47 protein-coding genes and 1 riboswitch (1 of these 48 only partly in view) are annotated in these 57,671 nt (G+C 72.1%); of the genes, 24 read left to right on the forward strand and 23 right to left on the reverse strand.

Annotated features, from left to right (window positions below):
* Nucleotides 1-205 precede the first annotated feature (205 nt).
* A complete protein-coding gene (pyrE, locus tag BJ981_RS06960) occupies nt 206-742 on the forward strand; it encodes an orotate phosphoribosyltransferase (RefSeq protein WP_184609083.1) in 537 nt (178 codons plus the stop codon).
* A gap of 45 nt (nt 743-787) precedes the next feature.
* On the opposite strand, the gene BJ981_RS06965 is transcribed toward pyrE, so the two are convergent.
* Together BJ981_RS06965 and BJ981_RS06970 are read right to left on the reverse strand one after the other, a co-directional pair.
* Nucleotides 788-1,225, reverse strand: coding sequence for a hypothetical protein (locus tag BJ981_RS06965; protein ID WP_184609085.1), 438 nt, complete (start codon nt 1,223-1,225; stop codon nt 788-790).
* Nucleotides 1,226-1,323: 98 nt separating this feature from the next.
* Nucleotides 1,324-2,019, reverse strand: coding sequence for a DedA family protein (locus BJ981_RS06970; RefSeq protein WP_184609086.1), 696 nt, complete (start codon nt 2,017-2,019; stop codon nt 1,324-1,326).
* A 266-nt stretch (nt 2,020-2,285) separates the two neighbouring features.
* Between BJ981_RS06970 and fbaA the strand changes: the two genes are divergently transcribed.
* From fbaA to BJ981_RS07020, 10 genes are all read left to right on the forward strand, one after another.
* Nucleotides 2,286-3,308: a class II fructose-bisphosphate aldolase gene (gene fbaA / locus BJ981_RS06975; RefSeq protein WP_184609088.1), complete on the forward strand. Its 1,023-nt coding sequence runs from the start codon at nt 2,286-2,288 to the stop codon at nt 3,306-3,308.
* Nucleotides 3,309-3,530: 222 nt separating this feature from the next.
* A complete protein-coding gene (locus BJ981_RS06980) occupies nt 3,531-5,096 on the forward strand; it encodes an asparagine synthase-related protein (protein ID WP_184609089.1) in 1,566 nt (521 codons plus the stop codon).
* Between the two features lie 55 nt (nt 5,097-5,151).
* Complete coding sequence (locus BJ981_RS06985) at nt 5,152-6,363, forward strand: class I SAM-dependent methyltransferase (RefSeq protein WP_239139317.1); 1,212 nt, start codon at nt 5,152-5,154, stop codon at nt 6,361-6,363.
* 94 nt (nt 6,364-6,457) lie between these two features.
* Entirely contained in the window at nt 6,458-8,398 is a 1,941-nt protein-coding gene (locus BJ981_RS06990) for a glycosyltransferase (protein ID WP_184609091.1), read from the forward strand.
* Nucleotides 8,395-10,011: a glycosyltransferase family 2 protein gene (locus BJ981_RS06995; protein ID WP_184609093.1), complete on the forward strand. Its 1,617-nt coding sequence runs from the start codon at nt 8,395-8,397 to the stop codon at nt 10,009-10,011. Before BJ981_RS06990 ends, BJ981_RS06995 begins: the two co-directional genes overlap by 4 nt.
* A gap of 75 nt (nt 10,012-10,086) precedes the next feature.
* Nucleotides 10,087-10,506 carry a DUF3151 domain-containing protein gene (locus BJ981_RS07000; RefSeq protein WP_184609095.1) on the forward strand — a complete coding sequence of 140 codons (420 nt, stop codon included), beginning with the start codon at nt 10,087-10,089 and terminating at the stop codon, nt 10,504-10,506.
* Nucleotides 10,507-10,608: 102 nt separating this feature from the next.
* Nucleotides 10,609-11,892 (forward strand): adenylosuccinate synthase, encoded by a 1,284-nt coding sequence (locus tag BJ981_RS07005; RefSeq protein WP_184609097.1) that lies wholly within the window; start codon nt 10,609-10,611, stop codon nt 11,890-11,892.
* Between the two features lie 139 nt (nt 11,893-12,031).
* Nucleotides 12,032-12,964 (forward strand): glycerophosphodiester phosphodiesterase family protein, encoded by a 933-nt coding sequence (locus BJ981_RS07010; protein ID WP_275422301.1) that lies wholly within the window; start codon nt 12,032-12,034, stop codon nt 12,962-12,964.
* A gap of 129 nt (nt 12,965-13,093) precedes the next feature.
* The gene (locus tag BJ981_RS07015) at nt 13,094-13,891 is read left to right on the forward strand and encodes a hypothetical protein (protein ID WP_184609099.1); all 798 of its coding nucleotides are present in this window, start codon (nt 13,094-13,096) and stop codon (nt 13,889-13,891) included.
* Nucleotides 13,878-15,242 (forward strand): helix-turn-helix domain-containing protein, encoded by a 1,365-nt coding sequence (locus tag BJ981_RS07020; protein ID WP_184609101.1) that lies wholly within the window; start codon nt 13,878-13,880, stop codon nt 15,240-15,242. The genes BJ981_RS07015 and BJ981_RS07020 overlap by 14 nt, the downstream gene beginning before the upstream one ends.
* A gap of 597 nt (nt 15,243-15,839) precedes the next feature.
* On the opposite strand, the gene BJ981_RS07025 is transcribed toward BJ981_RS07020, so the two are convergent.
* Together BJ981_RS07025 and BJ981_RS39610 are read right to left on the reverse strand one after the other, a co-directional pair.
* The gene (locus tag BJ981_RS07025) at nt 15,840-17,411 is read right to left on the reverse strand and encodes a sulfatase family protein (protein WP_184609103.1); all 1,572 of its coding nucleotides are present in this window, start codon (nt 17,409-17,411) and stop codon (nt 15,840-15,842) included.
* A gap of 147 nt (nt 17,412-17,558) precedes the next feature.
* Nucleotides 17,559-17,666: a putative leader peptide gene (locus BJ981_RS39610; protein WP_372436919.1), complete on the reverse strand. Its 108-nt coding sequence runs from the start codon at nt 17,664-17,666 to the stop codon at nt 17,559-17,561.
* Nucleotides 17,667-17,960: 294 nt separating this feature from the next.
* Nucleotides 17,961-18,071: riboswitch (TPP riboswitch) on the forward strand.
* On the opposite strand from BJ981_RS39610, the gene tenA reads away from it, so the two are divergent.
* A complete protein-coding gene (tenA, locus tag BJ981_RS07030; RefSeq protein ID WP_184609105.1) occupies nt 18,063-18,767 on the forward strand; it encodes a thiaminase II in 705 nt (234 codons plus the stop codon). Its footprint overlaps the riboswitch before it by 9 nt.
* A 111-nt stretch (nt 18,768-18,878) precedes the next feature.
* Here tenA and BJ981_RS07035 read toward each other — a convergent pair whose 3' ends face one another.
* Nucleotides 18,879-20,000 carry a magnesium and cobalt transport protein CorA gene (locus BJ981_RS07035; RefSeq protein ID WP_184609107.1) on the reverse strand — a complete coding sequence of 374 codons (1,122 nt, stop codon included), beginning with the start codon at nt 19,998-20,000 and terminating at the stop codon, nt 18,879-18,881.
* A 396-nt stretch (nt 20,001-20,396) separates the two neighbouring features.
* Here BJ981_RS07035 and purD point away from each other — a divergent pair, with 396 nt between their 5' ends.
* The 5 genes from purD (at nt 20,397) to BJ981_RS07060 (ending at nt 27,378) form a co-directional block, all read left to right on the forward strand.
* The gene (purD, locus tag BJ981_RS07040; protein WP_184609109.1) at nt 20,397-21,629 is read left to right on the forward strand and encodes a phosphoribosylamine--glycine ligase; all 1,233 of its coding nucleotides are present in this window, start codon (nt 20,397-20,399) and stop codon (nt 21,627-21,629) included.
* Nucleotides 21,630-21,767: 138 nt separating this feature from the next.
* A complete protein-coding gene (locus BJ981_RS07045) occupies nt 21,768-22,814 on the forward strand; it encodes a hypothetical protein (RefSeq protein ID WP_184609111.1) in 1,047 nt (348 codons plus the stop codon).
* A gap of 152 nt (nt 22,815-22,966) precedes the next feature.
* Nucleotides 22,967-24,238 carry a UDP-N-acetylglucosamine 1-carboxyvinyltransferase gene (murA, locus tag BJ981_RS07050; protein ID WP_184609112.1) on the forward strand — a complete coding sequence of 424 codons (1,272 nt, stop codon included), beginning with the start codon at nt 22,967-22,969 and terminating at the stop codon, nt 24,236-24,238.
* 421 nt (nt 24,239-24,659) lie between these two features.
* A complete protein-coding gene (locus BJ981_RS07055) occupies nt 24,660-25,907 on the forward strand; it encodes a GTP cyclohydrolase IIa (RefSeq protein WP_184615749.1) in 1,248 nt (415 codons plus the stop codon).
* A 532-nt stretch (nt 25,908-26,439) separates the two neighbouring features.
* On the forward strand, nt 26,440-27,378 hold the full coding sequence (locus BJ981_RS07060) for an EamA family transporter (protein ID WP_184609114.1): 939 nt from the start codon (nt 26,440-26,442) through the stop codon (nt 27,376-27,378).
* On the opposite strand, the gene hisC is transcribed toward BJ981_RS07060, so the two are convergent.
* The 6 genes from hisC to BJ981_RS07090 form a co-directional block, all read right to left on the reverse strand.
* Complete coding sequence (hisC, locus tag BJ981_RS07065; protein WP_184609115.1) at nt 27,365-28,423, reverse strand: histidinol-phosphate transaminase; 1,059 nt, start codon at nt 28,421-28,423, stop codon at nt 27,365-27,367. The two genes, BJ981_RS07060 and hisC, sit on opposite strands and share 14 nt — an antisense overlap.
* 84 nt (nt 28,424-28,507) lie before the next feature.
* On the reverse strand, nt 28,508-29,170 hold the full coding sequence (locus BJ981_RS07070; protein ID WP_184609117.1) for an NUDIX hydrolase: 663 nt from the start codon (nt 29,168-29,170) through the stop codon (nt 28,508-28,510).
* 39 nt (nt 29,171-29,209) lie between these two features.
* Nucleotides 29,210-31,018: a DUF4434 domain-containing protein gene (locus tag BJ981_RS07075; RefSeq protein WP_184609119.1), complete on the reverse strand. Its 1,809-nt coding sequence runs from the start codon at nt 31,016-31,018 to the stop codon at nt 29,210-29,212.
* 42 nt (nt 31,019-31,060) lie between these two features.
* The gene (locus BJ981_RS07080; RefSeq protein ID WP_184609121.1) at nt 31,061-32,155 is read right to left on the reverse strand and encodes a glycosyltransferase; all 1,095 of its coding nucleotides are present in this window, start codon (nt 32,153-32,155) and stop codon (nt 31,061-31,063) included.
* A gap of 17 nt (nt 32,156-32,172) precedes the next feature.
* The gene (locus tag BJ981_RS07085; RefSeq protein ID WP_184609126.1) at nt 32,173-33,438 is read right to left on the reverse strand and encodes a nucleotide sugar dehydrogenase; all 1,266 of its coding nucleotides are present in this window, start codon (nt 33,436-33,438) and stop codon (nt 32,173-32,175) included.
* A gap of 129 nt (nt 33,439-33,567) precedes the next feature.
* A complete protein-coding gene (locus BJ981_RS07090; RefSeq protein ID WP_239139316.1) occupies nt 33,568-35,229 on the reverse strand; it encodes a glycosyltransferase family 4 protein in 1,662 nt (553 codons plus the stop codon).
* Nucleotides 35,230-35,304: 75 nt separating this feature from the next.
* On the opposite strand from BJ981_RS07090, the gene wecB reads away from it, so the two are divergent.
* From wecB to BJ981_RS07105, 3 genes are all read left to right on the forward strand, one after another.
* The gene (gene wecB / locus BJ981_RS07095) at nt 35,305-36,441 is read left to right on the forward strand and encodes a non-hydrolyzing UDP-N-acetylglucosamine 2-epimerase (protein WP_184609129.1); all 1,137 of its coding nucleotides are present in this window, start codon (nt 35,305-35,307) and stop codon (nt 36,439-36,441) included.
* Nucleotides 36,442-36,573: 132 nt separating this feature from the next.
* Nucleotides 36,574-38,652 carry a glycosyltransferase family protein gene (locus tag BJ981_RS07100; RefSeq protein ID WP_184609131.1) on the forward strand — a complete coding sequence of 693 codons (2,079 nt, stop codon included), beginning with the start codon at nt 36,574-36,576 and terminating at the stop codon, nt 38,650-38,652.
* A 210-nt stretch (nt 38,653-38,862) separates the two neighbouring features.
* On the forward strand, nt 38,863-39,972 hold the full coding sequence (locus BJ981_RS07105; protein ID WP_184609132.1) for a glycoside hydrolase family 19 protein: 1,110 nt from the start codon (nt 38,863-38,865) through the stop codon (nt 39,970-39,972).
* 115 nt (nt 39,973-40,087) lie between these two features.
* Here BJ981_RS07105 and BJ981_RS39060 read toward each other — a convergent pair whose 3' ends face one another.
* On the reverse strand, nt 40,088-41,296 hold the full coding sequence (locus BJ981_RS39060) for a cytochrome P450 (protein ID WP_184609134.1): 1,209 nt from the start codon (nt 41,294-41,296) through the stop codon (nt 40,088-40,090).
* Between the two features lie 320 nt (nt 41,297-41,616).
* Here BJ981_RS39060 and BJ981_RS07115 point away from each other — a divergent pair, with 320 nt between their 5' ends.
* Nucleotides 41,617-43,134 (forward strand): MDR family MFS transporter, encoded by a 1,518-nt coding sequence (locus BJ981_RS07115; RefSeq protein WP_221314667.1) that lies wholly within the window; start codon nt 41,617-41,619, stop codon nt 43,132-43,134.
* A gap of 10 nt (nt 43,135-43,144) precedes the next feature.
* Here BJ981_RS07115 and BJ981_RS07120 read toward each other — a convergent pair whose 3' ends face one another.
* The 3 genes from BJ981_RS07120 to BJ981_RS07130 form a co-directional block, all read right to left on the reverse strand.
* The gene (locus tag BJ981_RS07120; protein ID WP_184609136.1) at nt 43,145-43,801 is read right to left on the reverse strand and encodes a hypothetical protein; all 657 of its coding nucleotides are present in this window, start codon (nt 43,799-43,801) and stop codon (nt 43,145-43,147) included.
* On the reverse strand, nt 43,798-44,406 hold the full coding sequence (locus tag BJ981_RS07125; protein WP_184609137.1) for an RNA polymerase sigma factor: 609 nt from the start codon (nt 44,404-44,406) through the stop codon (nt 43,798-43,800). Before BJ981_RS07125 ends, BJ981_RS07120 begins: the two co-directional genes overlap by 4 nt.
* 135 nt (nt 44,407-44,541) lie before the next feature.
* Entirely contained in the window at nt 44,542-44,988 is a 447-nt protein-coding gene (locus tag BJ981_RS07130) for a DoxX family protein (protein WP_184609139.1), read from the reverse strand.
* A gap of 227 nt (nt 44,989-45,215) precedes the next feature.
* Between BJ981_RS07130 and BJ981_RS07135 the strand changes: the two genes are divergently transcribed.
* Complete coding sequence (locus tag BJ981_RS07135) at nt 45,216-46,151, forward strand: DUF5996 family protein (RefSeq protein ID WP_184609141.1); 936 nt, start codon at nt 45,216-45,218, stop codon at nt 46,149-46,151.
* Nucleotides 46,152-46,205: 54 nt separating this feature from the next.
* On the opposite strand, the gene BJ981_RS07140 is transcribed toward BJ981_RS07135, so the two are convergent.
* Complete coding sequence (locus BJ981_RS07140; protein ID WP_184609143.1) at nt 46,206-46,658, reverse strand: hypothetical protein; 453 nt, start codon at nt 46,656-46,658, stop codon at nt 46,206-46,208.
* A 247-nt stretch (nt 46,659-46,905) separates the two neighbouring features.
* Nucleotides 46,906-47,772: a class I SAM-dependent methyltransferase gene (locus BJ981_RS07145; protein WP_239139315.1), complete on the reverse strand. Its 867-nt coding sequence runs from the start codon at nt 47,770-47,772 to the stop codon at nt 46,906-46,908.
* Nucleotides 47,773-48,023: 251 nt separating this feature from the next.
* Here BJ981_RS07145 and BJ981_RS07150 point away from each other — a divergent pair, with 251 nt between their 5' ends.
* Nucleotides 48,024-48,374, forward strand: coding sequence for a hypothetical protein (locus BJ981_RS07150; RefSeq protein WP_184609145.1), 351 nt, complete (start codon nt 48,024-48,026; stop codon nt 48,372-48,374).
* Here BJ981_RS07150 and nrfD read toward each other — a convergent pair.
* The 5 genes from nrfD to BJ981_RS07175 form a co-directional block, all read right to left on the reverse strand.
* Nucleotides 48,371-49,312, reverse strand: a complete 942-nt coding sequence (gene nrfD, locus BJ981_RS07155; protein WP_184609146.1) for an NrfD/PsrC family molybdoenzyme membrane anchor subunit — start codon at nt 49,310-49,312, stop codon at nt 48,371-48,373. The genes BJ981_RS07150 and nrfD overlap by 4 nt on opposite strands.
* A gap of 100 nt (nt 49,313-49,412) precedes the next feature.
* A complete protein-coding gene (locus BJ981_RS07160; protein ID WP_184615755.1) occupies nt 49,413-50,192 on the reverse strand; it encodes a 4Fe-4S dicluster domain-containing protein in 780 nt (259 codons plus the stop codon).
* 105 nt (nt 50,193-50,297) lie between these two features.
* The gene (gene fdh, locus BJ981_RS07165; protein WP_184609148.1) at nt 50,298-53,519 is read right to left on the reverse strand and encodes a formate dehydrogenase; all 3,222 of its coding nucleotides are present in this window, start codon (nt 53,517-53,519) and stop codon (nt 50,298-50,300) included.
* Nucleotides 53,520-53,624: 105 nt separating this feature from the next.
* Nucleotides 53,625-54,446 carry an isocitrate lyase/PEP mutase family protein gene (locus tag BJ981_RS07170; protein ID WP_184609150.1) on the reverse strand — a complete coding sequence of 274 codons (822 nt, stop codon included), beginning with the start codon at nt 54,444-54,446 and terminating at the stop codon, nt 53,625-53,627.
* A 43-nt stretch (nt 54,447-54,489) separates the two neighbouring features.
* Entirely contained in the window at nt 54,490-54,987 is a 498-nt protein-coding gene (locus BJ981_RS07175; RefSeq protein WP_239139314.1) for a carboxymuconolactone decarboxylase family protein, read from the reverse strand.
* A 49-nt stretch (nt 54,988-55,036) separates the two neighbouring features.
* Here BJ981_RS07175 and pdxR point away from each other — a divergent pair, with 49 nt between their 5' ends.
* Nucleotides 55,037-56,407, forward strand: coding sequence for a MocR-like pyridoxine biosynthesis transcription factor PdxR (pdxR, locus tag BJ981_RS07180; RefSeq protein WP_184609152.1), 1,371 nt, complete (start codon nt 55,037-55,039; stop codon nt 56,405-56,407).
* Between the two features lie 48 nt (nt 56,408-56,455).
* On the opposite strand, the gene BJ981_RS07185 is transcribed toward pdxR, so the two are convergent.
* Nucleotides 56,456-57,671, reverse strand: the 3' portion of a protein-coding gene (locus BJ981_RS07185; protein WP_239139313.1) for an SPFH domain-containing protein. 299 nt of this gene lie beyond the right edge of the window; 1,216 of the gene's 1,515 nt are visible here — the last part of the coding sequence; the start codon falls outside the window, past its right edge — the gene reads right to left on this strand; its stop codon occupies nt 56,456-56,458.

Consider the following 57,671-nt stretch of genomic DNA (forward strand, 5'->3'; position numbering starts at 1 on the left):
GTCCGGTGGCAGCCGAAGCCCGGCCCTATCTCAGGGTAATGAAGGCTCTGATCCTGCGAGGGTGAATCCCGGCGATTCGGCCCGCGCATGCCCATGTTCGGGAATGTTCCCGCCGACCGTACCAGTTTGCCGTTATTTTCAGCCCTTGGTGATAAAGGAGTGGCCCCGCAGGGGGTGCTCCTGGCAGGTCTCTAGGCTGGCCTCCATGGATGAGCGCGCGAAACTTCTCGATGAGATCAAGAAAAAGGGAGTGGTGCACGGACGGGTCGTGCTGAGCTCGGGCCGTGAGGCCGACTGGTACGTGGACCTGCGCCGTATCACCCTGGACGGCGTGGCGGCCCCACTGGTGGGCCAGGTCATGCTGGACGTCACCGAGGATCTCGGCTACGACGCCGTGGGCGGCCTGACGCTGGGCGCCGATCCGGTCGCCACGGCCATGCTGCACGCCGCCGCCGCGCGGGGACGCCACCTGGACGCGTTCGTGGTGCGCAAGGCGGGCAAGGCCCACGGCCTCCAGCGCAGGATCGAGGGTCCGGACGTCGCGGGCCGCCGCGTGCTGGCCGTGGAGGACACCTCGACGACGGGCGGTTCCGTGCTCACGGCCGTGGAGGCGCTGCGCGAGGCCGGCGCGGAGATCGTGGGCGTGGCCACCATCGTGGACCGCGGGGCGGCGGCCGCGATCGAGGCGACGGGCCTGCCCTATCGCACGGCCTACACCCTCACCGACCTCGGGCTGGACTGAGGCCGCGGGGGATCCCGCGCGGGAGGCCCGGGTGGGGGGACGTCCTCATTTGAACCGGTCGGCGATGAAGCTCTGCCGCTCCCCCGGCTTGGCCGGGGGGCGGGCCCTGCCGTTGACCTCGACGTACAGCGTGGAGGCGTCGGCGAGGACGACGTCCAGCCGGGGCTGGGAGTACATGGCCTGCTGGCCGCGGGTGAGCTCGCGGTCCTCGACGATGTCGCCGCCGCTGACCCGTACGAAGATCGGGCAGCGGTCCGCCCGGCACTCGACGTACAGCGTGGGAAGGTCGCCGGACGAGTCCTCCTCCGCGAGGGTGGGGGACGCCGGGGCCGTGACGAGCGGGGTCGTGGCGGGCGGGGCGGTGGGCGTGCCGCCGTCCCCGTCGGAGCTGAGCGAGCCGATCAGCGCGACGGCGCCGAGGACGACCAGACCCAACACCACGAGGATCGCGACGCCCACGAGCAGCAGGCGGGCGATTCCCATGGGGTCAGACCGGTGGCGTCCCACCCTTCGGAGGGTAGCCGCTGGACATCACGGTCACCGAAGGGTCGCCGGTACTCCTATGGGAGCGGGCCGGCGGGTCAGTGCGGGCTGGCGTCCCTGTGGTGACGTCCGCGCGGCTCGGCGACCTGCTGCTGCTGCGGTGCCGCCTTGCGGTTCTTCAGGACCTCGCGGACGATCGGGATGACCGACAGCACGATGATCACCGCGGCGCCCGGCAGGATGTACCGGTCGACGTTGGGGATGGCGCTGCCCGCGAAGTAGCCGATGAGCAGCATCGACTCGGTCCAGAGGACGCCGCCGATCACGTTCCACAGCAGGAAGGTGGCGCGGGGCATGCCGAGCATGCCGGCCACGGGGTTGAGGAACGTGCGGACGATCGGGATGAACCTCGCCAGGACGACGGCGCGCGCGGGCCCGAACTTCTGGAAATAGTGTTCGGCCTTGTCCACGTACTCTTGCTTGAACAGCCGCGAGTCGGGGCGCGCGAACAGCCGGGGGCCGGTCTTGGCTCCGATGTAGTGGCCGAGCTGGGCGCCGAGGATCGCGCACAGCGGCGCGCAGATCAGCAGGACGGCCAGTGGGAATGGCGCGTCGAGGCCCACCGAGGCGGCGACCGCCGTGGACGCCCCCATGCCCGCGACCACCAGCAGCGAGTCACCGGGCAGGAAGAATCCGATGAGCAGTCCGGTCTCGGCGAAAATGATCACGAGAATGCCGATGAGCCCGAAGGTGACGATCCACCATTGGGCGTCCAGAAGGTTTGTGAGGTCCATCACCGATGAGAGTACCGCCGCGCGGCGGGGTAGAGGTGCCAGTGGGGTGTACCCGTCACGCCGGGAGGGCGGCGGGTGTCCCAGGGAAGGGAAAGGCACGGGGAACGACGCGGGAGAATGGTGCGAGGCCGGCGCGCCCGGGGAGCGGACACATGCTGGACCCCTTCTTCCTCGTCCGCCGCTCCTTCGCAATACTTGCCCCGGGGATCCCGACCCCGGTCAGCCACACGTCCAGCCAAACGTTCCGTCTAGGGAGTTGACTTCCGATGCCCATCGCGACCCCAGAGGTCTACGCCGAAATGCTCGACCGGGCCAAGGCCAATGGTTTCGCATATCCGGCGATCAACGTGACGTCCTCGCAGACGCTGAACGCCGCGCTGCGCGGCTTCGCCGAGGCCGAGAGCGACGGCATCATCCAGGTGTCGACCGGTGGCGCCGAGTACCTGTCCGGCCCGTCGGTGAAGGACATGGTGACCGGGTCCGTGGCGCTGGCGGAGTTCGCCCGCGTGGTCGCGGACAAGTACCCCGTGAACATCGCCCTGCACACCGACCACTGCCCCAAGGACAAGCTCGACGGCTTCGTCCGCCCGCTGCTGGAGATCTCCCAGCGCCGCGTGGCCGAGGGCAAGGACCCGCTGTTCCAGTCCCACATGTGGGACGGCTCGGCCTGCCCGCTGGACGAGAACCTGCAGATCGCCCGTGAACTGCTGGAGAAGGCGGCGGCGGCGCGGGTCGTGCTGGAGGCCGAGATCGGCGTCGTCGGCGGCGAGGAGGACGGCGTCGTCGGCGAGATGAACGAGAAGCTGTACAGCACGCCCGAGGACGCCCTGGCCACCGCCGAGGCGCTCGGGCTCGGGGAGCGCGGCGAGTACCTGCTGGCCGCGACGTTCGGCAACGTGCACGGCGTCTACAAGCCGGGTCACGTCAAGCTGCGCCCGACCGTGCTGAAGGAGATCCAGGAGGCGGTGGCCGCCAAGTACGGCACCGAGAAGCCCTTCAACCTGGTGTTCCACGGTGGCTCCGGCTCCTCGCTGGAGGAGATCCGCGAGGCGATCTCCTACGGCGTGGTGAAGATGAACATCGACACCGACACCCAGTACGCCTTCACCCGCCCGGTCGCCGACCACATGTTCCGCAAGTACGACGGCGTGCTGAAGGTCGACGGCGACGTGGGCAACAAGAAGGACTACGACCCGCGCGCGTGGGGCAAGTCGGCCGAGGCCGGCATGGCCGCCCGGGTGCGGGAGGCCTGCGAGCACCTGCTGTCGGCGGGCAACAAGCTGTCCTGACCGGCGGCGCGCGGCGACGCACAGAGACACGCCAGAACGGGCGGGCCCGGCGGGTCCGCCCGTTCTTGTGAATCTGCTGAGAAAAACAGTAAAAACTAGTAACCGGGAGACTCTTCTCACAAATACCTCGTTAGCATGAGCTAAATGTCCATCTCCTACCGATCGCGGCCATATGTCTGCGGTGCCATCGGAAAGTGGGATGCGCGCATAGTGGAGCGGCTGGTGGCGGCCTCTCCACGGGGGCTCGACGAGGTGCACCGATCACCGCTGGCCACGCTGTGGTCGACCGGAGAGCCGGAGAACTGGTCCCGGGGACCGCGCTCCGGCTACCTGTGGTGGCCGGCCGCCGGAGGCGCCCCGCAGCCGGGCACGTGGCAGGAGGCCGCCGAGCGACGCCTCGCCGCGGGACTGGTGATCGAGCCCGGCGGCGCCGTGCTCCACACCGACGCCCTCGGGTTGCACGAGCTGAACGTCCGCCGCCTCGGGGACGCCCTCTACTTCTCCGCCCGCCTCGCCCCGCTGACCACGCTGGACCGCGATCCCCTGCACGTCGACTGGTCGGCCTGGGCGAACCTGCTGGTCATGATGACCCCGCTCGGGGACGAGACGCCGTTCGCCGAGATCCGGCACATGGAACCCGCGACGGCCTGGCGCGCCGGGCGCGACGGCGGCCCGCGCCTCGACCGCTTCGCCCCCGCCTGGCTCGCCGCCGACCCGTCCCGGCCTCCGGCGCCCGAGGACGTCGTCGAGCTGATCGCCGCCCGGATCCCGCACCGCGCGGGCCCGGTGGCGATCGGCCTGAGCGGCGGATGGGACTCGCGGCTGCTCGCGGCGCTGGCCGCCCGCCGCGCGTCCGCCCGGATCGAGGCGTGGACGACCAGCACCGACGACGGGCTCGACCTAGACATCCCCCGCGCCAGGACCGTCGCGGCGGCGCTCGGCGTCCCGCACCACGTGGTCAGGCCGGGCCCGGAGTCGTGGCTGGAGGAGCACGGCGAGGTGTGGCGGCGCACGCAGTACCAGACGCTGCACCACTCCTGGGCGATGCCGTACGCCCGGGCCGTCCACCGCCTGCGCGCCCCGCTGATCGACGGTTGCCTGGGGGACGGCCTGTTCCGCAGGGGCGCCCCCGCCGAGGTGACCGGGGCGAACGACCCCGGGCGGGCGCGGGAGGCGATGTGGCGGGCGCTGTCCACGCACTTCCCCCGCCAGGAGGAGGTGTGGGCGCGCGGCGCGGGCGAGGCGATCGCCGAGCTCGGCCTGGCGGCGTTCCACCGGGTGACGCGCCCGTTCGACGGCCACCACGCCATGCCGGTCCTGTCCAGGTTGACGACCCGGTACCGCGGCATCTTCACCTCGCCGTCCTGGCTGCTCGGCCCGGAGACGGAGGTGTGGCTGCCGTTCGCCGACCCCGACGTGATCGCCGCCGCCCTGAGCGTGCCGCTCCCGGCGCGGGAGGATCACGCGTATTACCGGGCCATGCTGGGGTACGGGGCGGCGGGTGTGGCGACACTGCCCTCCACGAACGATCCGGGCGAGCGTCCGGCCCCCGGACCGCAGCGCAAGACCAGCCCGGCCGCCCTGTCCGCCCTCGCCGGGAGCGTCGCCGCCGACGGCGACGTGCGCGACCTCCTCGGCCCACGTATGCTCGCCACGCTGAAGGACCCCGAGCTCCGCGCCCGGCAAACCCGCTGGTCAGGGCCCCTGTACGTTCTCCAGTGGGCGAGCATGCTGGCACGCTGGCGCGCCCGGCACGGCTCCCGCCTCGCCTGGACGCCGCTCACGTGAACGCCCCCCGAACCCACCCTCGCCGCCCCACCAAGAAAGGCCAGGAATTCGGATAATGCGGACACTCTCCCCACGCCTCCTGCTGATCGGCAGCGCCGCCTTCGCAGGCCTCGCGGTGGTGGTGCCGGTGCTGCTGTCCGTCCTAGGAGACGTGCCCCCGCTCGCGGCGGTCCAGCTCGCCGCCACGCTGCTCGTCCTCGCCGCCGCCGTCGCGATCGTCGCGGGCGTCCGCAGGACCGACGGCAAGGCCCTGCGCATCGACACCAGGACCAAGCGCCAGGACACCGCGCTGACGCGGACCGAGCGCGACCTCGCCCGGCTCGCCACGATCCTGGACGGGCTCGCCGGACGCCTGGAGGAGGCCGCGCGCCACCAGTCCGGCTCCGTGCTCGCCGCGCTCGGCGAGGACCGCATGGCCCTCGCCACGCAGGCGGGCCGCCTGGACGAGCTGGCGGAGTCGGTGGCGCGCATCGACGCCGTGGTCCTGCGGAACGCGGACGGCCTGCGCGAGCTGCGCGACCTCGTCCACGACCAGACGGCGGGCGGCGTCGCCCAGACCGTGCGCGAGATCGGCGAGCGGCTGGACGCGCTCGGCGGCGAGGTCCGCGACGGGCACGCCGAGCTGGCGGGGGCCGTGCGGCAGAACTACGCGCAGCTGGAGGCGCTGGTCGACGTGCGCGCGCTGCTCCAGCCGCGCGCCCCGCTGCCGCGGCTGCGCGGCTGGGCGGCCTCGCCGGACGTGCTGCGCCTGCTGGTGGAGCGGGTCGCGGTCGACCACCCCAAGATCATCGTGGAGTGCGGCAGCGGCGCGTCCAGCGTCTGGCTCGGTTACGCCGTCCAGCGCTTCGGCGGCGGCCGGGTGATCGCCCTGGAGCACGACGAGCGGTTCGCCCACTCCTCCCGCGATCTCGTGCTCGCCCACGGGTTGCAGGACGTCGTGGAGATCCGCCACGCGCCGCTCACCTCGTGGCACGACGGCGACGAGGTGATCCCCTGGTACGACACGCGGGCGCTGGACGACCTCACCGACATCGGGCTGGTCTTCGTGGACGGCCCGCCGGGGGCCACCGCCCCGCTGGCGCGCTATCCGGCGCTTCCGGTGCTGCTGCCCCGCTGCGCGCCGGACGCGTGGTTCGTCCTGGACGACGGTGCGCGTGCCGCCGAACGGGAGATCGCCGACCGGTGGCTCGCGGAGTTCCCCGAGATCACCGGCTCCTCCTTCCCCGCCGAGAAGGGAGCGATGGTGCTGAGGCGGACCGGCCGATGATCCGCGGCCTCCCCTGCACGGGACGGACGACGCCCCCGGGGTCACCTCGCGCGGGACGGACGGCGCCCTGGGGCCTGCACCGGGGGGGACGGGCATGACGGAGGCGGTGGTGCCGGCCGCGATGGCCGCGCGGCTGACCAGGAAGGGCGCGAAGATCGCCGTGGCGGTGGCGGGCGTGGACCCTGCCGACCTGGACGGCCTGCTGCCCGGCATGGCGTACGAGGCGGCGGACGTGGACGCGATGGGCCCCGCGCCCTGGGTGGCCCCCGACCCGGCGGCCTTCGTGCTCCTGGCCCGTACCCCCACCGACCTGCGCCGTGCCGTCACCCTCGGGACGGCGCTCCCGGCCACCGCGTTCGCCTGCGTCGTCATCGCCGAGGCGCCGCCGTGGTGCGACGCCCCCGGCCTCCCCCTGTCGCCGAGCCTCGGCCGCCGCCTGCTGCGCGAGCTCACCGTCACCCGGTACGGCGGCACCGGCTGGCGGCTCACGGCCCGCTTCTCCGAGCCGGTGCCCGCGGGCGAGGTCGCCGCGGCCGTCGACAGGAGCCTCGGCGGCCACCACCTCGCCGGATACCCCCTGCCCACGGCGGGGCTCACCGGGACGGGCCTGGCCGCCTGGCGTCCCGGCGACCCGAACGCGACCGTCTCCGACGCCCGCGGCCCCGCGCCCGACCGCTCCGACGTCCCCACCGCCGACCTGGCCGTACGCGCCCAGGACGGCGACGAGGCCGGCGAGGACGACTGGATCGACCCGCGCGTCCCCGCCGTGGACGTGGCGCCCGACGTGAGCTGGGAGCGGCTCGGCGCCCCCGGCGGCTACGCGGCGCTGCGCGCGCTCACGATCGAGCCGGACGCCGTGCCGCCCGTGGACGAGCGGTCGGTCAACCCGCGCGGCTTCCTCAAGAGGCCGTCGCGGCCGATCGCCGACCTCGTGCACCACGACGGAGGCTGGGAGATCCGGCAGGACGGGGCGGCGCTCGTCCGCCTGGCCCCCACGGGAGGCGTGACCGACGCCGACGTGGGCCGCCTGCGCCGGCTGCGCGGCGTCCGGCTGAGCTGGCATCCTGCCCATACCGGGCCGATCGCCGCCGTCCACGCCGTCGCGGGGCTCGCCGCCGCGGGCGTCCCGCTGCTGTCGGACCCGCCGCCCGGGTGGGCCGCGGACGGCCTCGGACCCGAGCTGGCCGCGCTCCTCACCGCCGCCACCGAGGAGGACCTGACCGACGACCTGCGGCGCGAGGAGCACAGCGTCCTGCTGCGCAGGACCGCGCTCACCCGCCACGGCACCACCGCCCGCTGGCGGGCCCTGGCCGCCCGCGCCGGGGTCCCGGTCCCGGACGCGCCCACGATCTCGGTGATCATGTGTACCCGGCGCGCCGCGCTGGTCCCGTTCGCGCTCGGCCAGATCGCCCGGCAGCGCGGCGTGGACCTGGAGGTGATCCTCACCCTGCACGGCGTGCCCGCCGACGCGCCCGAGGTGGCCGCGGCCGTGCGCGACTTCCCCCGGCCGGTCACGATCGTGGAGGCCGGCGCGGAGCTGCCGTTCGGCGCCGTGCTCAACCGCGCCGCGAGCCGGGCCGGCGGCGCCTACCTCAGCAAGTGGGACGACGACGACTGGTACGGGCCCGACCACCTGGCCGACATGGCGCTCGCCCGGGCGTACTCGGGGGCCGAGCTGGTGGGCGCCGCCTCGGAGTTCTTCTACCTGCGGCAGATCGACGTCACGATCCGCCGCGACTGGACCAGCGAGACGATGTCCAACCACGTGGCGGGCGGCACCTTCGTGGTGTCGCGTTCGGCGTTCGAGGCCCTCGGCGGCTTCCGGCCGGTGGCCCGCGCGGTGGACGTCCATTTCTTCCAGGACCTGCTCAGGGCCGGCGGCGCGATCTACCGCACCCACGGCCTGGGGTTCGTCGCGCGCAGGGCGGCCCGGGGCGGGCACACCTGGCGGGAGCCCGTGGGCTACTTCCTGGCCCGCGCGAAGGAGCAGTGGCGGGGATTCCGGCCGAGCCGACTGATGGAGTGGGAGCAGTGACAGCACAGGACCGGCCCAGGCAGCCGAGGATCCGGCACAACGACTACGGCGTCCTGCGGCCCCCCGAGCCCGGCTCGTGGACCCCCCGGATGTCGGTGAGCGTGGTGATCGCCGCCTACGGCCACCAGGACAAGCTCGACCTGACCCTCGCCGGGCTGGCCGCCCAGACCTACCCGAGCCACCTCATGGAGGTCGTCGTCGTGGACGACGGCACCGTCCCCGCCCTGCGCCTGCCGGAGATCGTCCCGGAGAACACCCGCCTGGTCACCACCGAGCCCGGCGCGCGGGGCCGTGCGAGCGCCCGCAACACCGGGCTCGCCCTGGCGGACGGCGACGTCGTCCACTGGCTCGACGCCGACATGGTCGCCTTCCACGACGAGGTCGAGGCGCACATGCGCTGGCACCACCTGGCCGGCTACCTCGTGGTCATGGGCTACGTCCGCTTCGTCGACCACGAGCCCGGGACGCACACCCCCGCGCAGGTGCGTGACGCCGTCGCCGCGCACGCGACCGAGACCCTGTTCGACGAGGCCGCCAGCGAGCCGCACGCCTGGATCGTCGATCTGGCCGCGCGTACGGACGGCCTGCGCACCGAGCGCGACCTGGCCTACCGGGTGCACGTCACCAACGCGGCCTCGGTGAACGCCGGGCTGCTGCGGGCCGCCGGGCCGCTGGACACCGGGCTCGTGCTCGGCGAGGACAGCGAGCTCGGCTACCGGCTCGCGCAGGCCGGGGCGGCGTTCGTGCTGGCCCCCGAGGCGCGCACCCGCCACCTCGGCGCGTCGATGATGATGCGCGACGGCGAGCAGGTGCGGCGCTACAACGACGCCTTCGTGCCCGACCACATCCCGGTCATGCGCTGGCGGCGCACCCACCCGCGCCGCCAGTGGCTGGTGCCGTACGTCGAGGTCGTGATCGACGTGTCCTCTGCGCCGTACGAGGACGTCAGGGCCACCGTGGACGGCTTCCTGGCGAGCTCGCTGGGCGACCTGCGGATCACGCTCGTCGCGCCGTGGGGGTCGGTGCGCGAGGAGCGGCGCGACCCGCTCGCCAGCCCGCACCTCGACCTGCTGCTCGTCCGCGGCCTCTACCGGGCCGAGCCGCGCGTCCGCCTCGCCGAGCACGTCCCGGGCTCCGCCGCGCCCGTGCCGTACCGGCTGCTGTGCCCGGCGGGCTGGGTGCCGGGGCCCGAGACCGTGCTGCGGCTGGTCGAGGAGGCGGCCGAGCACGGCTGCGGGCTGGTCAGCGTGGCCCTGGACGAGACCGACGAGGTGATCGCCGCCCGGCTGGAGCACACCGGGGCGTTCGCCAGGGCCGCCCTGGTCGTGGCCCCCGGGGAGCCGCTCGACTCCGCCGTGGACGACGTCGCCGGCACCCGCTGGGCCGACGGCGCGACGCTGGGCTTCCTGCCCGCCGCCGAGGCCGAGCCGCCCAAGCGGAGGAAGGCCGAGGACCCGGCGCTCAGGCGCGAGGTGGCGCGGCTCAAGGCCGAGAACGCGCGCCTGGCGGAGGAGCTCGCCGCGCGCGCCGAGGAGCCCGAGAAAGGACCCGCCCCGCATGGCCGAGGGCCGGCGCCGCGCGGGCCGAGGGCGCTGCTGCGGCGCCTGCGCTGAACCTTTTTCGGATATCGGCGCGGATCACAGAAGCCGGTATGACCAGAGAAGGGAATCGCAGACGATACTGTCGTCATGGAATCGCACGAGAACCTCCTCGCCGGCCCGCCGCCCACCCTCCTGCCGGACAACCCGGAAGCGAGGCAAGCGCTGGAGTCCGGTGTCAAGGCCAGCGATGTCGCCGCGCGCTTCCCGGCTTACTCCGGAGCCTGGGGGGCGCTGGCCGACGAATACTTCGCCGCCGGTCACGCCGTCACGTCGTACGCCTTCGCGCGCACCGGGTACCACCGGGGCCTGGATCAGCTCCGGCGCGCCGGCTGGAAGGGGCACGGGCCCATCCCGTGGGACCACGCGCCGAACCAGGGGTTCCTGCGCTGCCTGCACGCGCTCGCCCGCTCCGCCCAGGCGATCGGCGAGAAGGACGAGGCCGAGCGCTGCTCCCAGTTCCTGCGCGACAGCAGCCCGGAGGCCGTCAAGGCCCTCAACTCGGCGTAAGCCGCGCTTGGGCGGCATCAGCCTGCTCGGGTAGTCTCTCAACGCAAGAGCCCCTGTCGCGCTTGCGCCAGGGGTTTACTTTTTGGTGCGCGGGAGTTAACCATGCCGGCTGTCGTTCTCGTGGGCGCCCAGTGGGGCGATGAGGGCAAGGGTAAGGCGACCGACCTGCTGGGCGGTGACGTCGACTACGTCGTCCGCTACCAGGGCGGCAACAACGCGGGGCACACGGTCGTGATCGGCGACCAGAAGTACGCCCTGCACCTTCTGCCGACCGGCGTGCTGTCCCCCGAGGTCATCCCCGTGATCGGCAACGGCGTGGTGATCGACCCCGGGGTCCTGCTGTCGGAGATCGACGGCCTGGTCGAGCGCGGCATCTCGTGCGACCGTCTGCTGATCTCCGCCAGCGCGCATCTGATCATGCCGCACCACAAGGCGCTGGACAAGGTGACCGAAAGGTACCTCGGCAAGTCCCGCATCGGCACCACCGGGCGCGGCATCGGCCCCGCCTACGGCGACAAGATCGCCCGCATGGGCGTGCGGGTGCAGGACCTGCTGGACCCGGGCATCCTCAGCAAGAAGATCGAGGTCGCGCTCAACGAGAAGAACCAGGTGCTCACCAAGGTCTACAACCGCAGGGGCATCGACCCGGCCAAGGTCCTGGAGGAGTACCTCGGGTACGCCGAGCGGCTCACCCCGCACATCGCGGACACCTCGCTGGTGCTGAACAAGGCGCTGGACGAGGGCAAGGTCGTGCTGCTGGAGGGCGGCCAGGGCAACCTGCTCGACATCGACCACGGCACCTACCCGTTCGTGACCTCCTCCTCGCCGACGTCCGGCGGCGCGTGCATCGGCTCGGGCATCCCGCCCACCCGGCTCACCCGCGTGATCGGCATCCTGAAGGCGTACACCACGCGCGTCGGCTCCGGGCCGTTCCCGACCGAGCTGACCGACGACATGGGCGAGTGGCTGCGCACCACCGGCGGCGAGTACGGCGTCACCACCGGCCGCGACCGCCGCTGCGGCTGGTTCGACGCGATCATCGCCAGGTACGCCACGCGGATCAACGGCGTCACCGACTTCTTCCTCACCAAGCTGGACGTCCTGTCCGGCCTGGAGCGCATCCCGGTCTGCGTGGCCTACGACGTCGACGGCGTGCGCCACGAGGAGATCCCGATGACGCAGACCGGCTTCCACCACGCCAAGCCGATCTACGAGGAGTTCCCCGGCTGGGACGAGGACATCACCGAGGCCAAGTCGTTCGACGACCTGCCGAAGAACGCCCAGGACTACGTCCACGCCCTGGAGGAGCTGAGCGGCGCTCGCATCTCCGCGATCGGCGTGGGCCCCGGCCGCACGCAGACCCTGTCCCTGCGCTCGCTGATCTGACGCGGCGGGGCGGCACGGCGGCGGGCTCGCTGCGGTCCGGGAAGGCACGCGCCGATCCACGGGCTCGCCGGGCCGCCGCCTTCACGGCCCCGCCTGACGGGGGTCAGGACGGCGTGGCGATAGGGTGCGCCGTGTGCAGGTGGAGATACCGGAGATTCTGCCGGAGATACACGGCCATCGGGGAGCACGGGGCCTGCGCCCGGAGAACACCCTTCCCGGCATGGCCTTCACGCTGGAGCTCGGCGTCCACGCGATCGAGTTCGACGTCGCCCTCAGCGCCGACCGGCGGCTCGTGCTGACCCACGACCTCACGGTGTCGGCGGTGACCAGCGCCGACACCGCCCCCCTCGTCGAGGACGACCCGGACTTCCCCTACGTGGGCAAGCCGATCCGCTCGCTGTCGCTCGCCCAGCTCCGCACGCTGGACGTCGGCGTCCGCCATCCCAGGTCGGACAAGGACCGCTTCGTCCGCACCCAGGCGCCCGTCCCCGGCGCGCGCATGCCCACGCTCGGCGCCGTCCTCGGCCTCGCCTCCGCCTACGGGGCCGACGACGTCCGCATGCACGTCGAGATCAAGTCCGACCCGACCCGGCCCGACCTGTCCGGCGACCCGCGCGAGCTGACCGAGCTGGTGGTGGCCGAGCTGACCCGGCACGGGCGGCTGGACGGCGCGGCGATCCTCAGCTTCGACTGGCGGGTGCTGCGCGCCGCCGAACACCTGGTGTCCCGGCGGTACGCGCTGGTCGAGAAGGCCACCGTCGACCCGGCCTGGCTCGGCCTCGACCCGCGCGCGTTCGACGGCGACCTCGCGGCGGCCGCCGCCTCCATCGGCGCGACCACCTTGTCCCCGGACCGAGTGCTCGTGGACGACGAGCTGGTGGCGCGGGCCGACAAGGCGGGGCTGCCGCTGACGGTGTGGACGGTCAACGACCCCGAGGAGGCCGAGCGGCTGCTCGACCTCGGCGTGACGGGCATCGTCACCGACTACCCGGACCGCATGCGCGAGGTTTGGGCGCGCCGCGGCCTCCCCCTGCCCCGCGCCGTCGTCGCCCCGCGCCCCGAGCGCCCCTGACCCGTCTCCGGCGCCGTCCCCCCGGCGCGTCACAACATCAACTGGAGTGCGCGCGGGAGTATCGTGCGGAGAACTAAAGTGGCGGGACCGTCTCCCCGATACCAGGACGCCACGGACCGGAGGTCACCCATGCAGGTCGAGCCGCGCATGTCCCCCTGGGCCACCGAGCGCTTCGGCGCGCGCGCCGCGGACGTGAGACAGCGGCTGGCCACCTCCCTCCGCGAGGCCGCGGAGAACGCCCAGGACGCCCAGAAGTGGTCGAAGAGCGACAAACGCTATGCCTATGGGTCCACGCTCATGGCGCGCCGCTACGAGGCCCTCGTCGCCGGCTTCAGGGACGAGCCCGGCTTCCAGGTCGTCCGCCCCTACCGCTCGCCGCACCACCTCGTCGTCCTGGACGGCAACCTGTTCCTCCCCTTCCGCTTCGCCGAGGACGACTTCACCCCCGTCAGCGAGGCCCGCGTCAGCGACGGCCGCGTCTCGGCCCTGGCCCGCGAGCTGTTCACGCGCTACGGCCCCCGGACGATCTACCAGCAGCAGGAGCTCGACCTCGGCGTCCAGGAGGACGACGACGAGGCCGAGGACGTGCTCCCGCCGCTGCGGCGGCTGCCCGCCGGCACCCGGCTGATCCCGGTCGCCTACGCCGCCAACGCGCGCGCCGGGCTGCTGCGGCTCTACTGGGGCGAGGCCGAGCTGATCGACGACAGAGGGCACATCTACTGGCTGCACTGCGAGCCGATCCCGCTGCGTGAGTCCTCCCCCTGGGTGCCGCAGGCCCTTCCCCTGGGCTCCCCGGCCGTCCGCTTCGACGCCGCCGCCGAGCCCGGCCTCGACCTCGCCCACCGCTCCGCACTCGACCGCGCCCTGTCCGCCGTGGACACCGAGCCCCCGTACACGCGCCCCGCCGCCGCCGATGACCACGCGTGACCACGACTCCGCCCCGCCCCATGACCAGGCATCCGGCCCCCGGCCGCGCTCACTCGCGGACCGGGGCGAGACCCCCCCGGGATCCTGGAGCGACGGGCACGGTCAGATCCGTCTCTTCGACCAGGTGGACGAGCGGGCGGCGCCCACCCCGCAGGCCGTCGCCGTCGCGTTCGACCAGGCACGGCTCACGCAGGCGCGGCGGCTCGCCGGGCTGACCAAGAAGGACCTCGCCGAGCGGGTCGGCGTGACCCCCGCGGCGGTCGGGCAGTACGAGACGGGCGCCACCCACCCGCGTCCCGACCTGGTCCCGCGCCTGGCCGAGGTCCTCGGCGTGCCCATGGCGTTCTTCCTGCCGGGCCGCCCGCACGCGAAGCTGGACGGCTCGATGGCGCACTTCCGCAGCCTGCGCTCCACCCGCGCCCACCAGCGGGCCAAGGCGGTCGCGTTCGTCGAACAGGTCTGGGAGCTCACCCACGCCCTGGAGAAGCGGGTACGGCTGCCGCAGGTCGACCTGCCGGGCTTCTCCGGCGGAGAGGTCCACTCCGGCGTCGAGCTGCCCCGCGACCCGGCCGCCGCCGCCCGCGAACTGCGCCGCCACTGGCGCCTCGGCACCGGCCCCATCCCCCACCTGGTCCGCCACATGGAGGCGCACGGCATCGTCGTCGTCCTCCCGCCCCCGGACGAGGACGCCACCACGGTGGACGCCTTCTCGACCTCCCAGCTCCCCCGCCCGATCGTCGTCCTCACCGCCAACCGCTTCGACGACATCCACCGCTACCGCTTCACCGCCGCCCACGAACTCGGCCACCTGGTCCTGCACGGCGACACCGCCGCCGGCGACGTCCAGCAGGAACGCGAGGCCGACACCTTCGCCGCCGAGTTCCTGACCCCGCGCGAGAGCATCCTCCCCGCCCTCCCCCGCCGCCTCGACCTGCGCCGCCTCGCCGAGCTGAAGAACATCTGGGGCGTCTCGGTCGACTCCCTGCTCTACCGCTGCCGTGAGCTCGGCCTGCTCTCCGACTCCGCCGCCGGCCGCGCCTACCAGCGCCTCGCCACCCTCCGCGACCAGCCCGGCTTCGCCGGCGAGCCCATCACCGGCTACCCCGGCGAACACCCCGTCCTCCTGTCCCAAGCCTTCGACCTCGCCACCACCCGAACCGGCCTCACCCTCCCCGCCCTCGCCACCCAACTGGCCTGGCCCCTGAAACGAACCCGCCAACTCCTCTCCCTCCCCGACCCCCGCCCCGAACTCCGCCTCGTCCCCGGACCGGCACAGATCGCAGGAGGCGGTCGGCATGGCCATGCCGGCCACGGCGACATCGACACCGAAGCCACCGCGATCACCGACTGAACCCCCCAGAAGATGGTGATCTTGCTGAACCGGGGGGCGAACCGTCCTCCGAGCGAGGACCTCGCCTCCGCGCCCGGGGGGCGCTCCGGCTCGGGCTGTATTTCCCAGGGGGCTCCGCCCCCTTCGGCCCCCATTCGAAGGCTCCGCCTCGGACTCCGACTCTCACATTCCTCAATCGGCAAGTGCGTACGAACCGGGACATGACACTCGTGTCGCCATCCGATGGCACGCAGTCGGGTTCGCTCTGCCTGTGGGCGACGGTATGGCCTGAGGCAGTAGGTGGACGGCTGCGTCGAATACGCGTCCCGCGATGCGAGCGGTTCGGAGGGCGAAGCCCTCGGAACGGGGGGTCGAAGGGGGGCGGAGCCCCCTTGGGGGACACAGCCCGAGCCGGAGCGCCCCCCGGGCGCGGAGGCGAGGACCGTTTCGGGGACGCACGGTTTCGTGGGGTGTCGTATCGGACGGGCTGGTCGGGGGTCAGGGTGGCGGCGGGCAGAGACTCGTCAGACGCGGATCGGCGCGGGTGCGCCGAAGGCTTGCCTGTGGTGCGGGCGGGGAGCGGTAGTCCTCATCCCTGCCCGCACCGCGATGGGTCCTCTACTGCGGCGGGTTCTCTTCCGCGTCTCGCAATGTCTGCCCAGAGGCGTTCTTGAGTCTGGTGACCCAGGTGTCGAGCCTCTGTTTGAGCGTGGGGTCGGCGCTGTTGTAGGAGTTGTCGAGCTGGTGGGGATCGGCGGACAGGTCGTACAGCTCATGTTCGCCGGTGTTGTAGGCGACGTAGTTCAACGCCGCGTTCACGCCGAGCGTGTTGGGTTTGGCCCGCAGGCCGACGTAGACGGGGGCGCCTCCGGAGGCGAGCGCTTGTGCGTCTCCGGGATCTTGGGGTTCCAGCAGGTTGTTCAGGGTGTTGGTGTTCAGGGTGCTGGGTCCGGCATGCTCGTTGAGGAACGCCAAGCGCCACCGCGATGGTGTGGTGCCGCGCAGGAACGGCACGAGTGAGCGGCCGTCGACGAAGGCGGGCGCGGTCGCTCCGGCCAGTTCGGCGAAAGTCGGTGCGAGGTCGACGTTGAGGGTGAAGGCGTTGACGACCGCCCCGGCGGGGACGCCGGGTCCGCGGATGACCAGCGGGACGTTGAGATCTTCCTCGAAGGCGGTGTTCTTGCCGGAGTTCAGGCGGTGCTGGCCCTGGTGGAAACCGTTGTCCGACGTGAAGACGATGTAGGTGTTGTCGAGTACGCCTTGCGCCCGCAGAGTGTCGATCGTGTCCTGGACGAGGTCGGTGACCGCGCGCAAGGATTCTCTGCGCTTTTCGTAGAAGGCGTCGATGTTGTTGATCTGGGCGGCGGTGAGCTTGGGCTTGTTGCGGATCCAGGCCGGCTTGTCGCTGACGTCGTCCTCGTTGAAAGACGGAGTGCGCGGAGCCTTGGCGTTGGGGTAGATGCCGTCGTAGCGCGGCGGCGGCGTCGCCGGTCCGTGTGGGATGTAGGGGGCGACGTAGGTGAAGAACGGCTTGTCCGGATAGTTGGTGGTGGTGTTCTTGATGAACGTGGTCAGCCTGCGAGAGATCACGTCAACGCCGTAGTCTGACGATGCGCCGCCGAAGTGGACGGTCGTGCCGTTGTCGTTGACGTCGTAGTTGTACTCCGAATACGGGCTTCCACCGTTGGGGCTGAACCAGCGTGTCCACCCAGGCGGAATGTAGGTGCTACTGGGCGCTCCGTTGGGGTACCCGTTGAGGTATTTACCGAAGAACCCGGTGCGGTACCCGGCGCTTTGCAGCCAGGTGGCGACGGTCGAGTTCTCCAGTCCTCTGCTGTAGAAGGACTGGAATCCGCCGCCGGAGGCGGCCTCGTTGGTGTAGATGCCCGTGTTGTGTGCGAACTGCCCGCGCAGCGTGGACACTCGCGACGGGCAGCACAGCGACAGTTCGACGAACTGCTTGTTGAATGTCGTTCCCTGACTGGTCAGGAGTGTCTGGAGCCCGGCGTCCTTGCCGAAGACGTCCTCGTTGAGGTCATCGGTGAGGATGAAGACGATGTTGGGCTGGGTCGTCGCCGCCGACGCCGGCGAACCGTCGAGTTTCACACCCGCGTAGGTGATGCTCGCGGATGCGATGAGCAGAGCCCCCAAGAGTTTCGATCGGTGACGATGTGGCTTGTGGGCGTTCATACCGCACCCTTTCTCGGGATACCTGGTCCATCGCTTGATGTCGATGAAACGTGCCGAGACATTCCAGCCTCGAACAGGGTGAAGTCCATCCAGGCGTGCTGGCGGCTGCGGGCACAGAAGGTCGCGCCCGAAAGGGAGGTCGGAGAATCAGCGGTGGCGAACCGGGCGACACAAGGCGCTGCTCACGCGCGCCAAGTCGATGTGACGCCGCACCGTGGCGTGGAAGCTGTGTCCACGCCGGGCGGTCGATGTCATGACCACATAGAATCCGAATTATCCCTACCGGTCAAGTGGGTAATTTCCCGCTCGCCGCTGAACCAGTGCCGCATCATGCGACGTTCGCCCTGTTATCGAATGCGCGTCCCGCGATGCGAGCGGTCCGGCGGGCGGAGCCCTCGGATCGAGGAGTGAAGGGGGACGGAGTCCCCTTGGGAAACACAGACCGAGTCGGAGCGCCCCCCCGGGCGCGGAGGCGAGGACCGTTGTGGGGACGTGAAGTTTCGCGGGATGTCGTATCGGATGGGGTGGTCGGGCGGGGTACGCTTCGGGTGGACGAAACGCGGGAGCCTGGCGCACCGGGCTGAGAGTGTGGCTGTTCGGCCGCAGACCGCTCGAACCTGACCGGGTCATGCCGGCGTAGGGAGCTTTTCCATGGAGACATCCGGGTCCATCCCCGGTACGTACCAGTCGTCGCGGTCGTTCAGTGCGGAGCTCTGGGAGGCCATCACCCCCATCTACACGGCCATCCTCGACCATCCGTTCATCACGGGGCTCACGGACGGCACGCTGCCGCACGACGCCTTCCGCCACTTCATCGAGCAGGACTCGCACTACCTGCGGGACTACGCCCGCGCGCTGGCGCTGTGCGCGGCGAAGTCGCCGACCGAGGACGATGTGCGGGCCTTCGCGCACGACGCGGTGAGCGCCATCGCGGCCGAGCAGGAGATGCACGCCGAGTTCATGTTCCAGCTCGGCGGGTCGGCCGAGGAGGCCGAGAAGGCGCCCGTGGGACCGACCACCCGGGCGTACACGAGCTACCTGCTGGCCACGGTGTACGGCGGGTCGTTCCTGGACGGCCTGGCGGCGGTGCTCCCCTGCTACTGGATCTACGCGCGGGTCGGGACGGCGCTGCTCGCCGAGTCGTCCCCGGACGCGTTGTACGCCCGCTGGATCGCCACCTACGGCGACCAGGCGTTCCAGAGCGTGGTGCGCCGCGTGGTGGAACTGGCGGATCGGACCGGGGCGGAGGCGACGCCGGCCCAGCGCGCCGCCGCGCTGGGCCACTTCGTCACCACCGCCCGCTACGAGTGGATGTTCTGGGAAGCGGCGTGGCGGCGGGAATCATGGCCGGTGTGAGCCATCCCAAATCGTTTTGGGCCGTATGAAAAGCGACTTGACCGGCCCTGACAACCTCTGACCTGCGTGAATGCACGGCGGAGCACCGCTCCGCCGTCCGGGGGGTCGCCTTCAGAGCCAGCTGTTGCGCCGGAATCCTCGGTAGAGCAGCGAGCAGATCACGAGCATGATGCCGATGATGACCGGATAGCCCCACATGTCGTGCAGGCCGGGCAGGTGGTCGAAGTTCATGCCGTAGATGCCGGCGATCATCGTGGGGACCGAGATGATGGCCACCCACGCGGAGATCTTGCGCATGTCCTCGTTGGCCAGGGCGTTGGACCTGGCCAGCGCGGCCTGCAGGATCGAGTTGCAGAGCTCGTTGGAGGACTCGACCTGCTCGCAGACCCGGGAGAGGTGGTCGACGACGTCGCGGAAGTACTCGCGCATCTCCGAAGGGATCATGCGGCGGGTGGGCAGCGCGTTGAAGGGGGTCTGCAACGGGGTGACCGCGCGCTTCATCTCGATCATCTCGCGCTTGAGCTGGTAGATGCGGCTGATGTCGCGGGAGCTGACGTCGGCGAAGACGGTGGCCTCGACCTCTTCGAGCTCGGCCTGCATGAGGTCGGCGACGGAGAGGTACTTGTCGACGACGTGGTCGGCGATGGCGTGCAGCACGCCCGAGGGGCCGCGGGACAGCAGCTTGGGCTTGTCCTCCAGGCGCGCGCGCACGTCGGCGAGGGGACAGTGGTCACCGTGGCGGACGGTCACCACGAAGTCGGGCCCGACGAAGATCATGATCTCGCCGCCGGCGATGATCTGACTGCCGGCCCTGGGGTCGTCGTCGAGGTAGGCGAGGGTCTTCAGCACGACGAACAGCGAGTCGCCGTAACGTTCCACCTTGGGGCGCTGGTGCGCCTTGATGGCGTCCTCGACGGCGAGGGGGTGCAGGCCGAAGACCTCGGCCAGCCAGCCGACCTCGGACGCCTCGGGCTCGTAGAGGCCGACCCACACGTAGGCGCCGCCGATCTCGGAGGCGGCGTTGTGGTCGCGGACCAGCCCGACGGCCTCGGGGATGCCGTCGGCCTCCACCCGCTTGCCGCCGACGTAGGCGCCGAACTCGACGACCGAGTCGCTCGGGGGCACGCAAGGGCCGCTCACCTGGCGGAGCCGGGAGCCGGAGCCGCGCAGCGCCACATCGGGGGCGGGACGCTGGTGCAGGTTGATCCGCTGGAAAAGGGTGGACGAGCGCATGGAAATCCCTTCCCGCCCGACCTGGGGGAACCCGCGCACGACAAAAGGGGATGCGGTGAATACCGCGAAAAGTTAGATTGGCCGCGCGGCTCTCAGTCGGACACCGAATTGGAGTGGTCGGGGTTGCGCACGAAGCACGTGCGCGAGCACGTACTGCTGGGATCACCAGATGTCATCCCGATTCCACCTCCGATCGGCCGAGAGACGGTCCATAGCTGGCCCAACCTATCACAGGCCAGGCCGACCCCCCTAGCTTACAACGCGCATACGGTTCTGATCATGAATAACGGTGCAAAGCACCAGCGCTATTTCCTGTGACCCGCCCGCGGACGTCCGTTCCGCCCGGTTCCCCGTCGCGTGACGGCGGTCCCGGACGCGCCCCGTAGACTCCCCCACGTGCGCGTACTTGTGATTGGTTCCGGGGGCCGCGAGCACGCGCTGTGCCGCGCCCTCGCCCTCGACCCCGCGGTGTCCGAACTGCACTGCGCCCCGGGGAACGCCGGCATCGCCGAGGTGGCGACCACGCATGCCGTGGCGCCGGCCGACCCCGGGCAGGTCACGTCGCTGGCCACGCGCCTGCGCGCGGACCTGGTCGTCGTCGGCCCCGAGGCCCCGCTCGTGGCGGGCGTCGCCGACGCCGTGCGCGCCGCGGGCATCCCCTGCTTCGGCCCCTCCAAGGAGGCGGCCCGCATCGAGGGCTCCAAGGCGTTCGCCAAAGAGGTGATGACGGCGGCCGGGGTGCCGACCGCGGGCGCGCGCGTGTGCGTCACGCGGGAGGAGGCCGAGGCGGCGCTGGACGCCTTCGGCGCGCCGTACGTCGTGAAGGACGACGGGCTCGCGGCGGGCAAGGGCGTCGTGGTGACCTCCGACCGCGAGGAGGCGCTGGCCCACGCCGCGGCCTGCGAGCGCGTGGTCGTCGAGGAGTTCCTCGACGGGCCAGAGGTGTCGCTGTTCGCGCTGTGCGACGGCGCCACCGCCGTCCCGCTCCAGCCCGCGCAGGACTTCAAGCGCGCCTACGACGGCGACAAGGGCCCGAACACCGGCGGCATGGGCGCGTACACGCCGCTGCCGTGGGCGCCGGAGTGGCTGACCGAGCGTGTCATGGACGAGGTCGTTATGCCCACCGTCCGCGAGCTGGCCCGGCGCGGCACGCCGTACACAGGGGTGCTGTACGCGGGGCTGGCGCTGACGTCCGCGGGGCCGAAGGTCATCGAGTTCAACGCGCGCTTCGGCGACCCGGAGACGCAGGTCGTGCTGGACCGCCTGGAGACGCCGCTCGCCGGGCTGCTGCTGGCCTGCGCGACCGGCGCGCTGGCCGGCGAGCCCGCGCCGCGGTACCGCGAGGGCGCCGCCGTGACCGTCGTGGTGGCCGCGGAGAACTACCCGGCCGATCCCGTCAAGGGCGACCGTCTGGAGGGCCTGCGGACGGCGGCGAAGGACGCCTACGTCATCCACGCGGGCACGGCCCTGGACGCCGACGGCCACGTCGTCTCGGCGGGCGGCAGGGTGCTCAGCGTGGTCGGCACCGGCCCCGACGTCGCCGCCGCGCGCGCCGCCGCGTACGCCCTCGTGGACGGCATACGCCTGCGCGGCTCGCACCACCGCACCGACATCGCCGCCCTGGCCTAGAAACGCGCCTGGAGCAGGCTCAGAACCCTTCCACGGCACTTCCCGCCCGCCGGCTTCCGTGTCGCGGATCAGGCGGGTCCGGTGGCGCGCGGGCCCGGCAGCGGCGATGATCCAGGAGAGGCGAGCCTGGAGGAGCGCATGACTGCCGAGCCCGCGGTGCGGGAGAGCGAGACGCCGAAGGTTCAGAGCGACCGCGAGGCCCTGCGCTGGCCGGGGGTGTGGCGGGTGACCGTCACCTCGCGCGCCGCGGACGTGCGGTCCGACGCCGACCGCGCCCTCGCGGCCCGGCGGGAGGAGCCGGGCACGGCCGAGCTGCACGCCTCCATCGTGCGGCAGCTCGACGCCGCCCACGAGTACGCGACGCAGCGGCAGGGCTGGCGGCGGTGGCTGACCGGGCAGGCCATCGAGGCCGCCTGGGCCAACCTGTACGGCGCGACCGTGATGCTGTTCGGCCTGCTCCCGGCCGCCGAGCTTGCCTCCAGGGCGCCAGAGGCGCTGGCCGTCGGCCGCGCCTACCTGCCCGGGGACGACGCGCGCCTCGCCCAGCTCGCGGCCCGTGTCGCGGCGGGCGACGTCGGCGAGGCCGACCGCGGGCTGGTGCAGTCGGTGCTGCGCGCCGCGTACGCGACCGCCGGGATCGAGAGCGGGCGGGTGCGCAGCTTCCGCAACATGCTGCTCGGCGGCGTCGCCGCGCTGACCGTCATCACGGCGGGGCTCGTCGCCGTCGGCGCGATCTGGCCGTCGGCCATCCCGATGTGCGGCAACGGCACGCTGCTCGCCAGCCTGGGGCCGCGCGAGGGCATCCGCGTGTGCCCGGCGGGTGCGGGCGCGCCCTCGCACGGCGACGTGCCGCTGGTCGCGCTCATCGGCATGCTGGGCGCGGCCCTGGCCACCGCGGCGAGCCTGTCCACGCGCTCGGAGCTGACGACGCGCTACTCGCTGGCGGTGGCGCAGAACCTGCTCAAGGCGCCGGCGGGGGTGGCGACGGCCATCATCGGCCTGCTCATCCTGAACTCGGGTTTCGTGCCGGGCTTCGCCGGGCTCAGCTCGCAGACGTCGATCCTGGTGTGGGCGATGGTGTTCGGCTACGCGCAGCAGGTGGTGACCCGTATCGTCGACCAGCGCGCCAACACGTTGCTGCACGCGGCCTCTCCGGACACACCTGCGGGAACCCCCGCGAGGTGACCCGCGCGGGGCGCCGCGGGCCGCGGCGCGGGGGCCGCGCAGTGCGCGGAAACGGGGCGGGCAGGCATCCGGAAACGGCTAATGTGGGCGGATAACTGCGCCGCCGTCCGCGCCTCAGGCGCGTCATTTCTGATATCGAGGAGCCTCATCTTATGGTTCGTTACCGCGTGCGCGGTGGCAACGCCCTGCGCGGAACCGCCTTCATCCAGGGCGCCAAGAACGCCGTGCTCCCGATGATCGGCGCGGCGTTGCTCGCCTCGGAAGGCCGCACGGTCCTGCGCAACGTGCCCATCATCGAGGACGTCCGCCGCGCGGTGGAGCTGGCCGAGGCCGTCGGCGCGAAGGTGGAGCTCCACGAGGCCGAGCGGACGCTCGTCATCGACGCGTCCCGGCTCACGAGCGCCGTGCTGCCCGCCGAGATCGCCCGGCGGTTCCGCGGGTCGGTCCTGTTCGTCCCCGCCCTGCTGCACCGCCTCGGCGAGGCCATCATCGAGGGCATCGGCGGCTGCAACCTGGGCAGCCGCAACCTCGACTTCCACTACCTCGGCTACAAGCGGCTCGGCGCGGTCGTGGACGAGGGCGAGAGCGTCATCCACGTCAAGGCGTCCGGCCTGGCGGGGGCGCCGCTGTACCTCGACACGCCGTCCCACACCGGCACCGAGAACCTCATCATGGCCGCGGCCCTGGCCAAGGGCACCACGATCATCGAGAACGCCGCCCTCGAACCCGAGGTGCTCGACGTCATCGACATGCTCACCAAGATGGGCGCGCGCATCGGCGGCGGCGGCACCGGTTTCATCACGGTCGAGGGCGTCGACGAGCTCACCGCCGTGGAGCACCAGGTCATGCCGGACCGTCTGGACGCGGGCGTGTTCGCGATGGCCGCCGCCATCACCGGCGGCGAGGTGAACCTGGTGGGCGCGTCGCTGGAGCACCTCGGCGTCGTCCGCTGGAAGCTCGAGCAGATGGGCGTCGAGTTCGACACCCACGGCGCGGTGCTGCACGTCCGGCGCGACCGCCCGCTGCGACCGATCAACGTGATCACCGACACCTACCCCGGCTTCGCCACCGACCTGCAGTCGCCCATCATGACGGTGGCGTGCCTCGCCGACGGCAACAGCTACATCCACGAACGCATCTTCGACGGCCGGTTCGCGCTCGCGGGCGAGCTCAACAAGATGGGCGCGCGCATCGCGGTCGAGGGCAGCCGGGCGGTGGTCCACGGCAGCACTCCGCTGACCGGAACGAGCGTCACGGCGCACGATCTGCGGTCCGGAATCGCGCTCGTCCTGGCCGGCCTGGCCGCGTCCGGCGAGACGGTCGTCTCGCCCGGATATCTCATCGACCGCGGTCACCACGACCTCGCGGCGCGTATGAAGGCGCTGGGAGGAGATGTGGTAAGAGAAATTTCCTCTAGCTCGTGACACCGCCCGTAAACCGCCTCTGACCTGTTCTTATGACCCTCTCATCCATACCTTGTCGGCATGGCTGGGGCGCATTCCGGCAAATCCGGGCGTGACATTAGTGCCGCGGCGAGCGATCGTTCCAAAGAGGACTAGACCGGATGGGAGAAGAACCCGTGCCGGGAACGCCGGGAACGCCTACAGGCGAGCCGCCCGGCGCCCCCGCGCGCGGCGGACTCGACCAGTGGATTGGGAGGTCGCGATGCCGGGCGCCCGTGGGGCCGGTACACCGGTTCACGGCACCGCGCGGTGGAGCGGCCTCGAACAGAGGTATGGCGGGATGGGACGAACATTGGTCGAGAGGACCGAGGAAACTCCTCGCGGGTCGCGCGTGGGCGCGTCGGCCCCGGACCTGACGATTGGGGTGGTGGGACCCCATGACCTGGTCGAGCGAGTGATGTTAATGGGTCATGCGGCGGCGCCGGTGCCCAGCCGGCTCGTCGCCGCGGCATACCGAGACGAACAGGAGGCCGCTGACAAGGTGGTCCGGCTCGGACCGGGGGTGGACGCGTGTCTGTTCGCCAGCCCCGTCCCCTACGAGCTGGCCAGACGTTCGGGGGTGCTGACGATCCCCGCGACGTACGTGCAGCTCGGAGGTCCCGCGCTCACCGCGGCGCTGGCTCGGGCCGCACTGGACGAGCGCATCGACCCGCGCAGGGTCAGCGTCGACCTGCTCACCCGCTCGGACGTCGAGGAGGCCTACGCCGACCTCGGTCTTCCGACGGCGGGAGTGCAGACACGTGAGGAGCCGGGTGCGACGGGAACCGTCGCGGCCTACCACGAGCGCCTGATCAGGCAGGGCAGCACGACCGGTGCGCTCACCTGCCTGCCCGCGGTGGCGGACCGGCTGACCGCGGCGGGAGTGCCGACCGTGCGGGTGCGACCCACCTCCGCGGCGATCCGCTCGGCGCTGCACACCGCGGCGCTGCTCGGCGCGCACCACCGGCTGGAGGAGTCGCAGCTCACGGTCGTGCTCATCGAGGTGCCGACGTTACGCGAGCCCGTACGGCGGGCCGCACCCCGGTACTGGCGTGACGAGCTGAGGCTTTCTCTGCATCGTCTGCTGGTGCAGGAGGCCAATCGCATGAACGCCGCCGTATGGGCGATCGACGATCACAGCTATCTGGTCACGGCGACGCGCGGCTCGATGGCCGCCGCCACCGACGGCTTCCGTGTCCTGCCCTTCGCCGCGCGCATCCGCGACGAGCTCGGCCTGGCGGTCGAGGTGGGCGTGGGCATGGGCCGGACGACCCACGACGCGGAGACCCACGCGAGGGCCGCTCTGGCCCGCACACAGGCGGGCAAGCAGCCTCAGGGCTTCGCGGTGGACAGAGAGGGCCGCACGCTCGTGCCGGCGCCCCGGATGCCTCCTCAGGCGCCGGGACAGGGCAGGCCGAAGGGCGTGGAGGTCCTCGCACGGCTGGCCGCCAAGCTCGAAGGCGGCGACACGATCGTGGACGCGGAGAGCGCCGGGCGCATGCTCGGAGTGACTCCCCGCACGGCCCGGCGGCTGCTGCGCACGTTGGTTGACGAGGGACTCGCGTGGCCGCTACCGCCGAATCGCACACCACAGCCGGGGCGTCCGCGCCAGCTCTACCGGTTGATCGTGGAGAAGCTCGGCCCGCGCTAGCTTTCGGCGGGTCATCCGTGTGGGGCGGATGACCCGTGAGCGGCCCTCCGTCAGGGGGACGGCGGGCCGCTCGGCACGAAGGCAGGCGTGGCCCGTCCCTGCGGGGACGGGCGACGAGCTCTTCCGAGGTCGCCCGGGCACGGGCCGCGCCGGCGCGGGCGCCGCCCGTGCCCGGGTTCCGCGCGCCCGTGTCACGGTCGGCGTGCGTGTGCCCGTGTCACGGTGCGTGTCCGGCGTTCGCGTGCCCGCGTCGCGGCCGTTTCGGTCGCGATTTCGAAAGTATTGACGGTATCCCGGCCCGACCTGCCCGGGAGCCGACGGGGACGGCCGATCCACAGGCTGTGGATAACTCGGCGTTAGCCGCACAAGACGCATTCCTCTACCGAGATGCGAAAATGTGATGTCCGAGTGTCGTGACGAAGCCAGTTATCCACACCCATGTGGACAAACCTGTGGTAGTGCGGCCCCCTTCCAACGCGTAGTCCGAAACCCGCATGAATCAGACGGGGGCCGCCCGTTATTGTCATGAGTCATGGGGCAGAACACTCGTGACATCAGGGTCTGGGCCGCGCTCGCGATCGTCTACGTCGTGTGGGGATCCACCTACCTCGGCATCCGGATCACCATCGAGACCATTCCCCCGATGCTGAGCGGCGGCGTCCGCTTCGTACTCTCCGGCCTCATCCTCGGCCTCGTGCTGGCGCTGACCCGGGGCCGCGCCGTCTTCCGCATGACGCGCGCGGAGTTCCTCGGCGCGTCCGTGGTCGGCGTCCTCCTGCTCACGGCCGGCAACGGCATGGTGTCGGTGGCCGAGAAGTACATCTCCTCGGGCCTGGCGGCCCTCCTGGTGGCCTCCGTGCCGCTGTGGCTGGTCATCTTCCGCGTGGCCGTCCGCGACCGCCCACACGCGCTCACGGTGACCGGCGTGCTCGTCGGGTTCTGCGGCGTCGCCGGCCTCTCGCTGACCGGCGGCGGCTCCGGCGCCGCCGCCGGCATCGTGATCATCCTCTGCGGCGCGCTGGCCTGGTCGGTCGGCTCGTTCCTGTCCGGCCGCCTCCCCATGCCCAAGGACCCTTTCACCGCGAGCACGGTAGAGATGCTCGTGGGCGGCGTGGTGATGCTCGCCGTCAGCCCCCTGCTCGGCGAGCACGTCGACGTCGGAGCCGTCGGCACCGGCTCGTGGGTGGCGCTCACCTATTTGGTGCTCGTCGGCTCGCTGGCCGGCTTCACCTCGTACGTGTGGCTGCTCGGCAACGCGCCCATCTCGCTGGTCTCGACGTACGCGTACGTCAACCCCGTCGTGGCGGTGGTCCTCGGCGTGGTCGTGCTCGACGAGAGCGTGACGGCGCAGATGTTCGCCGCGGGCGCCGTGATCGTCCTCGGCGTGGCCCTGGTGGTGTCGACGGAACGGCGCGGCCGGCGCGCGGGGGACGCGGCGCCGGCCGGGAAGAGCGAGCTCAGCCGGTCCTGAACCGCGCGGCGGCGTCGAGGAAGGCGTCATTGGCCTCGGGAGAGCCGACGGAGACGCGCGCCCCCTCGCCCAGCGGGCGCACGGCGACGCCGTCCACCGCGCAGTGCTCGGCGAACTCCGCGGTGCGCTCGCCGAGGCGCAGCCACACGAAGTTGGCCTCGGTGGGCGGCACCGCCCAGCCCTGGCCGAGCAGCGCCTCGCGCACGCGGGTGCGCTCCTTCACCACGGTCTCGACGCGTTCGAGCAGTTCGTCCTCGGCGGCCAGCGACGCGATCGCCGCCGCCTGCGCGATGCTGTTGACCGCGAACGGCACCGTCGTCTTGCGCACGGCCGAGGCGACAGGCTCCTGCGCGACCAGGTAGCCCACGCGCAGGCCCGCGAGCCCGTAGGCCTTGGAGAACGTGCGCAGCACCGCGACGTTCGGCCGGTCGCCGTACAGGCCGAGACCGTCGGGCACGTCGGCGTCGCGCACGTACTCGCGGTAGGCCTCGTCCAGGACGACGAGGACGTCCTCCGGCACCCGGTCGAGGAACGCCGTCAGCTCGGCGGTCCGGTTGACCGTACCGGTGGGGTTGTTGGGGTTGCACACGAAGACCATGCGGGTGGCCGGGGTGACGGCGGCGGCCATCGCCTCCAGGTCGTGGGTCTCCTCGACCAGGGGGACCCGGACGGAGGTGACGCCCGCCAGGTCGGCGAGCAGCGGGTACGCCTCGAAGGAGCGCCAGGCGTAGATCACCTCGGCGCCCGGCTCCCCCACCGTCTCGAAGAGCTGCTGGGCGACCGTGACCGACCCCGCGCCGAGCGCGATGTGCTCCTGCGGCACGCCGAGACGCGCCGACAGCGCCTCGGTCAGGCGCGCGCAGCCCGGGTCGGGATAGCGGTGGATCTCGCGCGCCGCGGCGGCGATGGCCTCGACCACCGACGGCAGCGGGTCGTAGGGCGACTCGTTGGACGACAGTTTGAAGGACCGGCCGTCGGCGGAGACCACGGCCTTCCCCGCCCGGTAGGCGGGCAACGCATCGAGAATCGGGCGGAAACGCGGCATGGCTTTACCCTACGACGAGCTGCCGGGACGGCGGACGGCCCGCCCCCGCCCGACATTTCGGGCGTCAGCCGCCCGCGGCCCGGGTCATCCCGCCAGCCGCAGCATCGGCGGGTGCAGCAGCTCGGCCGGGCCCCGCCGGTACAGCATCGCCGGACGGCCGCCGTCCCGGGTGGTCGTGCGTCCCGTGGGCACCAGGAAGCCGTCGGCCTTGGTGACCTTGCGGTGGAAGTTGCGCGGGTCCAGGGCCCGCCCCCAGACGATCTCGTAGACCCGGCGCAGGTCGGCCACCGTGAACTCCGCCGGGCAGAACGCCGCGCCGAGCGAGGTGTACTCCAGCTTGGCCCCGGCGCGCTCGATGCCGTCCAGGACGATCCTGCGGTGGTCGAAGGCCATGGTCTGCAGGGACGACACCGGCTGCCAGCTCATGTGGGCCTCGGTCGGGGCCGGCAGGTCCGGCGCGAGGCCCAGGTAGGCGACGCTGACGACGCGCTGGCGCGGGTCGCGGTCGGGGTAGCCGTACGTCCGCAGCTGCTCCAGGTGGACGGGCGCCCCGGGCAGCCCGGCCCGCTCGGCGAGCACGCGCGCCGCGGCGGCGGGCAGGTCCTCCTCCAGTTGGATGAAGCCGCCGGACAGCGCCCAGCGGCCTTCGTAGGGAGGGCGGTCGCGCCGCCAGACCAGAGCGCTCAGCTGCTGGCAGCGCACGGTGAGGACGACGAGATCCACGCTGACGGGTATGCGCGGGACCATGGCACGCACGTTACACCGAGACCCGGGGTGCCGGAGCCGTCACGTCTCGCGGTTGAGGTACACCGGCGCGTTGCTCTGCCGCCCGTCCTCGGAGGTCACGTCGACGCGGATCCACGCGCCCGCGGGCACGGACTCCCAGTCGACCGGGACCCACAGCCGCTGGACGCCGGCGGGCAGCCCGGGGATCGGGGTCCGGTCCGACCAGCCGGCCTCCGCGGAGTCCACCGTGCGCGGCTCCTCGGCGCCGAACCAGCTCAGGGTCACGGTGCCCCCGGCCAGGTTGTAGCCGCGTATCTCGATCCCGCCCTGGATGCCCCGCGAGCCCGGCACCACCTGGATGGGGATGGGCCGGTCCCAGTCGCGTTCCACCTGCTCGGCCAGGGTGGGCGAGCCGCAGGTGAAGAAGCTGCTCCACTTGTAGGAGATGATCTTGGAGACGTACGGCCCGGCGAACGCGACGGCCGCGTCCAGGCGCTTCTTGTCGGTGACGCCCCGCTTGCCGCCCGCCTCGCAGGCGCCGTCGCCCTCAGGCTCGAACGCCTCCACGTTGGCCCAGAGCTGCACCTCGTCCCCCTCGGTGCGCAGCTCGGCCAGCGCCTCGGCCATCACGCGGTAGTAGTCGCGCGTGGAGCCGTGGTAGGCGTCGCCGTAGGAGGTGTCGCCCACGACCGGTTTGAGGCGGTCGTCCACGGCCTGCCCCTTGAGGTTGGGCCAGTACAGGCCGACCTTGCCGGTGCCCCGGCTGTCCTGCGGGGCGATGATGCCGACCCCTGTGCGGGCCAGCGCCTTGAAGCCCTCCTTGACCTGCGCGGGCGTGGCGGTGAACGCCTTGCCCTTGCGCGCGTCGAGGTACGGGCTGACCAGGATCGGCTTGCCGGGCAGCTCCTGCTGGACGATGTCGTGCTGCTGGGCGTACACCTGCAACGTCGGCACCTTGGCCGGGTCCGGCCATTCCCTGAGCTGGAGCTCGAACGGCTGGTACACCCCGCCGAGCGAGGCGCGGTCCCGGAAGCGGTCGCCGTAGTCCTGCAGGATGCGCCGGGTCAGCGTGGTCAGCGTCCCGATGTGCCGGGGGTCGGCCTTGGTGCTCTCCAGGCGGTCGCGCGGGGCCACCGGCAGGGCGGGGAAGACCTTCATCGCGAAGCGGTCGGCGAGGTCGAGGATCTCGGTGAGGCTGTCCTGCGCGGCGGCCTCGATCAGCACGAGGTGGTAGCCGCGCCCGCGGGAGGTGAAGTCGCAGGTCGGGTCGTCCGAGCCGTCGTCGGGGGCGATGACCCGGTAGTACACCTGGTCGCCGATCGGGATCGTGTGCTCCATCTGCGGGCAGCGGAACAGCCCGGGGCCGTACGCCTCGTCGGTGCGGTAGACGTAGGTCCAGGTGATCCGGTTGCCGGGGTTGGCGGCCTTGAGCGCCGACTCGGCGGCCTGCGCGCAGGTCATGCCGTTCTCCACGCACCGGGTGTAGCGGGGGTCGGGCGCGGCGCCGTCGGAGGTCATCACGCGGCCGTCCTGGTCCACCGGGCGCGGCGACAGCCCGTACCCCAGGCGCACGACGGTGTCGCCGCCGACGCGGTGGATGGCCTGGAGCTGGCTGCGCCAGGTGCAGTGGTCGGAGGTGGGCACCAGCCAGTAGCCGGTCACCGCGTACGGGGTGGGGCTGGTGGTGTCGAACGTTCCGCAGGGGTCGCTGAAGACGCTGGTCGACGGCGTGGGGCTGCCGGGGGCCGAGCCCGTCGCGGCGGTGCGCGCGCCGCTCGACGGCTCCCGGGAGGAGTCGGGGATGACGAGGATCATGGCCGCGACGGCGGTCAGCAGAACCGCTCCCAAGAGCAGAAAGAGGCCGCGCACCTTCAGGACATTACCGTTTCTTTAATGTGGCCCGGATAAAGATCACGACCGGGGCGCGGCCCCCGCCCACGTTTCGAGCTGGGTGACGAACCGGCGGGCGGAGTTCGGCCAGTGGTGGTTGGCGCGGGCGGCGGCGTACCCGCGCGCCCCCGCGGCCCGGCGGGCGGCCGGGTCGTTGCGCAGCTTCAGGATGGCCCGCACGACGGCCTCGGGATCGCGCCAGGGCACGACCAGGCCGCTCTGGTACCGCTCCACCAGCTCGACGGCCCGGGGCGACGGCGTGGTGATCACGGGGATGCCGTGCGCCATGTACTCGACGATCTTGGTCGGCATGGAGTGCCGGTAGTTGGGCTCGTCGTGCAGCAGCGACAGTCCGGCGAGCGCGCCGTCCAGCCGCTTCAGCGCCTCGTCGTTCGGCATGAAGTCGCGCCACTCCAGCACGCCCTTGGCCACGGCCTCGTTAAGGATGGGCCGGCTCTGCGGATCGGCGTACCCGATCAGCTCCACCGCGACGCGGTGCTCCTGGAGCAGCCGCCCCACCTCGACGGCCTCCCGCACGCCCCGGGCCTCCGACAGCCAGCCCAGGTACACGACGCGGTCGTCGGACGGCTCGCTGACGTGGTCGGGCACCCAGGTCTCGTTCGGCACGACCAGGTGCGCCTGGTGGAACCGGCCCGCGTACGCGGTCTCGGCCAGCAGCAGGTGCAGGTGACGCTCGGCGGTGCCCTCGAGCAGCCGCGCGAGGAACCGCACCGGGGGACGCAGGAACGACGGCAGCCACGGCTTGAGCGACAGCGTGGCGGGGGTGTCCTCGTGGACGTCCCACACCACGGGCGGGCGCTTGCGCACGCCCGCCACCGCCAGCAGCAGCTCCGGGTCGTGGATCAGCGCCAGGTCGACCTTTCCGCGCAGGCTCTTGAAGAGCTTGCGCGCGGCCCGCACGGCCGCCAGGCGCTTGCGCTCGGCGGCCCTCGGCAGGTCCACCCCGGTCACCCACGACCTCGGCACGACGCCGCGCGCGGAGTACGGTGCGGCGTAGGTGACGTCATGTCCGGCGTCCACGAGCGCGCGGATCTGCCTGTGCAGGATCCGGGCGTCCTCAGGGTGGTGGACCACCGTCATGACAAGCACGTGCACGCGCCGACCCTCCGTCGTCAGAGCCGCTCGACGCGATCGCCCTCGGAGAGGACGCCCCGGGTGTCGAGAAGTAGAAGTGCTCGTTTCTCCACCATTTCCAGGTCGAACGCGGAGTGCTGCTGGAGCAGCACGGTGACGTCGGCGTTCTCGACGCCCTCCGCGAGGTCCTCGACGCGCGGGACCTCGACCCCGTCGACCGCCCACCGCTTGACGTAGGGGTCGGCGAAGACGAGCTCGGCGCCGAGCTCGCGGAGCACCCGGGCGACCGGCACGGCGGGCGTCTCGCGCTCGTCGGCGATGTCGGGCTTGTAGGTGACGCCCATCAGCAGCACGCGCGAGCCGTTGACGGCCTTCTTGGCACGGTTCAGGAGGCGCGAGACGCGGGCCACCACGTACTGCGGCATGCGCTCGTTGATCTCCTGCGCCAGCTCGACGAACCGGAACGGGTAGCCGAGCTTGCGCACCGCGTGGGACAGGTAGGACGGGTCCACCGGGATGCAGTGGCCGCCGACCCCCGGGCCCGGCAGGAACTTCTGGAAGCCGAACGGCTTGGTCGCCGCCGCCTCGATGGACTCCCAGAGGTTCACGCCCAGCTCGTCGCAGAAGATCGCCATCTCGTTGACGAGCGCGATGTTGACGTGCCGGTAGGTGTTCTCCAGCAGCTTGGCCATCTCGGCCTCGCGGGTGCCGCTGACGGTCACGACCTGCTCGATGAACCGGGCGTAGAACCCGGCCGCGCGGTCGCGGCACTCCGGGGTGTAGCCGCCCACGACCTTCGGCGTGTTGCGCAGGCCGTACTTGGCGTTGCCCGGGTCGATGCGCTCCGGCGAGAAGGCCAGGTGGAAGTCCGCGCCGGCGCTCAGGCCGGAGGCGTCCTCCAGGATCGGGCGGACCACCTCGTCGGTGGTGCCGGGGTAGGTGGTGGACTCCAGCACGACCAGGCTGCCCCGCTGGAGGTACCGGCCGACGGATCCGACGGCGCCGCGCACGGCCGACAGGTCCGGCCGGTGGTCCTCGTCGAGGGGCGTCGGGACGCAGATGACGATGGTGTCGCTGGCGGCCAGCACCGCCTGGTCCAGCGTGGCGGTGAAACCGGCCGCCAGCATGGAGTCCAGGTCGTGGTCGCTCAGGTCATCGATGTAGGAGTGGCCGGAGTTGAGCGCGTCGACCTTGCGCGGGTCGACGTCCAGGCCGACCACGCGCAGACCGGCCGCCGTGGCCTCCTTGGCCAAAGGCATGCCGACGTATCCCAGGCCGATGACCGCGAGATCGTATGCGCTCACGACACGCCCTGAGGAAGTCCGAAACAACGCTGCATGGTGGCAAAGGCTATCTCAAGTCCACGCAGATCACGTCTAATGCGCTTGAACGGCTGGCGAAGTGCCACATTCCAATCGTTCATGACACGTAGTTCACCGCGCAAGCGTTCGATAGAGGTCCCGGTAGGTCTCCGCCACCCGGCCCCACGTGCGCTTCGCGGCCACCTCCGCCCGGCCCGCCTCGCCCATCTCGGCCCGCCGCGCGGGGTCCTCCCGCAGCCCGGCCAGAGCCTTGGCGAGCTCCGCCGGGTCGCCCGGCGGCACGAGCAGCCCCGCGCCGTCCGAGCCGACCAGCTCCGACAGCGCCGGCAGGTCGCTGAGCACGACCGGCTTGCCGAGCGCCATGGCCTCCACGGGCTTCAGGGGGGTGACCAGCCGGGTCACGCGCAGGTCGTCGCGCGGGCAGACGAAGATGTCGATGGCCGCCTGCGCCTGGAGCGCCTCCTCGGGGCCGACCCTGCCGGGCAGCACGGCGAGGTCGCCGAGGCGCAGCTTCTCGGCCTGCGCCAGCAGCGCGGGCCGCTCGGCGCCGTCGCCCACGATCAGGACCCGCACGGGCGTGCCCCCGTCGCGCAGCAGCGCGGCGGCCGAGAGCAGCGTCGCGAACCCCTCGTAGCCGACGATGCTGGACACCGAACCCACGACGATCTCGCCCGGCGCGATGCCGTACGCGGCGCGGAAGGCGGCGCCGTCGTAGTCGGCGGTCAGCAGCGTGTCGTCCACGGCGTTCGGGGCGAGGAAGATGCGCTCCCTCGGCACGCCGCGCTCGACGATCTCGACGGCCATGGTCTCGGCGAGCGTCACCACCGCGTCCGCCGAGCGCATGATGTGCGCCTCGCGGTCGCGCTGCAGCAGGTGCCGCTCGCTGCCGACCCTGGCGGCGTCGCGCGAGGCCCAGGTCTCCTCCAGGAACCCGCGCACCTCGTAGACGAACGGCGTGCCGGTGCGCTCGCGCGCGGCCAGCGCCACCGAGCCGTTGCGGTGGTCGGTCGCGGCGTGCAGGACCTGGGGCCGCAGCGTCCTGACCAGCTCGGTCACCTCGCCGGCGCCGCGGATCATGCGGCCGCGGCTCTCGAAGGGGACCTCGCCGCTCGGCAGCAGGCGGTGGTAGGGGACGCCGTCGATCTCCTCGTACGGCTCGGCGTCGGCGTGCCCCTGCAGCATGGGCCAGCCCCAGCTCGTCACCACGTGCGGGTCGAGGCCCGCGGCGCGCTGGGCGGTGACGATGCGGTGGGTGCGGACGGTGTACCCGGCCTGGGTGTAGGGCAGCGCGTTGGTGACGCAGTGCAGCACGCGGCCCTCGACGCGCTCGCCCACGATCGCCTTGGACTTGGGCGGGATCGGGTTCGGGCTGATCGCGGCCTTCTCGCCCTCGTAGTAGGCGATGCGGCGGCGGATGAACGGCCAGCGGGCGTGCGGGCGCAGGACCTCGACGGCCTTGGTCATGCGGCCCTTCTCGAACTCCTCCTTGGCCGCCTCCAGCGGGCCGTCGGCCATGCGGCGCGCGATCTTGCGGGCCGTGACCTTGACGACGCGGGCCACCGGCCAGGCGACCCGGCCGACGGCGGGACGCAGGCTCGGCGGCATGGCCTCGGCCGCGGCCTGGGCCACACGCATGGGGTCGGACTTGACCCTGGTGACCAGGACACGGGAGACGATGACCGGATTGCGGACGAAGCCCTTGAGGAAGCCGCGCAGGCCGGCGCGAGCCGACTTGGGGGATACCTTCTCGGGCCGGCTGGCCTCGGAAACCACGCGGCGACCGTACCATAGGCAACGCTTGGCCCACCTGGGCATAGTTGACCTGTATCCGGCTGAAAGGCGAGGTCAATGAGGGAAAATCCCCTCGTTTTGCATGTGCTGGGCGCTCGTCCCAACTTCGTCAAGGCGGCGCCCGTCGTGCGCGGCCTCGCCGAGCTCGGGATCCGGCAGGGCATCGTCCACACCGGTCAGCACTACGACGCCCTGATGTCGGACGTCTTCTTCGCCGATCTCGGCCTCCCCGAGCCGATCGCCAACCTCGGCGTCGGCTCCGGCAGCCACGCGCGCCAGACGGCCGCGCTGCTCGTCGGCCTGGAGGAGGTCGTGCTGGAGCACTCCCCCGACCTGGTCGTGGTGTACGGGGACGTCAACTCCACGCTGGCGGCGATCCTGGTCTGCGCCAAGCTGCACGTGCCCACGGCGCACGTCGAGGCGGGGCTGCGGTCCTTCGACCGCGAGATGCCCGAGGAGGTCAACCGGGTCGTCACCGACGCGCTCGCCGACATCCTGCTGGTGACCAGCCCGGACGGGCTCTCCCACCTCGCCGACGAGGGGATCGCGGCGAGCAGGGTCCACCTGGTCGGCAACCCCATGATCGACAGCCTCTTCTCGGCGCTGCCGCTGCTGGACCCGGCGCCGGTGAAGGCGCGGCTCGGCCTGCCCGAGCGGTACGCCGTCGCCACCCTGCACCGCCCGGCCAACGTGGACGACCCGGAGGCGGCCCGCGAGCTGGTCGAGGCCGTCCTCGCGGTGGGCGAGCAGGTGCCGATCGTGGTTCCCCTGCACCCGCGCGGGCGCACCCGCCTCGCCGAGGCGGGCCTGGTGACCGGCGACGACCTCACGATCATCGACCCGCTCGGGTACGTCGAGTTCCTCTCGCTGGTGCGCGGCGCGGCGCTGGTCGTCACCGACTCCGGCGGCGTGCAGGAGGAGACGACCATGCTGGGCGTCCCCTGCCTGACCGTCCGCGCGAACACCGAGCGGCCCGTCACGATCACGCACGGCACCAACCGCCTGGTCACCCCGGCCACGCTGCCCGCGGCGGCCTCCAAGGCGCTGGCCGACGGCGCGGCGACCCCGAGCGGCGACCTGCCGCCGCTGTGGGACGGCAAGGCGGGGCCGCGCATCGCCCGCGTGATCGAGGCGTGGCTGCGCGGCGACAACCTCTCGCCCGCGTCCCAGGGCGTCTCGCCCGCCGCATCCTGATCCGGGCATTCGACCGGAGACAACCATCTACCCGCGGCGAACGTCGTACGATCGGACATTCCCGGGCACGTGCCAACGGACCGCGAGGCCCGGGAATGACGCGGAGTTCGGACCTAGGGGGCAAGTCAGGCCATGGCCGAGAGTGACCAGGTGAACCCGGACGAGCCGCGTTTCCAGCGCCTCGGGGCGGCCAACTGGCTGCCGGAGGAGCGCAAGGTCGTCGAGCGGTACGAGGAGCGCATCCGCGACCTGGAGCGCAGGCTCGCCACGGCCGAGGCGCGGGCCGAGTACGCCCAGTGGCAGCTCTCGGCGACCAAGGCGCAGCGCCCGTACCGGGTGAGCACGGCGCTGGCCGGCGCCAAGCGCCCCGCCAAGCTCGTCAAGCTCCCCCGCGACCTGTCGAAGGCGCTGAAGCCCAAGAAGGCGCCCAAGGCCCCCGCGACCGTCACCGCGAGCGCCGCGGCCATCGACGCCGTGCTCGCGCACGCCCCCGAGGTCAAGATCCCGAACCTGGCCTGGCCGGACGGCCCGGTGGCCCGGCCGGACCTGAAGGTCGCCGTCATCCTGGACGACTTCTCCCGGATGGCGTTCAAGTACGAGTGGGACCAGATCGAGTTCGGCCTCAAGGACTGGCCGGAGATCTTCGCGGCCAAGCGCCCGGACATCCTGTTCTGCGAGTCGGCCTGGCACGGCAACCAGGGCCGCTGGCGCTACCAGATGACCGGGACGAACGCCCCCAAGCAGGAGCTTCGCGACCTCCTCGCCTGGTGCAAGGAGCAGGGCATCCCCACGGTCTTCTGGAACAAGGAGGACCCGCCCAACTTCGACTTCTTCATCGACACGGCCAAGCTGTTCGACCTCGTCTACACGTGCGACGGCGACATGCTGCCGAAGTATCGCGAAATATTGGGACACGACCGGGTGGACGTGCTGCAGTTCGCGGCGCAGCCGCGCGTGCACAACCCCATCCAGACCAAGCAGGGCCGTCCCTACGACGTGGTGTTCGCGGGCATGTACTTCCGCGACAAGCACCCCGAGCGGCGCGAGCAGATGGAGACCGTGATCGCCCCGACGCGGGAGCTCGGCCTGCACATCTTCGCCCGCAACGAGAAGGCCGGCGACAAGTACGCCTGGCCCGCCGAGTACCGCCCGCACATCGTCGGCGAGCTGCCGTACGAGCAGATGCTGGCCGCGTACAAGATGTACAAGGTCTTCCTGAACGTCAACTCCGTCATCGACTCGCCCACCATGTGCGCCCGCCGGGTGTTCGAGCTGTCCGCCTGCTCCACCACCGTGCTGTCGGGCTGGTCGCGCGCCATCGAGGAGACCTTCGGGCCGCTGATCCCCATCGCGCACACCCAGGAGGAGGCCTACAACCAGGCCCTCTACCTCATCAACAGCCCCGAGCTGCGCGCGCGGCAGAGCCACCTCGCCATGCGCGAGGTCTTCGACAAGCACCTCTTCTCCCACCGCGTGGACCAGATCCTCGCCGCGCTCGGCCGTCCGGTGCGGGTGCGATCCCGGAGCGTCTCGGTCGTGCTGCCCACCAACCGCGCGGGCCAGCTCGAACACGCCATCGCGCAGGTCGCGCGCCAGCGGCACCGCGACCTCGAGCTGATCCTCGTCCTGCACGGCCTGGAGATCGACCCCGCGGTGGTCCGCGACAAGGCGCTGGCCGCCGGGGTGCCCGCCGTCAAGGTGCTCACCGCCGCCGCCTCGCTCACGCTCGGCGAGGTGCTGAACGTCGGCATCGCCCAGGCCGAGGGCGACTACATCGCCAAGATGGACGACGACAACCTCTACGGCGCCCACTACCTGTCGGACCTGCTGCGCGCGTTCGACTACGCCGACGCCGAGATGGTCGGCAAGGGCGCCCACTACACGTATTTCCCCGCGACCGACACGACCGTGATGCGGCTGCCCGGCCTGGAGCACCGCTACGCCCACCTGGTGCAGGGCGCGACGATCCTCGCCACGGCGGACCTGATGCGGACGTACGCCTTCGAGGCCGTCAACGCGGGCGAGGACACCCGGCTCGTGCGGCGCCTGAAGGAGGACGGCGTCCGCATCTACTCGGCGGACCGCTTCAACTTCGTCTACATGCGCGGCGCCGACGCCTCGGCCCACACCTGGAAGGCGCAGGACTACAAGCTCACCAGAAACGCCCAGTTCTGCTTCGTGGGCCACCCCGACGCCCACGTGATGATCTAGGGCGAGCCCGCGGCCGGCGCCCCGGCACCGGACCGGCCGCGACGAACCCGTCATGTCCTCTTTGTCAGATCTTGACGTTCGTCAGATGTTCCGGTTGATTTGCCTCAGTCCTGCGGATCGATACCTCGGAGGAGGTATGGGGGGTCTGACGCGGGATCAGTCCTGTTCTCATCTTGCGCGGCGCGTCGCCGCGCATGAAGGAGTGATCAAGTGTCGAGACTGCGCATCGTGGTGACCGTCGTCGCCCTGGCGGTGGCGGGGGCTTTGGCAGTGATCCTGCCGACGTCCCCGGCGTCCGCGGCGGCGTGTGCCACACCCTGGTCGTCCTCGCAGGTGTACACCGGCGGGATGATCGCGTCCTACAACAGCCACAACTGGCAGGCCAAGTGGTGGACGCAGAACGAGAAGCCCGGTACCGCGGCCGTCTGGACCGACCAGGGCACCTGCACGGGCGGTGGCAACCCCACCCCGACGCCCACGCCGAGCGGTCCCACCGACTCGTGCCTCTTCCCGAACTGGGTCGCGGGCCGCGCCTACGTCACCGGCGACATCGTCAGGTACACCAACGGCCGCAACTACCGGGCCACGCACGACAACCCGGGCTACGACCCGACGGTCAGCACCTGGTACTGGGAGCCCTACACCTGCACGGGTCCCACCCCGACGGCCACGCCGACGCCGACCCCGACCGGGCCCGCCGGCGCGTTCGTGGTCACCGAGGCGCAGTTCAACCAGATGTTCCCGAGCCGGAACCCGTTCTACACCTACAACGGGCTCGTGGCGGCGCTGCGCGCCTACCCCGCCTTCGCCAACACGGGAAGTGACACGGTCAAGAAGCAGGAGGCGGCTGCCTTCCTGGCCAACGTCAACCACGAGACCGGCGGGCTGGTGTACATCGTCGAGCAGAACACGGCGAACTACCCGCACTACTGCGACGCGACCCAGCCGTACGGCTGCCCGGCGGGTCAGGCGGCGTACTACGGCCGCGGCCCCATCCAGCTGAGCTGGAACTTCAACTACAAGGCCGCGGGCGACGCGCTCGGCATCGACCTGCTCCGCAACCCCAACCTGGTGCAGACCGACGCCTCCGTCGCCTGGCAGACCGGCATCTGGTACTGGATGACGCAGAACGGCCCCGGCACGATGACCGCGCACAACGCGATGGTCAACGGCGCGGGCTTCGGCGAGACGATCCGCAGCATCAACGGCGCCCTGGAGTGCAACGGCGGGAACCCCGCCCAGGTCCAGAGCCGGATCAACGCCTACACCCGCTTCGCCGGCATCCTCGGCGTCACCCCCGGCAACAACCTGTCCTGCTGAACCACCTGGCGCGACGGCTCCTGACGGACGCCGTCTGACCGAAGGGGCGCGGCCCACCGGCCGCGCCCCTTCGCGTTCCGGCAGGGCCGGGGGCCCTGCCGAGACGTGTCGGATGTCAGGTCCAGCGGACCGGGAGCTTGGCCGGGCCGCTCATGAGGTGGTCGGATCTGCGGGGGATCCGGTCGGCGGGCACGGCGAGGCGCAGGTCGGGGAGTTCGCCGGTCAGCAGGGTCATCGCGGTGACGAGTTCGATGTGGCCGAGGTGGCGGCCGATGCAGTGGTGGACGCCGTGGCCGAAGCTCAGGTGCCGGTGGGACGCGCGGGTGAAGTCCATGCGGAGCGGGTCGGAGAACACCCGGGGGTCGTGGTTGGCGGCGTCGTGCGACGGGATCACCACGTCGCCGGGCCGCAGGACGGCCCCGCTGGGCAGGACGACGTCGCGCAGCACCCGGCGCGGCATGTCGTCGGCGGCCGAGGTGGAGAACATGCGTTCCATCTCGGTGACCGCTCCGGGGACGGCCTCGGGGTACGCGGTCAGGTAGGCGTACGCCGTGGCGTGGTCGTCGTAGGGCTGGGTGAGCAGCACCTCGGTGTAGGTGGCGATGGAGGTGGCGACGGCTTCCCATCCGCCGACGAGCAACGCGATGGGCAGCTTGATCAGGTGGTCGGGAGGCAGGGAGCCGGCGGCCGTCGCGATCCTGGACAGCAGGTCGGGACCCGGTTCCCGGTGCCGCTGTTCGATGAGCGTCGCGAAGTACCCGGCCAGCGCGACCCGGGCCGCGTGCGCGTCCTCCCGCGTGGCGGTGCTGGTGGCCAGGAACGGCTGCACCCACTGGCGGAACCGCGGCCGGTCCGCCGTGGGCAGGCCCAGCAGGTCGGTGATCGTGTTCAGGGCGAACGGCAGGGCGAACGCCTCGATGAGGTCGGCCGAGTCGCCGGCGGCGGTCATCGACCGCAGCCGCGCGCGGGCCTTTTCCTCCATGGTGTGGCGCATCCGGCCCACCGCGTTCGGGGTGAACACGCCCTTGACGACGTCGCGGACCGCGGCGTGTTCCTCGCCGTCCAGGCCGAGCAGGGTGCCTCCGAGGTCGACCTCGTCGACGTCCAGGGCGGCCTGCCGGGAGAAGGTGCGCTGGTCCCGCATGACCTCGACCACGTCGTCGTACCGGGTGATCAGTTTGGCGTGGGTGCCGTTGGCCCGGACGATGTCGGTGACCCCTGTGCCGGTTTCCCGGAGCCGGTGGTACAGCGGGTTCTTGAAGAGGCCGTCCTGGCCGAACGGGTGGTCGACCGGCGTGACGCCGCTTGGAGAGGCAGTGGTCACGGACGGCTCCGTTTCTCCAGGTGATGCGGCTGTCGTCTGATCTTGCTCTTTCGGTCTTAACATCCCGGATGCCTCGTGTCACCCTCCGGAGGTGGTGGTGACCCCCGCTTCGCGGCCGGTGGTCCACGCGCGCCCGGCGCGGTCCTGCCTTTTCACCGTCGTTGGCTCCCAAAAGTCATCGGATCACACGCAATGCGATAGTCGGGACAGATGGGAATGTAAATGACGTAGTGGTGGTTCGGTGTATGCGGTGGGGCCTGCCCTGCGTCAGCACGTGCCCGCCCTGATGTCGACGCCGAGCGGGTAGGGGGACCTTGCACGTGACGACCACCACATCCCGGAGCGTCGGCCTCAGATCCGATCGCGGGCCCGTGCTCGCGGCGATCATGCTGTGCACCGGGCTCGTCGCGATCGACAGCACGATCATCGCCACGGCGGTCCCCTCCATGGTCAGCGACCTCGGCGGGTTCTCCCAGTTCCCCTGGCTGTTCTCGATCTACCTGCTCACCCAGGCCGTCACCGTGCCGCTGTACGGCAAGCTCGCCGACACCTTCGGGCGCAAGCCGGTGATGTTCTTCGGCATCGCGGCCTTCCTGCTCGGGTCGGCGCTGTGCGGGTTCGCCTGGAGCATGCCCGCGCTCATCGCGTTCCGCGCCATCCAGGGCATCGGCGCGGGCGCCATCCAGCCGATGAGCGTCACCATGGTCGGCGACCTGTACTCGCTGGAGGAACGCGCCCGCGTGCAGGGGTACGTGGCCAGCGTCTGGGGCGTCTCCGCGGTGATCGGGCCCACGCTCGGCGGCGTGTTCTCCGAGTACGTGAACTGGCGCTGGATCTTCTTCATCAACCTGCCGCTCGGCGCCGTCGCCGTCTGGGCGCTCGCCACCCGCTTCAAGGAGCGGGTCGAGCGCAGCAGCCACCGCGTCGACTACCTCGGCGCGACGCTGCTCACCGCCGGGTCGTCCCTGCTGATCCTGGGCCTGCTGGAAGGCGACGTCGCCTGGAGCTGGACCTCGGCGCCGAGCCTCGTCATCTTCGCGGCGGGGATCCTGTTCATCGCCGCGTTCCTGCTGGTCGAACGCCGGGCCGCGGAGCCGATCCTCCCGCTGTGGGTGTTCCGCAGGCGCACGCTGGTCGGCGGCAACCTCGTCGGCCTGTGCATCGGCGCCCTGATGATCGGCCTCAGCTCGTACGTGCCGACCTTCGCCCAGGGCGTCCTCGGCACGGGCGCGCTGGTCGCCGGGTTCGTGCTGGCCGCGCTGAGCGTCGGCTGGCCCCTGGCCGCGACGTTCTCCGGACGCCTCTACATGCGCATCGGCTTCCGCGACACCGCGTTCATCGGCGGCGGACTGGCCCTCGCGGGCGCGGTCCTGTGCGCGCTGCTCGGCTCACGGGCGCCCTTGTGGCAGGTCGCGGTGGCCTGCTTCATCGTCGGCGCCGGGCTCGGCCTGCTGTCGAGCCCGGCCATCGTCGCCGTCCAGTCGTCGGTCGGCTGGGAACGGCGCGGCGTCGTCACCGCGACCAACATGTTCTGCCGCTCCATCGGCAGCTCGGTGGGCGCGGCCGTCCTCGGCGCGATCTCCAACGGCACCCTGAACGACCGCTTCTCCCACCCGCCCGCCGCCGTCGCGGGCGAGATGCCGAACAGCCTGGACGCGACGGCCCTCGTGCTCGGCAGCCAGGGCTCGGGCACGAGCCCCGGCGCCGCGGCCTACGTGCGCCAGGCCCTGTACGACGCCTCCCACCACGTGTTCCTCGCCGTGGTCGTGGTCGCCGTCCTCGCCGTGGGCGCGCTGGTCCTCCTTCCTCGCCGCGCCGAGGAGCTCAGCTTCGACTGAGCCGGGGCCGTCAGCCGTCCCGGCCCGGGGGCGGGCCGAGCGGCGCCTCGTCGCTGTCCTTCAGCGTGCACGGCGCCACCGGTCCGGTGGAGAGACCGGCCCAGATGCCCGCCATCGTCTCGTCCTCCGAGACGCTGAACTCCAGCACCGCGGTCTGGCCGGGCTTGACCGCCGTGGGATCGATGCGGAACACCGCGGGATAGTCGGTCTCGGGCGGCCACACGACCAGCGGGTGCCCGTCCGCCGGGTTCCTGACCTCCTCGCGCGACAGGAAGTGCTCGCTGCGGGGCTGCGGCGTGCAGCGCTTGCCCATCGGGATGTAGTCGACGACCGCGTTGACGCCCATGTCCCGCAGCGTGGCCTCCAGCACTTTGGGGTCCTTGGCCTGGTTGACGCTGATGGTGAGCGTCCCGTCGTCGTTCCTGGACACGGCGTTGGCCGGTGCGCCCCCGCCGAGCAGGGCGGGCACGGCGACCACCGCCGCGGCGGCCGCCGCCAGCGCGGTGGCGAGCAGCGCGGGGCGGCGCGCCCGCCGCAGCGGATGGTCGGACCTGCGGGCTTCGGTCATCACGAACTCCTTCAGCAGCCGGTGCCGGTCGCCGGGGAGCCGAGGTTCCACGTCGAGCGGCAGCAGCCGGGCCAGCTCTTCGCGATCGCCTGCGTTCATCGGTGGCGCTCCTTCGGGGACCGGACCGCGATGTCGCGGTCACCTTCTTCCTGTCGCGACGCGGACGGCCGTTGCCGCTCGGCGGCCAAACTCTCGAGCCTTCCCCGCGCACGGGACAGGCGGGACCTGACCGTGCCGACGGCCACGCCCAGCGCCTCGGCGGCCTCGGCGTGGTCGAGCCCGGACCACACGCACAACGCGAAGACCTCGCGTTCGCCGCGGCGCAGCGACCCGTACGCCTCCCGGACGGCGGCCAGCCGCTCGGCGGCGTCGATGCGGGCGGCGATCTCGTCGGCGAAGTCGGGGACGGGAGCGGCGGCGGGCATCCTGGCCAGCGCGTCGTCGTGCCGGCGGGCGGCCCTGCGCACGTTGCGCGCCACGTTGGTGGCGATGCCCAGCACCCATGGCCGCAGCGAGCCGCCCTCGGCGTCGATCTTGAGCCGTAGCCGCCACGCTTCGAGGAACGTCAGCGCCATCACGTCCTCGGCGGTGGACCAATTCCCCGTCAACCGGTACGCGTGGCCGTACACCGGGCGCGCCAGCTCGTCGAAAAGCTCGGCGAACGCCTCGGCGTCTCCATCACGTATTCGGGCACGTATCGACATATCCACATTTAGACACTGTCCGCAGCTTCCCCGCCGTTGCCTGGGCGACGGGGATGCGAAGTCGAGCGCCACGCCGGCTTCCCGGAGGACGACCCCCCGCGGCCGTCCGAGGTACGGGAAGCCGGCGTGGACCGGTCAGGCGGTGACCTCCGTGCGGCCGGATCGACGGGCCGAGAGGAGTCCGTCGACGCCATAGCGGCCGCCGCCCAGCAGGGCGAGGGCCAGGCTGCCCGCGCCGAGCGCGAGCACGAGCTCGAACCCGCCGTCGGTCACGAAGACGCCGTGGCCGACGTGGACGAACAGGAACGCGCCCGCCATGTCGAGGAACAGCAGCAGGCCCGCGATCGGAAGGCCGAGGCCGACGATGAGGGCCAGTCCACCGAGGAGCTCGACCCAGGTGGCGTACACCGCCGAGACGGTGGGCAGCGGCGCGTTCATCTGCTCGAACATGGCGACGGTGGCCGAGTGGCCCATGGTGCTGAGCTTCTGCCACCCGTGGGCGACGAAGATGACGCCCAGAGCCAGGCGCAGCAGGAGGAGACCGAGATGGGACAGGTATGGATAGCGTCGGTTGAGGTTCATTGACCCTCCGCGAGGTGTTCAGCGGGCTGACCGGGCCGATGATACTGAGATCGTATATGATTTCAAGCCTAAGTAGTTGACGATTGCATATATCTACGGCGCAAGCATCTGGATCACTCCCGCGGCCCCCCGGGCCCGGGTAGCGGACGTCGCCGCGACCGGCCAAAACCGTCCACAGACTTCCCCGTCGCCCGCACCCACGGCCGGGAGCGGGGAACGGTCATCTCATGGAGCTGTTTCCGGCGATGCCGTTGGACGAGTGGCGGGCCACCAAGGAGACCCTGCACCGGTTCGCGCAGGTCGTGGGCAAGGTGCGGCTGGCGGCGGGGGTGCGGCGCAACCACTGGTGGAACGCGCCGTTCCACCTGACGGGGCGAGGGCTGACCACGCGGCCCATGGGACAGGTGGACGGGAACCCGATCTTCACCATCGACTTCGACTTCGTCGGCCACCAACTGCGGGTGGCGACCGTCGACGGCCGGGAGGTGTCCTTCCCGCTGTACGGGAAGTCGGTGGCGGCGTTCTACGCCGAGACCATGCGGACGCTGGAGGAGCTGGGGGTGCGTGTCGAGATCGAGATCCCCCATCCGTTCGACCTGCCGGACGCGCGGCGGCCGTTCGCCGAGGACGTCGAGCACGCGGCCTACGACCCGGTCATGGCGACCAGGTACTGGCAGGTGCTCAGCCAGGTGAACCTGGTGCTGGAGGAGTTCGCGGCCGGCTTCTCCGGCAAGGTCAGCCCGGTCCACCACTTCTGGCACACCTTCGACATCGCCTGCACGCGGTTCTCCGCGCGGGAGATCGACCAGCCGCCCGAGACCGACCCGGTGACCCGCGAGGCGTACTCGCGGGAGGTGATCAGCTCGGGGTTCTGGTTCGGCGACGACGACTTCCCCGAGCCCGCCTTCTACTCCTACACGGCCCCCGAGCCGGAGGGGCTGGCCGAGGAGCCGCTGCGCCCGGACGCGGCGCGGTGGGTGGAGCAGCGCGGCAGCCACCTCGCCGTGCTGCGCTACGCCGACGCCCGCGCCACGCCGTACCCGCGCGTGGCCGTGCTGGACTTCTACGAGAGCGCCTACCTGGCCGGGGCGCGGCGGGCGGGGTGGGACGCCGCCCGGCTGGCCTGCCCCGGCGGTGTCACCGACCCCGTGCTGAGCGGCTGACGCATGGCCGCGCCCTCTCCCGGGACAGGAGAGGGCGCCAGGGTTCGCGGAGGGTCAGCCCGTGCGCTCGACGCGGCCTTCGAGCTGGACCAGGCCGGCGACGTCGATGGCGATGTGGGCGGCGCCGACCTCACCGCGGTCGCAACGCGGCTGGTCGAGCTCGACGTAGACGCCGGACCTCTCCCCGAAGGTGATGGCGGCCGCGCCGGAGGCGAAGCGGTAGGACTGCGGGGGCGCGGACTTCCTGGCCAGCCGCAGGACGACCTCGGGCCCCTCGAAGGTGACGGTCACCTCGGCGGCGCCGCCGTCGGAGGTCGCGTTCACCTTGCCCGCGTACCGGGCGTCCCCGCGGTCGACCCACGCGCGGAGGCGGTCGCCGCAGCGGGCGGAGGCGGCCTGGCCGGGGCCGTCGTGGGCCTGGGAGGTCGCGGCCGTCGCCGCGGGCGTCAGGAACGGCGTCAGGGCGAGAACGCCGGCCACGGCGAGGACCGCCGTGCGTGCGGGCATGCGGGACATCGGGTTCCTTTCATCAGGGGACGCTGCCCGTCTCTTCCCGGCCACGCCGCGGCCGGGAAGAGACGACGGAACCCAATCAAATCCAGTGCCCCCGAGTATTCAACGGCGACTCCGGGTTATGACTCCAGGTCTTTCCGTTCTTGGCCGGTACGGCCCTCGGAAATGGCCGTTCCATGACGCGAGGCCCCGGCACGGCATATGAATCCGTAAAAGCACCGGCGAGTGAGAATATGGCGGGCTATCCCCGGACCGGGACCCGCGCGTGGGTGAGCAGCGACAGGTTCTGGGGAAGCAGCGCGTCCGTCCTCTCCCAGAGCGCGGGGTCGATCGCGTCGCGCTGGAAGGCGTGCCCGACGACCTCCAGGCCGTGCTCCCCCAGGACGGCCGTGGCCTCGTCCGGACCGAGGAAGGTCAGCCACGGCTCGCCCCCCTGCGCCGACACCTGCGCGACCGCCTCCGCGTACGCCCGGCCCTCCTCGTCCCGAAGGGACTCGGGGAGCATCCACTCGACCACGAGCTCGGTGCCGGGGGCCAGGCCGCCGAGGACGGCCAGGGTGTGCCCGATGGCCTCGCGGGTCAGGTACATCGTGACGCCGAGCCAGCTCACCAGGGCGGGCGCCGCGGGGTCGAAGCCCTCGCCCGTGAGGCGTTCCGCCAGGTCGTCGCGCTCGAAGTCGACGGGGACGAAGGCGACCGTGCCGGGGTCGGGGACGCCCGCCCCGTCGAGCGCGCGGCGCTTCCACCGCTGGGTCGCCGGGTGGTCCACCTCGAACACGCGCACCGGTCCGTCCTTCCCGGCGCGGTAGGCGTAGGAGTCCAGGCCCGCGCCGAGGATGACGTACTGGCCGATCCCGCGGCCCACGGCCTCGGCCAGGCGGTCCTCGGTGTACCGGCTCCGGGTGAGGGCGGCCGTCCGCGCGCCCCTGAGGACGAGGTGCTCGCCGTGCGCGCGGTGGTAGCCGATCAGGTCGTCGGCCTGCTCGCCGAGCAGGGGGTACGCCAGGGTGTCCGCGAAGATCGGGGGCCGGCCGTCGACGACCAGATGCGCCGCCCGGGCGGCGGCGGACATGAGCGCGGTACGGCTGACTTCTTCATCGTTTTTCACGTTGAGAGACACTACCGGGCGTTTCTGACATCATATCACGAAATAAAATCTTTTCGAATGCCCAGGCAATCACGATCCGGCAACAATCGCCGGGTCGCCGAGATCCAAAAGAGGCCCGGCAATACCACATGAATGCCGATATCCGATCCATTCATCTTCTGGCCGCCCTGTCAACGCCCCCGCCGCCCCCGCCCCTCCGGCGACGCGGCACGCCGTCCCCGCCCGCGCGATCCCAGCGGACCGCGCCACCGGTGGCGTCCATCTCCGAGACGAGCGGCGAGTTCGGGGTGGCGATGGGCATGGCCGCCATGGGCAGCCTGGCCACCTTCGTCCACCGCACCGGCCTCGACGGCGACCTGCCCGCGGGGCTGCCCGGGGACGCGGCGAGCGCGGCCCGCGAGGGCCTCACCGCCGCGGTGGCCACCGCCGAGCACCTGGCGGGCCGGCTCGGCGCCGAGCTGCTCGACAGCGCGCGCACCGCCTTCACCGGCGGCCTGAACGCGGTCGCCCTCACCGGGGCCGTCGTCTTCCTCACCCTGGCCGTGGCCGCCGCCCTGATCCTGCGCGACACCGCGGCGCGGGACGGAGCGGCAGGGGACTAGGTCTTGCTCAGCCGCCCGGCCAGCCGCTCACGCTGGGGAACCACGGTGTAGCGCGGGTCCTCGGTCGAGGCGACGCCCGCGGAGAAGACGCCGAGCCGGATGCACGCCGACGCGGCCATGAGCGCCGCGCCGGACAGGACGGCCACCGCCCGGCCGCCGTGCCGCCCGGACAGCGCGGCGCCCGTGGCCCCGGCGAGCGCGAGCGCCTCCCCGGTCCGCATGAGGACGCCGGCCCGCCCGCGCTCGTACGCCTCGCCGACCATGCCCATGCGGCGGCGCATCAGGCGGCCCGCGACGAGCTCCAGGGCGGTGCCGAGGACCGCCGCGCGGCGCGCGGGGCCGTTCTCGGCGGCCGGTGTCGCGATGAGGGCGCTGCCCGCGGCGGTGGAAGTGGCCGATCCGGCGAACAGGAACGGCATCTCGCGGTACCCCTCGTGCCACGCGGGCGCGGCCGTGTCGCTGATCAGCACGGCCGTGTACGTCGTCACCGCCGGGCCGAGCACCGCGGCGCCGTAGCAGGCCGCGCGGCCGGCCAGCGGGAACCTGCCGGTGACGTCGGTGAGCAGGCTGACGCCCGCCAGAGGCGCGTAGGCGGCGAGCAGCCAGGAGCCGACGCTCATCGGCGAGGTGGGCTTGAAGGTCCTGAGCATGTGCAGGAAGCGGCTCGGGCGTCCGAGGTCCTCCACCAGCGCGGCCAGCGAGAGGCCGATGCCCGCGAACGCCGCCGCCTTGCCGGCGCGGGCGAGCCGCGGGCGGCCGGTGAGCTGCCCGCCCGCCGCGAACACCGACGAGGCCCCGGCCAGCCCGCCGAGGTACAGGTACCCGCCGATGGTGGCGGCCTCCCAGGTCGGCGGCTTCAGGATGCGCCGCCCGTAGTAGGAGTCGTAGTGGTCCGCCGAGGCCGTCGCCCGGCCGTCGACCCGGTCCCGCGTGGTCATCTCGCTCCGTTCCTCACTGGGGCCGAAACCGCGCCGAGATCGCGCCGGGGGCTGTGCCGCCTGGACGCGCCGCGAGGACGCGCCGCCGCGCGCACGCCCGTCACCGTCCCGCGGCGAAGGCGGTGATGATGCCGGCCGCGACGGTCAGGGCCGCCAGGGCCATGTGGCGCCACATCGCGGGCAGGTCGCGGGTGGTGTCCTTCGGCGCGGGGGGCAGGCCGTACACCTCGGGCTCGTCCAGCAGCAGGAAGAACGCGCCGTTCCCGCGCACGCCGTCGTCCGGGTCGTGGCCGTAGAGGCGCGCGTCGGTGACTCCCTCCCGGTGGAGGGTCTGGACGCGCGCGGTGGCCCGGTCGAGCAGGTCGCTCAGCTCCCCGTACTGGATGGACTCGGTCGGGCACGCCTTGGCGCACGCCGGGACCATCCCCTCGCCGATGCGGTCGTAGCAGAGCGTGCACTTCCAGGCCAGCCCGTCGCTCTCCCGCTTGTCGATCACCCCGTACGGGCAGGCGGACACGCAGTAGCCGCACCCGTTGCAGATGTCGGCCTGCACGACGACCGTGCCGAACTCGGTGCGGAACAGCGAGCCGGTGGGGCAGACGTCCAGGCAGGCGGCGTCGGTGCAGTGCTTGCACACGTCGGAGGCCATGAGCCAGCGGTGGTCGCTGGTCTGCTCCCCCGCCGACGGCCTGCGCACCGGCTTGCGCTGCTCGATGAACGCCACGTGCCGCCACGTGGACGCCGAGAGCTGCTCGGTGTTGTCGAAGGACAGGCCGGTGAGCTGGAAGGGCGGATCGGGCGGGAGCCGGTTCCACTCCTTGCAGGCCACCTCGCACGCCTTGCAGCCGATGCAGATGGAGGTGTCGGTGAAGAAGCCCATCCGCGGCGGATGCTCGGAGTATCCGGTCTCCTCCTGGACCTCGGGCAGCCTCGGGGCCGCGGATCGCACGCTCACGCCGGGCCTCCCTCGGGTCGTGGCGGCATGTCAGACCTCCTGACGGGTCGGCTCGGCGATGCCCGCCCGGCGGCGGAACGTCTCCACCAGCCGGTTCAGGCCGGGCCCGCGCGGCCGGCGGCCCGGCTGGATGTCGGCGGTGCACGCCTTGGTCTCCTGGATGTCGGCGTTCGGGTCGAGCACGATGGCCGTCAGCTCGTTGGCCGGGTCGCCGGTGGCGCACCCGCCCGGGCCCCAGTGGTACGGCAGGCCGATCTGGTGGACGACGCGGCCGTTGAGCCGCAGCGGCGGCATCCGGTCGGTCACCAGCACCCTCGCCTCGATGGCGCCCCGCGCGGTGATGATCGTCGCCCACGCGCCGTGCTCCAGCAGGCGCTCCTCGGCCAGCTCGGGCGAGACCTCGCAGAACATCTCCGGCTGCAGCTCCGACAGGTACGGCAGCCAGCGGCTCATGCCTCCGGCGGTGAAGTGCTCGGTGAGCCGGTAGGTGGTGACGACGTACGGGTAGACGGAGCTGCCGACGGGGTGGTAGCGGTTGCCCGGCCGCTCGTAGGTCAGCCGGACCGGGTTGTGCGGCCGGTTCGGGTACAGCGGGTTGCGGACGGGCGTGTCCTGCGGCTCGTAGTGCGTCGGCAGCGGGCCGTCCATGAGCCCGGCGGGCGCGTGCAGCCAGCCCTTGCCGTCCCCTTGCATGATGAACGGGTCGATCCCGGAGATCGCGGCCACGCCGCGGGCGTCCTCGGGCGGCCGGTAGCCCGGCGGCACCTCCTCGGGGAAGTCCGGGACGTCGTGCCCGGTCCACCTGCCGAGGCTCTCGTCCCACCAGACCAGGGCCTTGCGCGGGCTCCACGGGGTGCCGTCCGGCGCGGCCGACGCGCGGTTGTAGAGCTCGCGCCGGTTCAGCGGCCACGCCCAGCCCCACTCGGGCGACACCCAGCTCTGCTCGGTGTGCGGCTTGCGGCGGGCCGCCTGGTTGACCCCGTCGGCGAACACCCCGCAGTAGATCCAGCAGCCGCAGACCGTGGAGCCGTCGTCGCGCAGCTCGGTGTAGGACGACAGCGCGCGGCCGTCGGGGCCGTGCCCGTTGACCTCCCGCAGCACGGCCTCCGCGCTCGGCTCCCGCAGGGGCCCCTCGACCGGGTAGTCCCACTTCAGGTCGAGCAGCGCCCGGTCCGCAGGGTCGGTGGAGCCGGCCAGCCGCTCCTTGACCATCCGGCCGAGGTGGTACATGAACCACAGGTCGCTGCGGCAGTCGCCGCTCGGCTCGACCGCCGCGTCGTGCCACTGCAGCAGGCGGTTGGTGTTGGTGAACGTGCCGCTCTTCTCGGTGTGGGAGGCGGCGGGGAAGAAGAACACCTCGGTGGGGATCTCGGCGGTGCGCAGCTCGCCGGTCTGGATCTCCCGTCCGTCCTTCCACCAGGTGGCCGACTCGATCAGGGAGAGGTCGCGGACCACGAGCCAGTCGAGCTTGGCCATGCCGAGCCGCTGCAGCCGCGCGTTGGCCGACCCGACCGCGGGGTTCTGGCCGAACAGGAAGTAGCCGCGGCAGACGCCGTCGAGCTGGGCCATCACCGTGTCGTAGGTGCTGTGCGAGCCGGTCAGCCGGGGCAGGTGCCCGAAGCAGTAGTCGTTGTCCGCGGTGGCCGCGTCGCCGTAGTACGCCTTCAGCAGGCTGACGATGTAGGCACGCGCCTCGCTCCAGTACCCCTTCTCGGTCGAGACGATGTCGATGAACGAGTCCAGCGACTCGTCGGTGTGCGCGTACGGCATGGGGATGTAGCCGGGCAGCAGGTTGTAGAGGGTCGGGATGTCGCTGGAGCCCTGGATGCTGGCGTGGCCGCGCATGGCCATGATGCCGCCGCCCGGCCGTCCGATGTTGCCGAGCAGCAGCTGCAGGATGCTCGCGCAGCGGATGTACTGGGTGGCCACGGTGTGCTGCGTCCAGCCGACCGCGTAGGCGAACGCGCTCGTGCGGTCGGGGCCCGAGTTCGAGGTCAGCGTGTCGCAGATCCAGGCGAAGGTGTCCGGGGGGATGCCGCACGCCTCTTCCACCATCTCGGGCGTGTAGCGGGAGAAGTGCCGCTTGAGGATCTGGTAGACGCATCTGGGGTCGCTCAGCGTCTCGTCCCACTCGGGATGCGCCATGACGGGCGCGCCGCCGGAGCCGTGCGCCTCGCTCCTGCCCGGGACGTGGTACTCGGTGTGGTGGATGCGGCGGCCGACGGCGGCCTGCATCGGCGATCCCTTGTAGTGCCAGCTGCTGACGTCGTAGGCCCGCTTCTCGGGGTCGTAGCCGGAGAAGACGCCGTCGAGGTCCTCGGTGTCCTGGAACTCGTCGGAGACGATCGTGGCGGCGTTGGTGTAGTTCAGCACGTACTCGCGGAAGTCCTTGCCCTCCGTGAGCACGTGGTTGATGATCGCGCCGAGGAAGACGATGTCGCTGCCCGGCCGGATCGGGACGTGCTTGTCGGCCAGGGCGCTGGTGCGGCTGAAGTGCGGGTCGACGTGGATCACCGTGGCGCCGCGCAGCTTGGCCTCCATCACCCACTGGAAGCCGACCGGATGCGACTCGGCGAAGTTGGAGCCCTCGATGATGATGCAGTCGGAGTGCTGCAGGTCCTGCATGTAGGTGGTCGAGCCGCCCCGGCCGAAGGAGGTGCCGAGCCCGGTGACCGTCGAGCTGTGGCAGACCCGGGCCTGGTTCTCCACCTGGACGACGCCGAGCCCGGTCAGCAGCTTCTTGATGAGGTAGTTCTCCTCGTTGTCGAGCGTCGCGCCGCCGAGGCTCGCGATGCCCATCGTCCTCGCCACGCGCCGGCCGTCGTCGTACTCCTGCCAGGTCTCGCGGCGGGTCCGCACGACCCGGTCGGCGACCATCTCCATGGCCGTGTCCAGGTCGAGCCGTTCCCACTCGGCGCCGTACGGGCGGCGGTACAGGACGGAGTGCTCGCGGCCGGGGCCGGTGGTGAGCTGGAGCGACGCCGAGCCCTTCGGGCACAGGCGGCCCCTGCTGATCGGCGAGTCGACGTCGCCCTCGATCTGGACGACCTTCTCGTCCTTGACGTAGACCTTCTGGGCGCACCCGACGGCGCAGTACGGGCAGACGGAGTTCACCACGCGGTCGGCGGTGGCGATGCGGGAGCGCAGCTCGTCGGTCTCGCGGGAGCGCACGGACGCCCCGAGGCCGCACCGGTCGGGGCCGGTGAGCTGCCGCAGCACCGGCCATCTGCCGACGAACCCGAAGACACCCATGTCGCCCCCCGTCCGGGTACTCCGTGGGGGGCGTACTTCTTCCTGCCCGTACCTCCCCGTCCGGGAGGGACTCCAATCGCGGATCCTTTCCGGACGGCCGCCGGCCTATCCGCGCGGCGCCCCGTAGGGGTCGGCGCCGTCGGCGATGGCGGACACCAGCGCGGCCAGGTGCTCCTGCGCGGCGGCGTGCAGGCCGCCGCCGAAGCTCACCCGGGCCACCCCCAGCGACGCCAGCTCGGCGATCGAGGGCACGCCCGGCCGGTACAGGATGTTGACCGGGCCGCCGACGCCGGTCACGAGCTCCCGGATCGTCTCGGTGTCCGAGACCAGGATCGGGTACACGCAGTCGGCGCCCGCCTCCAGGTACGCGCGCCCGCGCGCCACCGCGTCGGCCAGCCGTTCCTCCGGCGTCCCCGTGCCGTGGACGAAGCTGTCGACCCTGGCGTTGATCACCAGGCCGGCGCCCGCGGCGGCCCGGACGGCGGCGAGGAAGCGGGTCTGCTCGTCCACCTCCACCATCGCGCCGGTACGCGGGTCGGAGTCCTCCAGGTTCACCCCGGAAACGCCCGCGGCGGCGATCCGCTCGGCGAACTCCGCAGGCGCCAACCCGTACCCGCGCTCCATGTCGGCGGTCACCGGCACCGGTACCGCCGCGGCGACCCGGGCCACCTGGGCCAGCGCCTCGGCGGCGGGCGTCGCCTCGCCGTCCTCGTACCCGAGGACGGCCGCCACCGCCGCGCTGCTGGTGGCCACGGCGGGGAACCCCGCCGCCGCGACCGTGCGCGCGGAGGCGGCGTCCCAGATGTTCGGCAGTACCAGCGGGCGCCCGGGGACGTGCAGTTCCCTGAGCCTCGCCCGCTTGGCGGCGATCGCGCCGTCGCTCCCGTCCACGGCCCGCGCCCGGCCGCCGTCCTGCTCCTCGGCCATCACGCCCTCCCCTCGTCCATGCGCGCCGCCCCCGTGGCGGCCATCAGGCGTCCGGCGTGTACTCGCCGGGGACCAGGCGCGAGGTCACGCCGATGCGGTTCCACGCGTTGATCACCGTGATCGCCCAGATCAGTTTGCCCAATTCCTCCTCGGTGAAGTGCTCGGCCGCGCGGGCGAACACCTCGTCGTCCACCCCGCCGCCGGGCAGCCGGGTCGCCGCCTCGGTCAGTTCCAGGGCGGCGCGCTCGCGCGGGGTGAAGAACGGCGTCTCATGCCACACCGCCAGCGCGTGGAGGCGCTGCTCGCGCTCGCCGCCGGCGCGGGCGTCCAGGGTGTGCATGTCGACGCAGTAGGCGCAGCCGTTGATCTGGGAGGCGCGGATCCGCACCAGTTCGAGCAGCGGGCGCTCCAGGCCCGAGCGGGCGACGGCGCCGTCCAGGGCGATCATCGCCCGGTAGATGTCCGGCGTCAGGTCGCTCAGGGAGATGCGCGGGGCGGGCATAGGGGTCGCGGCCTGGCCGCTGGTCGTCGTCGTTGTCATGTCGGTCAACGTTAGGAAACGGACTGGCCCGGCGGTAAGGTCCAGTTTCGTGTCGAGATTTCGGGCCACTTTGGGACTCGACCTGTACGTCGAGATCGACCCGGCGGCCGGCCGCCGCACCGGGCTCGAATACGCGCTGCGCGCCGCGATCCGCGAGGGGCGGCTCGCCCCGGGCAGCCGCCTGCCGTCCACCCGGGCCCTGGCCGCCGAGGCCGGGCTGTCGCGCAACACGGTCGGCGCCGCCTACGACCAGCTCATCGCCGAGGGGTACCTCACCGCGCGCCGGGGCTCCGGCACCTCGGTCGCCGGCGTCGGCGCGGGCGCCCCCGACGCGCCCGGCGGGGCCGACGCCGCGGCCGCGCCCGCGCACGACCTGCGGCCGGGGCGGCCGGACGTGACGGCGTTCCCCGCGGCGGCGTGGACGCGGGCCACCCGGCGGGTGCTGAACCGCGTCTCCCCCTCGGCGTACGGCTACGGCGACCCGCGCGGCGCGCCCGAGCTGCGCGCGGCGCTGGCCGGCTACCTGGGCCGCACCCGGGGCGTGCAGGCCACGCCCGAGCGGATCGTCGTCACCGCGGGCGCCGTCCAGGCCCTCGCGCTGCTGGCGCGGGTGCTCGGCACGGCGGTCGCGATGGAGGACCCCGGGCTGCCGTTCCACCGCGAGGTCGTGCGCAGGGCCGGGGCCCGGGTGCTGCCCCTGCCGGTGGACGCCCACGGGGCCCGCGCCGACCTGATCGGCGCGGAGGCGGGCGCGGTCGTGGTCACGCCCGCGCACCAGTACCCCACGGGCGTCACGCTGCACCCGGCGCGGCGGCACGCCCTCGTGGAGTGGGCGCGCGGCGGCGGGCTGGTGATCGAGGACGACTACGACGGCGAGTTCCGCTACGACCGGCAGCCGGTCGGCGCCCTGCAGGGCATGGCGCCCGGCCACGTCGCCTACCTCGGCACCGCGTCCAAGACGCTGGCCCCCGGGCTGCGCCTGGCCTGGCTCGTGCTGCCGCCGCACCTGGTCGGGCCGGTCGTGGACGCCAAGCTCCACGCCGACCACCACACCGAGACGCTCGGCCAGCTCGTCCTCGCCGACCTGGTGACCGGGCACGTCTACGACCGGCACGTGCGCGCCTGCCGGCTGCGCTACCGGCGCCGCCGCGACCTGCTCGTGGCCCGCCTGGGGCCCGCCGCCGTCCACGGGGTGGCCGCCGGGCTGCACGCGCTGATCACGCCGGCGCACGAGGACGAGGCCGAGGCGCTGGCCCGGTGCGCGGCGCACGGCGTGGCCGTCGAGGCGCTCGGCCCGCACTGGCACGACGCCGGTCCGTACGAGGGACGCCCGCACGGCGTCATCGCCGGGTACGGCACCCCGCCCGAGCACGCCTACCCGACCGCCCTGGACGCGCTCGCCGCCGCCCTGCGGCCGTGAGACGCTCCGGGACCCCGCGACCTGGGCCCCGGAGCGGGTTTCCGCGGGTCAGCCCACGTCGAGCTTCTGCGGCGCCGAGGGCTCGGCGCCGTTCACGGTGCCGTTCGCGGTGCCGTTCACGTTCGGCGGGGTGGACCCCGACAGCAGGGAGCGGGCCAGGCCGAGGCCCGTGCCGCCGAGCGTCAGCGCCTTGGCCAGCATCTCCTCGATACCCTGCGCGCCGTTGAGCACCACCATGTGGTCGACGTTGCCGAACGCCTTCGAGCCGGCCTCGACGATCGCGGGCCAGTTCTCGGCGAGCTGCTGGGCGATGACGGCCTCCTGGTTCTCGGCGAGGGCCTGCGAGCGGGCCCGGATGGCCTCGGCCTCGGCCAGACCCTTGGCCTTCGCCGCCTCGGCCTCGGCCAGACCCCTCGCCTTGGCGGCCTCGGCCTCCGCCAGACCGCGGGCCTGCGCCGCCGCGGCCTCGCCCTCACCGGTGGCGCGGGAGGCCGCGCCCGCCGCCTCGGCGCGCAGCCGGACCGACTCGGCGTCCGCGGCGGCGGCCTGCTTGACCTGGGACGCCTGCGCGGCGGCGCGCAGCTCGGTCTCCCTTGCCTCGGCCTCGGCCTGGGCGATGCGCGCGTCGCGCTCGGCCTGCGACAACGTCACCGTCTCGTACGCCTTGGCGTCGGCGGGCTTGCGGACCTGCGACTGCAACCGCTGCTCGGAGAGCTGGGCCTCCAGCTCGGCGGCCCGGGTCTCCTGGACGACGACCTCCTGGCGCGCGGTGGCCTCCGACAGCGGCCCGGCCTGGCGGGCCTTGGCGGCGGCCTGGTCCACCTCGGCCTGGTAGCCGGCCTGCTGGATCTGCGACTCGCGGACGGCCGCGGCCTTCTTGGCGGCGGCGACCTGCTCGGCCTCGGTCGCCTCCTGGTCGCGCTGGGCCTCGGCGATGCGCGCGGCGGCGGCGACCCTGGCGGCGTGCGGCTTGCCGATGTTGAGGATGTAGCCGGTCTCGTCGTCGATCTCCTGGATCTGGAGGGAGTCGACGACCAGGCCGAGCTTGCTCATCTCGTCGGCGGCGCTGCTGCGGGTCTCACCGGTGAGGCGCTCGCGGTTGAGGATGAGGTCCTCGACGGTGAGGTTGCCGATGATCGAGCGCAGGTGGCCGGTGAACAGCTCGTGGATCGCGCCGCTCATGCTGTCCTGCTGGTCGAGGAACCGGCGCGCGGCGTTGGCGATCGAGCTGAAGTCGTCGCCGACCTTGTAGATGATGACGCCG

Origin of the sequence: Sphaerisporangium krabiense (assembly GCF_014200435.1) — a bacterium.
GTDB classification, from domain to species: Bacteria; Actinomycetota; Actinomycetes; order Streptosporangiales; family Streptosporangiaceae; genus Sphaerisporangium; species Sphaerisporangium krabiense.

Excerpts from the sequence above, each read along its gene's own strand:
- pyrE (WP_184609083.1), top strand. The coding sequence starts at position 206 with ATGGATGAGCGCGCGAAACTTCTCGATGAGATCAAGAAAAAGGGAGTG.
- BJ981_RS06965 (WP_184609085.1), bottom strand. The coding sequence starts at position 1,225 with ATGGGAATCGCCCGCCTGCTGCTCGTGGGCGTCGCGATCCTCGTGGTG.
- BJ981_RS06970 (WP_184609086.1), bottom strand. The coding sequence starts at position 2,019 with ATGGACCTCACAAACCTTCTGGACGCCCAATGGTGGATCGTCACCTTC.
- fbaA (WP_184609088.1), top strand. The coding sequence starts at position 2,286 with ATGCCCATCGCGACCCCAGAGGTCTACGCCGAAATGCTCGACCGGGCC.
- BJ981_RS06985 (WP_239139317.1), top strand. The coding sequence starts at position 5,152 with ATGCGGACACTCTCCCCACGCCTCCTGCTGATCGGCAGCGCCGCCTTC.
- BJ981_RS06990 (WP_184609091.1), top strand. The coding sequence starts at position 6,458 with ATGACGGAGGCGGTGGTGCCGGCCGCGATGGCCGCGCGGCTGACCAGG.
- BJ981_RS07000 (WP_184609095.1), top strand. The coding sequence starts at position 10,087 with ATGGAATCGCACGAGAACCTCCTCGCCGGCCCGCCGCCCACCCTCCTG.
- BJ981_RS07005 (WP_184609097.1), top strand. The coding sequence starts at position 10,609 with ATGCCGGCTGTCGTTCTCGTGGGCGCCCAGTGGGGCGATGAGGGCAAG.
- BJ981_RS07015 (WP_184609099.1), top strand. The coding sequence starts at position 13,094 with ATGCAGGTCGAGCCGCGCATGTCCCCCTGGGCCACCGAGCGCTTCGGC.
- BJ981_RS07020 (WP_184609101.1), top strand. The coding sequence starts at position 13,878 with ATGACCACGCGTGACCACGACTCCGCCCCGCCCCATGACCAGGCATCC.
- BJ981_RS07025 (WP_184609103.1), bottom strand. The coding sequence starts at position 17,411 with ATGAACGCCCACAAGCCACATCGTCACCGATCGAAACTCTTGGGGGCT.
- BJ981_RS39610 (WP_372436919.1), bottom strand. The coding sequence starts at position 17,666 with ATGACATCGACCGCCCGGCGTGGACACAGCTTCCACGCCACGGTGCGG.
- tenA (WP_184609105.1), top strand. The coding sequence starts at position 18,063 with ATGGAGACATCCGGGTCCATCCCCGGTACGTACCAGTCGTCGCGGTCG.
- BJ981_RS07035 (WP_184609107.1), bottom strand. The coding sequence starts at position 20,000 with ATGCGCTCGTCCACCCTTTTCCAGCGGATCAACCTGCACCAGCGTCCC.
- BJ981_RS07045 (WP_184609111.1), top strand. The coding sequence starts at position 21,768 with ATGACTGCCGAGCCCGCGGTGCGGGAGAGCGAGACGCCGAAGGTTCAG.
- murA (WP_184609112.1), top strand. The coding sequence starts at position 22,967 with ATGGTTCGTTACCGCGTGCGCGGTGGCAACGCCCTGCGCGGAACCGCC.
- BJ981_RS07060 (WP_184609114.1), top strand. The coding sequence starts at position 26,440 with ATGGGGCAGAACACTCGTGACATCAGGGTCTGGGCCGCGCTCGCGATC.
- hisC (WP_184609115.1), bottom strand. The coding sequence starts at position 28,423 with ATGCCGCGTTTCCGCCCGATTCTCGATGCGTTGCCCGCCTACCGGGCG.
- BJ981_RS07070 (WP_184609117.1), bottom strand. The coding sequence starts at position 29,170 with ATGGTCCCGCGCATACCCGTCAGCGTGGATCTCGTCGTCCTCACCGTG.
- wecB (WP_184609129.1), top strand. The coding sequence starts at position 35,305 with ATGAGGGAAAATCCCCTCGTTTTGCATGTGCTGGGCGCTCGTCCCAAC.
- BJ981_RS07100 (WP_184609131.1), top strand. The coding sequence starts at position 36,574 with ATGGCCGAGAGTGACCAGGTGAACCCGGACGAGCCGCGTTTCCAGCGC.
- BJ981_RS07120 (WP_184609136.1), bottom strand. The coding sequence starts at position 43,801 with ATGAACGCAGGCGATCGCGAAGAGCTGGCCCGGCTGCTGCCGCTCGAC.
- BJ981_RS07125 (WP_184609137.1), bottom strand. The coding sequence starts at position 44,406 with ATGTCGATACGTGCCCGAATACGTGATGGAGACGCCGAGGCGTTCGCC.
- BJ981_RS07130 (WP_184609139.1), bottom strand. The coding sequence starts at position 44,988 with ATGAACCTCAACCGACGCTATCCATACCTGTCCCATCTCGGTCTCCTC.
- BJ981_RS07135 (WP_184609141.1), top strand. The coding sequence starts at position 45,216 with ATGGAGCTGTTTCCGGCGATGCCGTTGGACGAGTGGCGGGCCACCAAG.
- BJ981_RS07140 (WP_184609143.1), bottom strand. The coding sequence starts at position 46,658 with ATGCCCGCACGCACGGCGGTCCTCGCCGTGGCCGGCGTTCTCGCCCTG.
- nrfD (WP_184609146.1), bottom strand. The coding sequence starts at position 49,312 with ATGACCACGCGGGACCGGGTCGACGGCCGGGCGACGGCCTCGGCGGAC.
- BJ981_RS07160 (WP_184615755.1), bottom strand. The coding sequence starts at position 50,192 with ATGGGCTTCTTCACCGACACCTCCATCTGCATCGGCTGCAAGGCGTGC.
- fdh (WP_184609148.1), bottom strand. The coding sequence starts at position 53,519 with ATGGGTGTCTTCGGGTTCGTCGGCAGATGGCCGGTGCTGCGGCAGCTC.
- BJ981_RS07170 (WP_184609150.1), bottom strand. The coding sequence starts at position 54,446 with ATGGCCGAGGAGCAGGACGGCGGCCGGGCGCGGGCCGTGGACGGGAGC.
- BJ981_RS07175 (WP_239139314.1), bottom strand. The coding sequence starts at position 54,987 with ATGACAACGACGACGACCAGCGGCCAGGCCGCGACCCCTATGCCCGCC.